At 65.4% G+C, this 55,435-nt stretch carries 57 protein-coding genes and 1 tRNA gene (1 of these 58 cut by a window edge); 9 read left to right on the forward strand and 49 right to left on the reverse strand.

Going from position 1 to position 55,435, the window contains the following annotated elements; all coding sequences use genetic code 11:
* Positions 1-134: 134 nt before the first annotated feature.
* The 11 genes from ABJO18_RS11310 to ABJO18_RS11360 form a co-directional block, all read right to left on the reverse strand.
* Positions 135-1,505: a M28 family metallopeptidase gene (locus ABJO18_RS11310; RefSeq protein ID WP_348509613.1), complete on the reverse strand. Its 1,371-nt coding sequence runs from the start codon at positions 1,503-1,505 to the stop codon at positions 135-137.
* A 96-nt stretch (positions 1,506-1,601) separates the two neighbouring features.
* Complete coding sequence (locus ABJO18_RS11315; protein WP_348509612.1) at positions 1,602-2,576, reverse strand: NADPH:quinone oxidoreductase family protein; 975 nt, start codon at positions 2,574-2,576, stop codon at positions 1,602-1,604.
* A gap of 38 nt (positions 2,577-2,614) precedes the next feature.
* A complete protein-coding gene (locus ABJO18_RS11320; protein ID WP_348509611.1) occupies positions 2,615-3,535 on the reverse strand; it encodes an SDR family NAD(P)-dependent oxidoreductase in 921 nt (306 codons plus the stop codon).
* Positions 3,536-3,565: 30 nt separating this feature from the next.
* Positions 3,566-4,027, reverse strand: coding sequence for a MaoC family dehydratase (locus ABJO18_RS11325; RefSeq protein ID WP_348509610.1), 462 nt, complete (start codon positions 4,025-4,027; stop codon positions 3,566-3,568).
* Complete coding sequence (locus ABJO18_RS11330) at positions 4,027-5,739, reverse strand: class I adenylate-forming enzyme family protein (protein WP_348509609.1); 1,713 nt, start codon at positions 5,737-5,739, stop codon at positions 4,027-4,029. The genes ABJO18_RS11325 and ABJO18_RS11330 overlap by 1 nt, the downstream gene beginning before the upstream one ends.
* A gap of 2 nt (positions 5,740-5,741) precedes the next feature.
* Entirely contained in the window at positions 5,742-6,980 is a 1,239-nt protein-coding gene (locus ABJO18_RS11335; RefSeq protein ID WP_348509614.1) for an acyl-CoA dehydrogenase family protein, read from the reverse strand.
* 48 nt (positions 6,981-7,028) lie between these two features.
* Positions 7,029-7,823, reverse strand: a complete 795-nt coding sequence (locus tag ABJO18_RS11340) for an SDR family NAD(P)-dependent oxidoreductase (protein ID WP_271185460.1) — start codon at positions 7,821-7,823, stop codon at positions 7,029-7,031.
* 23 nt (positions 7,824-7,846) lie between these two features.
* Positions 7,847-8,986, reverse strand: coding sequence for an acyl-CoA dehydrogenase family protein (locus ABJO18_RS11345; protein WP_348509608.1), 1,140 nt, complete (start codon positions 8,984-8,986; stop codon positions 7,847-7,849).
* A gap of 26 nt (positions 8,987-9,012) precedes the next feature.
* The gene (locus ABJO18_RS11350) at positions 9,013-10,179 is read right to left on the reverse strand and encodes an acyl-CoA dehydrogenase family protein (RefSeq protein WP_348509607.1); all 1,167 of its coding nucleotides are present in this window, start codon (positions 10,177-10,179) and stop codon (positions 9,013-9,015) included.
* A 205-nt stretch (positions 10,180-10,384) separates the two neighbouring features.
* Positions 10,385-11,293: an acyl-CoA desaturase gene (locus tag ABJO18_RS11355; RefSeq protein ID WP_348509606.1), complete on the reverse strand. Its 909-nt coding sequence runs from the start codon at positions 11,291-11,293 to the stop codon at positions 10,385-10,387.
* A 107-nt stretch (positions 11,294-11,400) separates the two neighbouring features.
* Complete coding sequence (locus tag ABJO18_RS11360) at positions 11,401-13,002, reverse strand: ATP-binding protein (RefSeq protein WP_348509605.1); 1,602 nt, start codon at positions 13,000-13,002, stop codon at positions 11,401-11,403.
* 258 nt (positions 13,003-13,260) lie between these two features.
* Between ABJO18_RS11360 and ABJO18_RS11365 the strand changes: the two genes are divergently transcribed.
* Entirely contained in the window at positions 13,261-13,512 is a 252-nt protein-coding gene (locus tag ABJO18_RS11365) for a hypothetical protein (protein ID WP_348509604.1), read from the forward strand.
* On the opposite strand, the gene ccmI is transcribed toward ABJO18_RS11365, so the two are convergent.
* The 4 genes from ccmI to ABJO18_RS11385 are packed head-to-tail and all read right to left on the reverse strand — an operon-like array spanning position 13,509 to position 17,342.
* Positions 13,509-14,348, reverse strand: coding sequence for a c-type cytochrome biogenesis protein CcmI (gene ccmI, locus ABJO18_RS11370; RefSeq protein ID WP_348509603.1), 840 nt, complete (start codon positions 14,346-14,348; stop codon positions 13,509-13,511). The genes ABJO18_RS11365 and ccmI overlap by 4 nt on opposite strands.
* Positions 14,345-14,818: a cytochrome c-type biogenesis protein gene (locus ABJO18_RS11375; RefSeq protein ID WP_348509602.1), complete on the reverse strand. Its 474-nt coding sequence runs from the start codon at positions 14,816-14,818 to the stop codon at positions 14,345-14,347. The genes ccmI and ABJO18_RS11375 overlap by 4 nt, the downstream gene beginning before the upstream one ends.
* Entirely contained in the window at positions 14,815-15,357 is a 543-nt protein-coding gene (locus tag ABJO18_RS11380; RefSeq protein WP_348509601.1) for a DsbE family thiol:disulfide interchange protein, read from the reverse strand. Before ABJO18_RS11380 ends, ABJO18_RS11375 begins: the two co-directional genes overlap by 4 nt.
* Positions 15,354-17,342 carry a heme lyase CcmF/NrfE family subunit gene (locus ABJO18_RS11385; RefSeq protein ID WP_348515911.1) on the reverse strand — a complete coding sequence of 663 codons (1,989 nt, stop codon included), beginning with the start codon at positions 17,340-17,342 and terminating at the stop codon, positions 15,354-15,356. The genes ABJO18_RS11380 and ABJO18_RS11385 overlap by 4 nt, the downstream gene beginning before the upstream one ends.
* Before the next feature lie 190 nt (positions 17,343-17,532).
* On the opposite strand from ABJO18_RS11385, the gene ABJO18_RS11390 reads away from it, so the two are divergent.
* Together ABJO18_RS11390 and ABJO18_RS11395 are read left to right on the forward strand one after the other, a co-directional pair.
* The gene (locus ABJO18_RS11390) at positions 17,533-17,778 is read left to right on the forward strand and encodes a type II toxin-antitoxin system prevent-host-death family antitoxin (RefSeq protein ID WP_348515912.1); all 246 of its coding nucleotides are present in this window, start codon (positions 17,533-17,535) and stop codon (positions 17,776-17,778) included.
* Positions 17,775-18,161 carry a type II toxin-antitoxin system VapC family toxin gene (locus ABJO18_RS11395; protein ID WP_348515913.1) on the forward strand — a complete coding sequence of 129 codons (387 nt, stop codon included), beginning with the start codon at positions 17,775-17,777 and terminating at the stop codon, positions 18,159-18,161. Before ABJO18_RS11390 ends, ABJO18_RS11395 begins: the two co-directional genes overlap by 4 nt.
* 24 nt (positions 18,162-18,185) lie before the next feature.
* Here ABJO18_RS11395 and ABJO18_RS11400 read toward each other — a convergent pair whose 3' ends face one another.
* Complete coding sequence (locus ABJO18_RS11400) at positions 18,186-19,634, reverse strand: sodium/proline symporter (protein WP_348515914.1); 1,449 nt, start codon at positions 19,632-19,634, stop codon at positions 18,186-18,188.
* Positions 19,635-19,778: 144 nt separating this feature from the next.
* Here ABJO18_RS11400 and ABJO18_RS11405 point away from each other — a divergent pair, with 144 nt between their 5' ends.
* Both ABJO18_RS11405 and ABJO18_RS11410 read left to right on the forward strand, forming a co-directional pair.
* Entirely contained in the window at positions 19,779-20,588 is an 810-nt protein-coding gene (locus tag ABJO18_RS11405) for an enoyl-CoA hydratase-related protein (RefSeq protein ID WP_348508905.1), read from the forward strand.
* Entirely contained in the window at positions 20,585-21,805 is a 1,221-nt protein-coding gene (locus tag ABJO18_RS11410) for an acyl-CoA dehydrogenase (protein WP_348508904.1), read from the forward strand. The genes ABJO18_RS11405 and ABJO18_RS11410 overlap by 4 nt, the downstream gene beginning before the upstream one ends.
* 84 nt (positions 21,806-21,889) lie before the next feature.
* On the opposite strand, the gene ABJO18_RS11415 is transcribed toward ABJO18_RS11410, so the two are convergent.
* The gene (locus ABJO18_RS11415; protein ID WP_348508903.1) at positions 21,890-22,225 is read right to left on the reverse strand and encodes a hypothetical protein; all 336 of its coding nucleotides are present in this window, start codon (positions 22,223-22,225) and stop codon (positions 21,890-21,892) included.
* Between the two features lie 182 nt (positions 22,226-22,407).
* Here ABJO18_RS11415 and ABJO18_RS11420 point away from each other — a divergent pair.
* The 3 genes from ABJO18_RS11420 to ABJO18_RS11430 all read left to right on the forward strand — a co-directional run bounded on the left by ABJO18_RS11420 (position 22,408) and on the right by ABJO18_RS11430 (position 23,363).
* Positions 22,408-22,498: transfer RNA gene (locus tag ABJO18_RS11420), tRNA-Ser, on the forward strand.
* A 243-nt stretch (positions 22,499-22,741) separates the two neighbouring features.
* Positions 22,742-22,876 carry a hypothetical protein gene (locus tag ABJO18_RS11425; RefSeq protein ID WP_348508902.1) on the forward strand — a complete coding sequence of 45 codons (135 nt, stop codon included), beginning with the start codon at positions 22,742-22,744 and terminating at the stop codon, positions 22,874-22,876.
* A 31-nt stretch (positions 22,877-22,907) separates the two neighbouring features.
* Positions 22,908-23,363, forward strand: a complete 456-nt coding sequence (locus ABJO18_RS11430; RefSeq protein WP_348508901.1) for a hypothetical protein — start codon at positions 22,908-22,910, stop codon at positions 23,361-23,363.
* On the opposite strand, the gene ABJO18_RS11435 is transcribed toward ABJO18_RS11430, so the two are convergent.
* From ABJO18_RS11435 to ABJO18_RS11445, 3 genes are all read right to left on the reverse strand, one after another.
* Positions 23,360-24,022, reverse strand: a complete 663-nt coding sequence (locus ABJO18_RS11435) for an SOS response-associated peptidase family protein (RefSeq protein ID WP_348508900.1) — start codon at positions 24,020-24,022, stop codon at positions 23,360-23,362. The two genes, ABJO18_RS11430 and ABJO18_RS11435, sit on opposite strands and share 4 nt — an antisense overlap.
* Before the next feature lie 10 nt (positions 24,023-24,032).
* Positions 24,033-24,296, reverse strand: coding sequence for a hypothetical protein (locus tag ABJO18_RS11440; RefSeq protein ID WP_348508899.1), 264 nt, complete (start codon positions 24,294-24,296; stop codon positions 24,033-24,035).
* Positions 24,297-24,478: 182 nt separating this feature from the next.
* A complete protein-coding gene (locus ABJO18_RS11445) occupies positions 24,479-25,288 on the reverse strand; it encodes a DNA adenine methylase (RefSeq protein WP_348508907.1) in 810 nt (269 codons plus the stop codon).
* A 162-nt stretch (positions 25,289-25,450) separates the two neighbouring features.
* Here ABJO18_RS11445 and ABJO18_RS11450 point away from each other — a divergent pair, with 162 nt between their 5' ends.
* Positions 25,451-25,825, forward strand: a complete 375-nt coding sequence (locus tag ABJO18_RS11450; RefSeq protein WP_348508898.1) for a DUF2513 domain-containing protein — start codon at positions 25,451-25,453, stop codon at positions 25,823-25,825.
* Positions 25,826-25,829: 4 nt separating this feature from the next.
* Here the strand turns inward: ABJO18_RS11450 and ABJO18_RS11455 are convergent, their stop codons facing one another.
* From ABJO18_RS11455 to ABJO18_RS11595, 29 genes are all read right to left on the reverse strand, one after another.
* The gene (locus ABJO18_RS11455; protein ID WP_348508897.1) at positions 25,830-26,000 is read right to left on the reverse strand and encodes a hypothetical protein; all 171 of its coding nucleotides are present in this window, start codon (positions 25,998-26,000) and stop codon (positions 25,830-25,832) included.
* Entirely contained in the window at positions 25,997-26,275 is a 279-nt protein-coding gene (locus ABJO18_RS11460; RefSeq protein WP_348508896.1) for a hypothetical protein, read from the reverse strand. Before ABJO18_RS11460 ends, ABJO18_RS11455 begins: the two co-directional genes overlap by 4 nt.
* Positions 26,211-26,618 carry a hypothetical protein gene (locus tag ABJO18_RS11465; protein ID WP_348508895.1) on the reverse strand — a complete coding sequence of 136 codons (408 nt, stop codon included), beginning with the start codon at positions 26,616-26,618 and terminating at the stop codon, positions 26,211-26,213. The genes ABJO18_RS11460 and ABJO18_RS11465 overlap by 65 nt, the downstream gene beginning before the upstream one ends.
* Positions 26,615-27,634 carry a transglycosylase SLT domain-containing protein gene (locus ABJO18_RS11470; protein ID WP_348508894.1) on the reverse strand — a complete coding sequence of 340 codons (1,020 nt, stop codon included), beginning with the start codon at positions 27,632-27,634 and terminating at the stop codon, positions 26,615-26,617. The genes ABJO18_RS11465 and ABJO18_RS11470 overlap by 4 nt, the downstream gene beginning before the upstream one ends.
* Positions 27,635-27,674: 40 nt before the next feature.
* Positions 27,675-28,052, reverse strand: a complete 378-nt coding sequence (locus tag ABJO18_RS11475; protein WP_348508893.1) for a hypothetical protein — start codon at positions 28,050-28,052, stop codon at positions 27,675-27,677.
* Positions 28,053-28,122: 70 nt separating this feature from the next.
* Positions 28,123-28,635, reverse strand: a complete 513-nt coding sequence (locus ABJO18_RS11480; RefSeq protein WP_348508892.1) for a hypothetical protein — start codon at positions 28,633-28,635, stop codon at positions 28,123-28,125.
* Entirely contained in the window at positions 28,636-31,248 is a 2,613-nt protein-coding gene (locus tag ABJO18_RS11485; protein ID WP_348508891.1) for a hypothetical protein, read from the reverse strand. It abuts the gene before it with no gap.
* Between the two features lie 53 nt (positions 31,249-31,301).
* Positions 31,302-36,764, reverse strand: a complete 5,463-nt coding sequence (locus ABJO18_RS11490) for a fibronectin type III domain-containing protein (RefSeq protein WP_348508890.1) — start codon at positions 36,762-36,764, stop codon at positions 31,302-31,304.
* Entirely contained in the window at positions 36,757-37,191 is a 435-nt protein-coding gene (locus ABJO18_RS11495) for an NlpC/P60 family protein (RefSeq protein ID WP_348508889.1), read from the reverse strand. The genes ABJO18_RS11490 and ABJO18_RS11495 overlap by 8 nt, the downstream gene beginning before the upstream one ends.
* 2 nt (positions 37,192-37,193) lie before the next feature.
* Positions 37,194-37,697 (reverse strand): DUF1833 family protein, encoded by a 504-nt coding sequence (locus tag ABJO18_RS11500; RefSeq protein ID WP_348515915.1) that lies wholly within the window; start codon positions 37,695-37,697, stop codon positions 37,194-37,196.
* A complete protein-coding gene (locus ABJO18_RS11505; RefSeq protein WP_348508887.1) occupies positions 37,684-38,058 on the reverse strand; it encodes a hypothetical protein in 375 nt (124 codons plus the stop codon). The genes ABJO18_RS11500 and ABJO18_RS11505 overlap by 14 nt, the downstream gene beginning before the upstream one ends.
* Positions 38,058-40,355, reverse strand: a complete 2,298-nt coding sequence (locus tag ABJO18_RS11510) for a hypothetical protein (RefSeq protein ID WP_348515916.1) — start codon at positions 40,353-40,355, stop codon at positions 38,058-38,060. The genes ABJO18_RS11505 and ABJO18_RS11510 overlap by 1 nt, the downstream gene beginning before the upstream one ends.
* Positions 40,348-40,644 (reverse strand): hypothetical protein, encoded by a 297-nt coding sequence (locus tag ABJO18_RS11515; RefSeq protein WP_348508278.1) that lies wholly within the window; start codon positions 40,642-40,644, stop codon positions 40,348-40,350. Before ABJO18_RS11515 ends, ABJO18_RS11510 begins: the two co-directional genes overlap by 8 nt.
* A gap of 89 nt (positions 40,645-40,733) precedes the next feature.
* Entirely contained in the window at positions 40,734-41,219 is a 486-nt protein-coding gene (locus ABJO18_RS11520; RefSeq protein WP_348508277.1) for a hypothetical protein, read from the reverse strand.
* Positions 41,216-42,187, reverse strand: coding sequence for a phage tail tube protein (locus ABJO18_RS11525; RefSeq protein ID WP_348508276.1), 972 nt, complete (start codon positions 42,185-42,187; stop codon positions 41,216-41,218). The genes ABJO18_RS11520 and ABJO18_RS11525 overlap by 4 nt, the downstream gene beginning before the upstream one ends.
* 63 nt (positions 42,188-42,250) lie before the next feature.
* The gene (locus ABJO18_RS11530) at positions 42,251-42,472 is read right to left on the reverse strand and encodes a hypothetical protein (RefSeq protein WP_348508275.1); all 222 of its coding nucleotides are present in this window, start codon (positions 42,470-42,472) and stop codon (positions 42,251-42,253) included.
* A gap of 27 nt (positions 42,473-42,499) precedes the next feature.
* Positions 42,500-42,970: a hypothetical protein gene (locus tag ABJO18_RS11535; protein ID WP_348508274.1), complete on the reverse strand. Its 471-nt coding sequence runs from the start codon at positions 42,968-42,970 to the stop codon at positions 42,500-42,502.
* Positions 42,967-43,716, reverse strand: a complete 750-nt coding sequence (locus tag ABJO18_RS11540) for a DUF6441 family protein (RefSeq protein WP_348508273.1) — start codon at positions 43,714-43,716, stop codon at positions 42,967-42,969. Before ABJO18_RS11540 ends, ABJO18_RS11535 begins: the two co-directional genes overlap by 4 nt.
* 3 nt (positions 43,717-43,719) lie before the next feature.
* The gene (locus tag ABJO18_RS11545; protein ID WP_348508272.1) at positions 43,720-44,085 is read right to left on the reverse strand and encodes a hypothetical protein; all 366 of its coding nucleotides are present in this window, start codon (positions 44,083-44,085) and stop codon (positions 43,720-43,722) included.
* A gap of 3 nt (positions 44,086-44,088) precedes the next feature.
* On the reverse strand, positions 44,089-44,469 hold the full coding sequence (locus ABJO18_RS11550; protein ID WP_348508271.1) for a hypothetical protein: 381 nt from the start codon (positions 44,467-44,469) through the stop codon (positions 44,089-44,091).
* A gap of 135 nt (positions 44,470-44,604) precedes the next feature.
* The gene (locus tag ABJO18_RS11555; protein ID WP_348508270.1) at positions 44,605-45,675 is read right to left on the reverse strand and encodes a major capsid protein; all 1,071 of its coding nucleotides are present in this window, start codon (positions 45,673-45,675) and stop codon (positions 44,605-44,607) included.
* 110 nt (positions 45,676-45,785) lie between these two features.
* Complete coding sequence (locus tag ABJO18_RS11560) at positions 45,786-46,478, reverse strand: head decoration protein (protein ID WP_348515917.1); 693 nt, start codon at positions 46,476-46,478, stop codon at positions 45,786-45,788.
* A 46-nt stretch (positions 46,479-46,524) separates the two neighbouring features.
* Positions 46,525-48,114 (reverse strand): S49 family peptidase, encoded by a 1,590-nt coding sequence (locus tag ABJO18_RS11565; protein ID WP_348515918.1) that lies wholly within the window; start codon positions 48,112-48,114, stop codon positions 46,525-46,527.
* A gap of 8 nt (positions 48,115-48,122) precedes the next feature.
* Positions 48,123-49,811 (reverse strand): phage portal protein, encoded by a 1,689-nt coding sequence (locus tag ABJO18_RS11570; protein WP_348509450.1) that lies wholly within the window; start codon positions 49,809-49,811, stop codon positions 48,123-48,125.
* Positions 49,812-49,825: 14 nt separating this feature from the next.
* Positions 49,826-50,056, reverse strand: coding sequence for a hypothetical protein (locus ABJO18_RS11575; protein WP_348509451.1), 231 nt, complete (start codon positions 50,054-50,056; stop codon positions 49,826-49,828).
* Between the two features lie 267 nt (positions 50,057-50,323).
* Positions 50,324-52,516: a terminase gpA endonuclease subunit gene (locus ABJO18_RS11580; protein WP_348509452.1), complete on the reverse strand. Its 2,193-nt coding sequence runs from the start codon at positions 52,514-52,516 to the stop codon at positions 50,324-50,326.
* Entirely contained in the window at positions 52,440-53,138 is a 699-nt protein-coding gene (locus ABJO18_RS11585) for a hypothetical protein (protein WP_348509453.1), read from the reverse strand. Before ABJO18_RS11585 ends, ABJO18_RS11580 begins: the two co-directional genes overlap by 77 nt.
* A gap of 274 nt (positions 53,139-53,412) precedes the next feature.
* Entirely contained in the window at positions 53,413-54,174 is a 762-nt protein-coding gene (locus tag ABJO18_RS11590) for a hypothetical protein (RefSeq protein WP_348509454.1), read from the reverse strand.
* Positions 54,161-55,435 carry the 3' portion of a helix-turn-helix domain-containing protein gene (locus ABJO18_RS11595; RefSeq protein WP_348515919.1) on the reverse strand. It continues 63 nt past the right edge of the window, so 1,275 of the gene's 1,338 nt are visible here — the last part of the coding sequence; its start codon lies off the right edge, out of view; its stop codon occupies positions 54,161-54,163. Before ABJO18_RS11595 ends, ABJO18_RS11590 begins: the two co-directional genes overlap by 14 nt.

Below are 55,435 nucleotides of genomic sequence, written 5' to 3' on the forward strand. Positions count from 1 at the left end.
GGAGCGGCGAAACAATCGCCCACTCCTCGTCACTCAAATCATAGCGCGCCATCTTCGCCTCCTGGCTCAAACGCCCACGCCAAGAGTGAATCATGCGTCGCTCAATCTGAGAATCCCCGAATTGGGTACAGACTCTAGTCGCCGAAGCTTCCAGCCGGTCCCGGGAAGACGACCGGGGTTTCCGAACCGTCCGTCGCAACCGCGCTGACGCCGAAATAATAATTGTCGATCACGACATTCTCGAGCGTGTACTCGCCCACCCGGCCGACAAACCGGCTCCATTGCCATTGCGGCTGATCGGTCAGGCGCCAATGGACGCGATAGCCGGCCAGATTTCCCGCGGCCTCGCCCTCGGCCATATCCCAGCGCAGCGTCGTCGAAGGCTGCACAGCCCCTTCGATCTCGACATTCGCCGGGAAAGGCGGCGCGCCGGCCATCTGGGCCATCACGGCGATATTCAGCGCGGTCAGCTTGGCGGCATGGCCCGCATCCACGCCGTCCATCGTATCGCCATAGACGCGGCCGTCCTCGGTGCGCAGATCCTGGTGCTGGCGGTCATAATGCTCGTTCGTCTCCATGATCCGAACGCCCGGCATGCCCGCCTCGTTGAAGGGGCGGTGATGCCCGCCTCGGCCGAACCGGTCTAGCCGGTAGACCATCATAACATCGAGATTGGGAATGTACTGGTCGGCCGTGCGATCGACGAAGCGGGCCAGGTTACGCGAGGGGCTGTCGACCTCGCCGCCGGTGAAACGGCGCTGGCGGGCCTCTTCCTCGGTCTCCACATAACGCGTCCCTTCGGAGAAGACCCGCGCCGTGGTGTTGTCGATCACGCCATTGATCCCGGCAATGTTGGAGATCATGTCATTGTTCAGCACGCCCTTGATGCGCCAGCCCTGCTCCAGCGCATGGGCCGCGACGATGCGCCCGCCGAACAGGCCCTGCTCCTCGCCCGACAGGCCGGCATAGATGATCGAACCGGCAAACTCGTGCTGCGACAGCACGCGGGCCGCCTCGATGACACCGGCCATGCCGGAGGCATTGTCATTGGCGCCGGGGCTGTCGGATGTGCCGTCGAGCGGATCGGAGACCCGGCTGTCGATATCACCGGACATCATCACGAAACGGTCCGGGTCCAGCGTGCCGCGCTGGATGGCGATCACGGAGACGACCTCGGTCGGTTCAGGAATACGACGCTCGCCGGAGATTGTGTCGGAGACGTAGATGACCTCGAGACATCCCCCGCACTCGGCCGAGATGCGCTCGAATTCGTCATGGATCCAGCGGCGGGCGGCACCGATGCCGCGCGTATCGCTTTGCGTTTCCGACAGCGTGTGACGGGTACCGAAATCCACCAGGGTCTGGATATCCTGCCCGATCCGGTCGGCAGAGACTGCCGCAACATAATCGTGCACGGCGAGGACTTCAGCCGGCGGCGCGTGCTCCTGGGCCAGCACCGGCATGGACAGGAGCGCCGCCGCGGCAGCAGAGGTCAGAATACGCATGAAAGACTCCCCAATTCGTCTTGCCGCCAGTGTGGCGGCGATGCCGCGCGGGTCAAGCGAACTGGGGAGCGCGTTGAGCAATAATCTTGCTCGGACCTAGGGCACCAGCACGACCTTGCCGATCGCCTTGCGGCCGGAGAGCGAATTGAAGGCGTCGAGGAAGTCCTCGATCTTGTAGGTGCCCGCCACATAAGGCTTGATCTTGCCTGCTTCGAACATGTCGAAGAGCTCCTGCATGTTCTTGCGGTGCTCATGCGGCATCGCGCCGGCCCAGGCGCCCCAGAACACGCCGACCACACTCGCTACCTTCAGGAGCGGCAGGTTGAGCGGGAGTTTCGGGATATCGCCGGCCGCAAATCCGATCACCAGATGCTTGCCGCCGAAGGCGATGCCACGGAAAGCCGCTTCGGTATATTCGCCGCCGACCGGGTCGTAGATCACATCCACACCCTTGCCGCCGGTCAGTTCCTTGATGCGGGCCTTCAGGTCCTCGGTGGAGTAGTTGATCAGCTCGTCCGCACCGTGCTCCTTGCACACGGCCAGCTTCTCGTCCGAGGAAGCTGCGGCGATCACCTTCGCGCCCATCGCCTTGCCCAGCTCCACCGTCGCCAGGCCGACACCACCGGCAGCGCCGAGCACGAGGAGCGTCTGGCCCGGCTTCAGCTCGGCCCGCTGCTTCAGCGCGTGATAGGAGGTGCCGTAGACGATGGTCAGGCCGGCCGCCGCCTCGAACGGCATGCTGTCGGGGATCTTCGTCAGCGCGGGCGCCGGCAGGACGGCCTCGGCCGCAAAGGCGCCGGTCGGCGTGTTGAACATCACGCGGTCGCCGACCGCGAAACCGTCGACGCCCTCGCCCAGCTCGCGGATCACACCGGCACCTTCCGTACCGGGAACGAAGGGCAGTTCGGGTTTGAACTGGTACTGACCCCGCACACACAACAGGTCCGGGAAGTTGAGACCGCCCGCCTTCACATCGACCAGGACATGGCCCGGCTTGAGTTCCGGCGTGTCGATCTCCTCGACCTTCATGTTCGCTTCGGGTCCGAATTCGCGGCACAGGAGCGCTTTCATGGATGTCCTCCCCGGACTTGCGTGTGTGAGTTTGAAACCTAACCGAGCTTCACGCCGTGATAGGCGGCCGCCTTGGTCAGGAATTTGATCGTCTGTTCGCCGCCGGCCTGGAATTCCTTCTGGGCGGCAGGGTCCTTGATGGCATCGAACTGCGCCGCGACATTTTCCGGCGTCAGCTCTTCCGGCGGCAGGTAGATGCCGTCGGTCTCGTAGATTTTCGTCGCGGCGAAACCGCCGGCGCCGGCGCACAGTATGGTGCGCGAGGGACCGTCTTCGGATACGAGGTAGACGAGGCCCGTCGACACGGTTTCCGGCTTCATCAGCTCGAGCGCGGCCGGCGGCAGCAGGCCTTCGGTCATGCGCGTGGCTGCGGTCGGTGCCAGGCAGTTGACGCGGATGTCGTATTTCTGACCTTCCAGATGCAGCGTGTTCATGAACCCCACGACGGCCATCTTGGCGGCGCCATAGTTGGACTGTCCGAAATTGCCGTAGAGGCCGGACGAGGACGAGGTCATCGCGATACGGCCGTAATTCTGCTCGCGCATGATGTCCCAGACGGCCTTGGTGCAGACGACAGAGCCCATCAGATGCACATCGACCACGGTCTGGAAGTCGGCAATGTCCATCTTGGCGAAGGATTTGTCGCGCAGGATGCCGGCATTGTTCACCAGCACGTCGACCCGGCCCCAGCTGTCCATGGCCTGCTTGACCATGTCCGCGACCTCATCGGCCTTGGTGACATTGGCGGTGTGCGAGATCGCCTCGCCACCCGCAGCGCGGATCTCGTTGGCCACGTCTTCGGCGGCCGAACCCGTGCCCGTACCATCCACCGAACCGCCCAGATCATTGACCACCACCTTGGCACCGCGTGCCGCCAGCGCCATGGCGTGGCAACGTCCCAGACCCAGGCCGGCGCCGGTGACAATGGCCACACGGCCGTCATAACGAATCTCACTCATAACCAGTCTCTTCTCTTGAACGTGTCCGGATCAGCCGACGATCTGCAGGGTCAGCCAGTGCGCCATCAGGGCCGGCTTCTCCTCGCCCTCGATCTCGACGGTGACAGCGTATTTCAGCATCCATTGCCCCGGATTGCGCTCGGTCGCGTCTTCCAGGACGAAACGGCCGCGGATCTTCTTTCCGGCCCGCACGGGCTGCAGGAAGCGCACCTTGTCGAAGCCGTAATTGATGCCCATCGCGATACCGTCGAGCACCAGCGTCGTGTTGGCGGCGAGCGCGGACAGCATGGACAGCGACAGGAAGCCGTGGGCGATGGTGCCACCGAACGGTGTTTCCTTCGCGGCCCGCTCCGGGTCGATATGGATGAATTGATGGTCTTCGGTCACATCGGCGAAGACATCGATGCGCGACTGGTCGATCTCGATCCAGTCGGACACACCGATTTCCTGTCCGATATGGTCCTTCAGCGTGTCGGCCTTGATCACCGGCATCAGGCAGTCTCCTCGTCGCTCAGCAGCATTTTGCGCAGGCCCGGCTTGTCGATCTTGCTCGTGCCGCCACGCGGCAGCGGGCCGTCCATGCGCCAGATGCGATCGGGCAGCTTGAAGGCTGCCAGGTGCGGTTTCAGGAAGTCGATAATGTCCTGGTCGGACAGGTTCGCCCCGTCACGCAGCAGGAGCGCCGCGCCGACGCGCTCGCCCAGGCGCTCGTCGGGAATACCGATCACGGCCGCTTCCAGAATGTCCGGATGCTTGGCCAGAGCGCCTTCGACCTCGAGGCAGGACACATTCTCGCCGCCGCGGATCACCATGTCCTTGATGCGGTCGACGATGAACAGGAAGCCGTCCTCGTCGATGATCCCGACATCGCCGGTCTTGAACCAGCGGTCCTCGGTCAGCACGGCCGCCGTGGCTTCCGGCTGGTTGAGATAACCGCGGAACACCGCCGGCGACTTGATCCACACCTCGCCCGGCTCGCCGGTCGGGGTCTCGTTGCCGGATTCGTCGACCGTCTTGATGAAGGTCACGGCCGGCAGCGGCAGACCGCAGGAGCCCGGCTTGGCCTGGTATTCCGAATAGCCGTTATACGTGCCCAGTGCATTGGTCTCGGTGAGACCGTAGCCGGACGACGACCAGGCTTTCGGGAAGACCTGGTTGATCTTCTCGACATGCGCCTCGGGACGTTTGGCACCGCCCGTGCCCATGCCCTGCAGCGTGTCCAGCGTGACGCCGCGGCGCTCGGCCTCCAGCGTCAGCTCGTGCGACATGGTCGGCACGCCCACCATGTCGGTCAGCTTCTCGCGCTGGATGATCTCGACCGCTTCGCCCGCATCCCATTTGCGCATCAACACCATCTTGCGGCCGGAGAAGAGCGACAGCAGGAAAACGGCGTGTGAGCCGGTGCAGTGGAAGAGCGGCAGGCACACCAGCACACCCGGATCGCCCTCGGTGAAGTCCTCGTCATTATTGGCCAGGCGCAGGGATGCACCGAGCAGCGCAAAGGACAGGATCGTCGTCACAGCTCCGCGATGGGTGAGCACGGCGCCCTTGGGCGAGCCCGTTGATCCCGAGGTATAGAAAATGGCGAAGTCGCTGTCCGGATCGATGGCGATGGCCGGCGGCTCCTGCCCTGCCCAGGCCGCGACCATGGCGTCGAACGTGTCGGCGACATCGTCGAGCTCACCACGGCCGGCAATCAGTGTGAGGCCCAGGCTCGCCTGGTGCGGCCGCAGCCGCTCGATCTGCCGCGCCCCGGCAATGACGATCTTGGCCCCGCAATCGGACAGGCCGAAACCCATCTCTTCGCTGGTCCACCAGCCATTGAGCGGCACCACGACACCACCGGCGGCGATGACGCCGAGAAAGGCCGCCATCCATTCCGGCGAATTGCGCATCGCCAGGGCGATGCGCGTGCCGGGCGTCACGCCGTGACGCTGGATCAGCGCGTTGGCAAAGGCCACGGAGCGGCCGACCAGTTCGCCGAAGGTCCAGCGCTGATCCTCGAAGATCACGCCTTCCTTCTCGGCGTGCTCCATTGCCTTCATCAGCAGGAAGCGCAGATCGCCAGGTGCATTCACATAGGCCGGCTGGCGAACACCGAGAATTTCGGTTTCACCAACATTGAGGACTTCCTCGGCCTGGGTGATCTGGCGGGCAATCGCTTCCAGCTGCGCGCGGGCGGGCGCCTGCTTGCGCTGAGCCATGATCAGCCCTCCAGGGTTTCGTTGACGTAGCGCTTGAGCTCCTTGCGGGCGATGACCATGCGGTGCACCGCGTCCGGACCGTCAGCGAAGCGCAGCGTGCGCAGACCGGTGAACATCATGGCCAGCGGCGTGTCCTGGGAGATACCCGTACCACCATGCATCTGCATGGCTTCGTCGACGGTATCGAGGGCCACACGCGGTGCGATGACCTTGATCTGGGAGATCCACGGCGCGGCCGCGCGCGGGTCGCCCTGGTCCATCATCCAGGCCGCCTTGAGGCAAAGGAGGCGCGCCTGTTCGATCGCCATGCGGCGTTCGGCGATGATGTCACGATTGGCGCCCAGCTTGGCCAGCGGCTGGCCGAAAGCGGTGCGCGAGACCGAGCGGCGGCACAGGAGTTCCAGCGCCCGCTCGGCCTGGCCGATAGCCCGCATGCAGTGGTGGATGCGGCCCGGTCCGAGGCGCCCTTGGGAAATCTCGAACCCGCGGCCACGGCCGAGGATCAGCGCATCCTTGGGCACGCGGACATTGGTGAACTTGATATGCATGTGGCCGTGCGGCGCATCGTCATGGCCGAACACCGTCATCGGACGCAGGATCTCGATACCCGGCAGGCCGGCCTCGACGAGGAATTGCGAATGGCGGCCGTGACGCGGGGCATCATCACCCTCGGTCTTGGTCATCAGGACATAGACCGAACAGCGCGGATCGCCGGCGCCGGAGGCCCAGTATTTCTCGCCATTGAGCACCCATTCATCGCCATCCAGCTCGGCCTTGAAGGCGATATTGGTGGCGTCCGAGGAGGCGACATCCGGCTCGGTCATCAGATAGGCCGAGCGGATCTTGCCCTCGAGCAGCGGCTCCAGCCATTTCTTCTTCTGCTCGGCATTCCCGTAGCGCTCGATGACTTCCATATTGCCGGTGTCCGGCGCGGAGCAGTTGAAAGTCTCGGCGGCCAGGTGGGACCAGCCCATTTCCTCGGCGAGATAGGCATACTCGACCGTGCTGAGGCCGTAGCCGCGATCCGAACCCGTCAGCCAGAAATTCCACAGGCCGCGCTCGCGCGCCTTTACCTTGAGGCTTTCCAGGATCTCGGTCTGGCGGTCGGTAAAGGCGAAACGGTCGCCCGCCTTGCCGATCTCTGCGTGATACTCCGCTTCCAGCGGCATCACCTCGTCGCGAATCATCGCGCGAACCTGTTCCACCAGCGGGCGTACCCGCTCCGTCATACCCAGATCCATCATTACTCCCCTTTATCGTCCTGGCTGTTGTCGTTTCTCGTTGAATTGTCAGACCGGCCGGCCGCGCTCGGCAACCATCATCCGGCGGAATTTCCGCATCCCGCCGAGCCAGCGGTCACGCTGGGTTGCGCGGGCAGCCTCATAACCGGCGACACTGGCGTGCGGCAGGGCGAGGAAGCGCTTCTCCTCGATCGCCGCGATCGCCTCGGCCGCGACATCGGACGGCTCAACGACGCCGTCGGCGCCAGCAATACCACCGTCCGAGGAATTCTCGCCCAGCATAGCCGTACGGACCGCCTGCGGGCAGACACAGACCACCTGCAGCCCGTCATCGCCATGGGTGATCGCCAGGCTCTCCGCGAAGGAGACGGCGGCGTGCTTGCTGGCCGTGTAGGAGGACGCCCCGATCTGGGCGAGCAGGCCGGCCGCCGAGGCGACCAGGATGAACACGCCGCCGCCGCGCGGTTTCATGCGCGGCCAGACCTGGCGCGCACCGCGCACGGCGCCCATCACATTGACCTCGAAACTGTCCAGCCAGTCCTTGTCCGACGCGCCTGCCGCATCCCAGCTGGGCGCATCGGCGCGCAGGATGCCGGCATTGGAGACATAGATATCGACCGGTCCGAGCTCGGCCTCGGTGCGGTCGAGAAAGGCCGCGATATCGGCCTCCTTGGTTACATCGACCGTCGCGCCGATCCCGCCGAAGGCCTGGGCCGCCTCTTCAGCGCCCTGGAGATCGGCGAGCGCGATCTTTGCGCCGCGGGCATGGAAGGCTTGCGCCATGGCGAGGCCGATGCCGCGCGCACCACCGGTGATCGCGACAACCTTGTTCGTGTAGTCCATCTTGTCCTCCCGGTGGACCGGCCTCAATACTTCCGCATGCGGGCAAACTTGTCAGCGTGGTAATTGGCATCACCGTAGAGCGCCTCGGCCACGCGGACCCGCTTCATGTAGAAGCCGATGTCGAACTCGTCGGTCATGCCCATGCCGCCATGCATCTGCACGCCCTCACGCGCCGCCAGCTGGGCGACCTGGCCCAGCTTGGCCTTGGCTGCGCTGACCATCATGGCGGCATGATCCGGCGCGGCATCGAGCGTCTGCAGGGCTTTCAGCACGATCGACTTGCCCAGCTCGACCTCGGAATAGAGGTGTGCCGCGCGGTGCTGCAACGCCTGAAACGTGCCGATGATCTGGCCGAACTGCTTGCGCTCTTTCAGATAGCCGACCGTGCTGTCGAGGCATTGCTGGGCAGAGCCCGACATCTCGGCCGACAGACCGGCACGGCCCGCGTCCAGAACCGCTTCCAGCGCGCCCAGACCATTGTCGACCTCACCCAGAACGGCGTCGGCCGTCACCTCGACATTGTCGAGCACGATGTCGGCGGCATGACGGCTGTCGACCGTATCCTTGCGCTCCACCGTGACACCGGCGGCATCCCGCGGCACCAGGAAGAGCGTGATGCCCTCGGCCTCGTTTTCGCTGCCACCGGTCCGGGCGGACACGATCAGCATGTCGGCGACATGACCTTCGGCAACGAAAGTCTTGCGGCCGTTCAGCTTGAAACCATTGCCCGAACGCTCGGCCGAGACCGCCACGCCGGACGGGTTGTGCTTGCGGCCTTCGTCGGCGGCGAGTGCGGTGATCGCCTCGCCGGCCGCGATCCGCGGCAGCCATTCCGATTTCTGACCGTCGGATCCGAAACGCGACAGCGCGGTCGCGCCCATGATGGCGGTCGAGATATAGGGCGACGCCGTCAGCGTGCGGCCCATTTCCTCGGCGATCACGCCGGCGGCGACATGACCCATTTCCACGCCGCCATGGGCTTCGGGCACCAGAACACCCGTCCAGCCCATTTCCGCCATGTCGGCCCACGTCTTGCGGTCAAATCCGTCTTCCGAGCCGCTGTCGCGCAGCTTGCGCAGCTGACTCACCGGCGCACTCGTCGAGAGATAACCCCGGGCGGCATCCTTCAGCATGCCGGCTTCTTCATTCAGCACCATGGCCATGATGTTTTACTCCTTGGGTGCCCGGCTCAAGCAGACGGCAGTTCGAGAATGCGCTTGGCGATGATGTTGAGCTGCACTTCCGACGTGCCGCCCTCGATGGAATTACCCTTGGACCGCAGCCACATGCGGGCAACGTCATCGTCGGCATCCCATTCCAGGCCGGTCGAACCGGCGCTGTCCATCATCAGCTCCATGCGGCGCTTGTTCAGCTCGGTGCCATAGTATTTCAGCATCGAGGAATTGGCGCCGACGCCCTGCCCCGCCTTGGCCTCGTCAGCCACCCGTTCCATGGTCGACATGAAGGCCAGACCGTCGATCTCGGCCCGCACCACATCGGCCCGCAGGATCGGATCGGCCAGCATTCCATGCTCGTTCAGCCCGATCTGCTGCACCGCGACATCGCCCATCGGGCGCATCGCGCCTGAGCCCATGCCGCCAATCATCTCGCGCTCATGGGTCAGGAGATATTTGGCGACGGACCAGCCCTTGTTCAGCTCGCCGACGAGATTGTGCTTCTCGGCCCGGGCATCGTCGAAGAAGGTCTCGCAGAAGGGCGACTTGCCCGAGATCAGCTTGATCGGCTTGGTCGTCACGCCCGGTTGATCCATGTCGACGAGAATGAAGGAGATGCCTTCGTGCTTGGACGCCTGGAAGTCGGTTCTCACGAGCACGAAGATCCAGTCGGCCTTGTCGGCATAGGAGGTCCAGATCTTCTGGCCATTGACCAGATAATGGTCGCCCTTGTCCTCGCACTTGGTCATCAGCGCGGCGAGGTCGGAGCCGGCATTCGGCTCGGAATAGCCCTGAGCCCAGCGGATCTCGCCGCGGGCGATCTTCGGCAGGTGTTCCAGCTTCTGCTCGTGCGTGCCGTATTTCAGAAGTGCCGGGCCGAGCATCCAGATCCCGAAGGACTGAACCGGTGCACGGGCACCGATCTTGCGCATTTCCTCGCGCAGCACCTTGGCGTGCGCCTTGTCGAGACCGCCCCCGCCATATTCCACAGGCCATTCCGGCACCGTCCAGCCTTTTTCGGCCATCCGGTCAAGCCACAGTTTTTGCGGTTCGGTGAAGTTGAACGTCCTGCCGCCCCAGACGACGTCTTCCTCGTCCTGGATGGGCTGGCGCATTTCCTCGGGACAATTGGCTTCGAGCCAATCCCTCACATCGGCACGGAAGGCGTCTAGATCGGCCATGCTCTCCCCTTTATCGATCATTTTCGAGCATTCGGTATGATGCACTTGCGAAGACGTTAGCGCCCTTGCAGCAACGCGTCCATGGGGCTGTGCGGCGATTTCAGGGGAAAATTGGTCGCAGGCCAGCTCTTATGCGGGTGCGAAACCGGATACGAAAAAGCCCCGGCCGTGTGGCCGGGGCTTCCGTTCAGCGATGGGACCCGCCCTAAGCAAATTGCGGCGCAATCTGCAGATTCTTGGCCAGGCCGAGCCGGTGCAGGACCAGCAGCATGGTGCCGTTATAGTCGACAATCCGGTTCCAGATGCCCTTGCGCGGCAGGTGCAGCGCGGATTGCGGGAATTCGTGGTGATGGTCATGCAGGGCCTCGCCGCCGGTCAGCAGGGCCAGCAGATAGTCGACCCATTTGGGCGTTTGCATGTGACCGAACACGTTCACGCCCAGCGTCGTGGCGTGGAACTGGATCGCCCGGCCGATCACGGCACTGGCGTGCAGCAGCGCGGTGAGAATCAGCGAACCGCCGCTCAGCGCAACGATGAGATAGATGATCGCGGGAATGATCAGGTGCATCACCAGCGACAGGGTGATGTGGAAACGGTCGGCGAAACGCACGACCGCGTTTTCCTTGAGCCACAGCGGCATCGGCCGGGCGAGATCCTTCTCGTCGCGCCACAGGATCCAGCCGACCCAGGCCCAGGCCTTGCTTTCGAGCGGATTGTGCGGATCGCCCGGCTTGTCGGCAAAACGGTGATGCTGGGAGTGATAGTTCACCCAGTCCTTCAGGGAGCCCTGCATCGCCAGGATGCAGTTGAACATGATGATCACCTGGGCCGGCCATTTGATCTCGCCGGCGCGGTGCTGCCAGATCCGGTGCAGCGGGCCGATGCCCTGGTTGCACAAGAAGATCGACAGACCGATCACGGCCAGGCAAAGCGGCGCATACCACCAGTGCAGGGTCAGCCCGTTCAGCGCCAGGCCGAGCACGACCATGGTGATCATCATCGCCACGCCGAGTGCGGGATAGATGAAGGCGGAAAAGGCGCTGGCCCAGTTCAGGGTACGCCAGGATTTCAGGATGGCCTCGGAACGCGAAAGGATCCGCTGGTCAAGATTCATGGGGTCTACTCATCGATAAATGGGGCCCCCGGAGGGACTCGTCGCGAGGAATGTCCGCATTGCGGGGCGCCGGGTCAATCTCGGAATGCCCGCAGTACGGTTTTCAATTATTGCTCCGTGGTCGGCAGATGGACGTGGAAAGCTGCGCCCTCACCCGGCCGCCCCTCGGCCCAGATGCGTCCGCCATGACGCTCGGCGATACGCTGGCAAAGGGCCAGACCGACCCCGGTACCGGGATAATCGCCGCGTGAATGCAAACGGGTGAATATCTCGAAAATGCGCGTCGCATGCTCGGGCGGAAACCCGATGCCATTGTCGCGAACGCTCAGGACGGCATTCCCGGCTTCGTCATTCACCAGCGACAATTCGATCCGCTGCGGCCGCTTCGGGTCGCGGTATTTCACCGCATTGCCGATAAGGTTGGCGAGGAGCTGGCGCATCAGCACCGGATCGGCCACCAGCCGTCCCGGCAGGTCCCAACAGATTGTGCCGCCGGTTTCGGCCAGCGCGAGCTCGAAATCGCTGGCCACGTCCAGAACCAGCTTTTCCATGTCCAGTACCTGCATGGCCATTGCGACATGAGAGGAGCGCGAATAGCTCAGCAGATCCTGGATCAGCTTCTGCATCCGCCCGGCGCCGTCGATCATCGTGTCGAGCAGTTTGTGGCCGCGGGCGTCGAGCCGGTCGGAATAGTCGCGATGCAGAAGATCGCCGAAGGCGCGAACCTTGCGCAGAGGTTCCTGCAGATCGTGCGAAGCGACATAGGCAAAGCGCTCCAGCTCGGCATTGGAGGCTTTCAGCGCCTCGGCATGCGCGGCGGCCATCTCCTCGGCGGCGCGGCGATCCGTGATGTCATGGGCCGAGCCTGCCAACCGGACCGGCCGGCCGTCCGCTCCGCGCAGCGAATCACCATGTGCATGCACCCAGATGCTGCGGCCATCCGGCCGGTTCATGCGATGTTCGACATCGAACGGCACCGGTTCCGCGAAATGCCGCACGATCGCGGCCTGGACTGCCGCTTCATCATCCGGATGAACATGAGAAAGGAAACGGTCCAGGGACATGGTCGTCATGGCGGCGTCCAGCCCCATGATCTCGAGAAAGCGCGACGACAGCGCCACCTCACCACGCCGCACGTCGAGATACCAGAAGCCGGCATTCGAGCCCCGCATGGCCAGATCATACCGCTCGTCCGCCCGCCGCAATGCGACATGCTGGCCGATCAGGGCCACGGCGGTTTCGAACACGCCCAGCTCGACGGTGCTGCAGCCTCCGGCGCGCGCTTCGGGCGAGACCAGGCAGACCGTTCCGTGCACCCGGCCGCCGGCCAGCAGGCGCGCGCCGATATACGTCGACAACCCGTCAACCGGCAGGCGCGCCAGCACGGCTTCGTCATTCGGCCGCGTCAGCACGACGGGCCGGTCGCTTTGCATGGATTGCTCGCACGGTGCGCCGGCAATCGGCACGGTAGCGCCCGCGGCTATCCCGCCAGCCTCGCCCGCGACCGCCTCGACCGTTGCAATTCCGTTGAAAATCTCGCTGACAAAGCCGGCCTGGACCCCGAAATAGTCCACAGTGCGCGTCAAAAGGCGCCGAACAGCGAGATCATGATCCCGGCCGGCATCCGCACTGTCTTTTACAAGCGCCAGAACCAGTTCCTGCGCTTGCGCAAGCGCTTCGGCCGGCAGGCCCGTCTTGAACTCTGTCATAACACTATCCCGGCAGGTCCGGGACCCGCCGTACTTCCTTGCCCATCAACAAGATAGCAAACGGGAATGAAAACAGAAGCAGTGTTGAGTGATGCTTTATTAGGTCGTGTGTAGCGAACCGTCGCGCACGCGTACCGGATGCGGGATCCCTTCAAAAAAGAATACTTCTTCGTCCGATTTATCGTTTCTCGGGATAGACCCGCCAGCATTCTTACGTTTTCGTAAGGATACTCTTTGTTCGATTCCTGTGGGGGCGATATGAAAGGTGGATTGCTGCTTCTGGCCGGAACTGTCGGCGCCGCCGCAATGGCGCTAAGTTTTCCGCAATCCGTACGCGACGATGTCGCGGCGCGTACAACGGTGCCGGATCACGTCTACCTTGAAGCCGAGCGGCAACTGGCCCTGTTCGTCAAATGGGCTCGCAGCGAAGACGACCGCCCTGCCCAGAACGATCACCCCGATCGGGATGTCTGGTTGAACCAGGACACCACGGGACGGGACGTCAGCTAGTTGGCGTCAGCCGCCGCAGCGTCCTGCGCTTCCGCTTCCCGAATGCGCGTTTCAAGCATTGACCGGTAGCCCGCGTCTTCCGGCGCCTCGTCCAGCATTGTCTGCCATGCCCGGATGGCTTCCTCCCGCGCGCCATCCTGATAGCGCGCCTCGGCCAGGAAAAAGCGGGCGCGGACATCCTGCGGATCGATATCGAGCGCCCGCGAAAACGCCTCGCGCGCGCGCGGCGACATCTCGCCCCCTTCGGCAAACAGATAGGCCTGGCCCAGGGATGCGAACAGATAGGCACTGTCCGGAGCCCCGTTGATCGCATTCTCGAAGGCAATCGCGGCTTCGTCGAACCGTCCGAGCGTGAGATAGGCCTGCCCCAGCACCGCCCAGCCACGCGGATCGTCCGGATTGGCCATCAGGTCGGCGGCGAGTGCATCCACCTCATCCAGCACGGCCTGCATCTCGTCCGGAATGTCCGCCATCGGCGCCGGCGCAGCCGGGCCTGTGAGTTGTGGCGAGCCGATCTGCATGTAGATCAGCACCGCCCCCATGACCGTGGCCATGCTGGCGATGATGATCGCGAGACGCAGCCGCGGACTGGGCTGTGCGGCCACCTCGCCGGTACGTTCCAGCGCGGCCTGTTCGCGGCGGCGGATGTCGAGCTCTGCAGCGCGCGCTTCGCCGGGCTCGACCAGGCCGAGATCCACATCCCGGCGCAACTCCTCGCGCTGGCCGGAAAACACGCTCAGTCCGGACGCCGCATCCATGGTGTCGCGCCGCATGACCGGCAGGATCAGGCCCAGCGCCACCAGCGTGGCGATCACGGCAATCAGCAACCAGATCATGACAGGCCCTCCTCGTCGGAGAGCGCGCGGGCGCGGGCCTCATCGCCCTCGCCCGTATCGTCACCGGCCATCATTGTGCGGCGCTGACCGCGCACAAACACGAGGATGGCGATCCCGCCGCCAGCAAGCACGACCAAGGGGAACAGCCAGAGCGCGATCGTATTGCCCTGCACCGGCGGCAGCATCAGCACATAATCGCCGTAGCGGTCCTGCAGATAGGCCTTCACCTCGGCATCGCTGTCACCCGCCAGCAGACGCTCGCGCACCACGGCGCGCAGGTCGGCGGCGAGCGGCGCGTTGGAATCGTCGATGCTCTGGCTCTGGCAGACCACGCAGCGCAGCTGGTCGTAGAGCGCCCGTGCGCGGGCTTCCAGCCGGGCGTCTTCCATACGCTCTTCCGGCCCCGGCGATGCAAGGGCGCTGCCGGCCAGCATCAGCCCGGCGAGCATGGCGGCAAGCATCTGCCTCATGGCATGTCCTCCGCCTGCAGGTGTTCGACGAGCGGCAGCAACGTGCGGTCCCAGACCTCTTCCGTGATCACCCCGACATGGCGGTAGCGCACGCGCCCGGCCCGGTCGATGATGAAGGTTTCCGGCGCGCCCGTGATGCCCAGATCGATCGCCACACGACCCTCGGCATCATTGCCGATGCGGACATAGGGATTGCCGTTGCGCTCGAGCCAGCGCGTGCCGGCGCCCGGCGGGTCCTTCCAGTCGATGCCGTAGATCGGCACAATGCCCGAGCGGCTGATCTGCATCAGCATCGGGTGCTCGATCGCACAGGGCGGACACCAGGAACCGAATACGTTCAGCAGGCTCACCTCGCCCGCCAGGTCCGCACTTGCCAGCCCCACCTCATGGCCCTGGATCGGCGGCAGGTCGAAAGCCGGCAGTTCGCGATCGATCAGCTGGGACGGAATCTCGCCCGGATTCTCGCGCAGTCCGAGGGCGAAATAGGCCGCCATCACGGCGAACAGGGCGAGCGGCAGGAAAAGGAAAAGCCGGTTCATGACATCGCCCCCCTGGCAGCATCGGTCGTGTCCGCCGCCTTGCGCGCAGTCAGGGCGCGCCGGCCGCGATCCGCGATCGACAACACACCGCCCAGGGTCAGGATCGCCGAGCCGATCCACAGCCACATCGCGAAGGGGTAGATGTAGACATGTACCGGCCAGCCGCGCTCGCGCGACGGCTCGCCGAAGGAGATGTAGAGATCGCCGGTGCCGCGCGTGCGGATGGCGCTCTCGGTCGTCGACATCTGGCGCACCGGATAGAAGCGGCGCTCGGCCACCAGCTCGCCCAGATCGCGCTGGCCGCGGGAAATGGCAAAACGCCCCTCCTCGGCCACATAATTCGCGCCGTCAAAGCGGCGGACATCGTCGAGCTCGACCGTATAGCCGGCGATCTGCAGGCTCTGGCCCGGCATCAGGAAGGCGCTCGTCTCCTGCTTCCAGGCGCTGACGCCGGTAATGGCAAAGACCGTGATGGCGAGACCGAAATGCGCCACCGCCATGCCCCAGATACCCAGCGGCAGGTTTATCGCCCGGGACAGCGAGGCTTTCAGCGGGATGTCGCCGAGCTTGAGGCGCTGGGCGATGTCGATCAGCACGCCAATCCCCACCCACACGGCCAGCGCCGTGCCCAGCGCGCCGGCGATCCGCGTGCGGTCAGCGATCCACAGCGCCAGCACGCCCGCTGCGAGGGCCGCCGCGAGGGCCGGCATCAGCTTGCGCAAAACCGGTTTCAGCTTGCCGCGCTTCCAGGCCAGCATGCCGGACACCGGAACCAGGATGAACAGCACGCCCATCATCGGGTTGAAGGTAGCGTTGAAGAAGGGCGCACCGACGGTGATCGTCTCGTCCGAGACGGTCGTGATGAACAACGGATAGAACGTACCGAAGAAGACCAGCGCACAGGCCGCACCGATGAAGAGATTATTGATCAGCAGCGTGCTTTCGCGGCTGACTTCGGAGAACACGCCGGTCGGCTTGAGATGCGAGGCCCGCAGCCCGTAAAGCGCCAGCGACCCGCCGATCACCGCGATCAGAATGCCCAGGATGAAGACGCCGCGCTCCGGGTCGACCGCGAAGGCGTGGACCGAGGTCAGCACGCCGGACCGCACCAGAAAGGTGCCGGCCAGCGACAGGGAGAACGTCATCAACGCCAGCAGGATCGTCCAGGCTTTCAGCGTGTCGCGCTTTTCCATCACACGCAGGGAATGGATGAAGGCCGTGCCGGCCAGCCAGGGCATCAGCGAGGCGTTCTCGACCGGATCCCAGGCCCACCAGCCGCCCCAGCCCAGCTCGTAATAGGCCCAGGCCGCGCCCAGCGCGATACCGACCGTCAGGAAGCTCCAGGCCGCCAGCGCCCAGGGCCGCACGATCCGCGCCCAGCGCGCATCAACCCGTCCCTCGATCAGGGCCGCCACGGCGAAGGAGAAGGTGATCGAGAAGCCGACATAGCCGGCATAGAGCATGGGCGGGTGCGAGGCGAGACCGGGGTCCTGCAACAGCGGATTGAGGTCCTGCCCGTTCACCGGTGACGGCCAGAGCCGCGCGAACGGGTTCGACGTGAACAGCAGAAACGCCGTGAACGCCGCCGTCACCAGCGACTGGACCGCGAAGGTCAGCGAGACCAGTCGCGCTTCGACCGGTTTGGCCGACAGGGCCAGAGCCGCCGTGTAGGCCGTCAGGATCAGGCCCCAGAGCAGCATCGAGCCCTCGTGATTCCCCCAGACGCCGGTCAGCTTGTAGAGGAAGGGCTTGTCGGTATGGGAATTCTCCGCGACCACCAGGGCAGAAAAGTCCGACACGGCAAACAGCACGGTCAGACAGGCAAAGGCCGTCAGCATCAGCACGAATTGCGCGATCGATCCGGCGCGCGCGAAACCGTGAATGGCCGGGTCTGCGGTGCGCAGCCCGATGAAAGTCAGGACGGATTGGGCCAGCGCCACGGCAAAGGCCAGGATCAGGGCAAACTGCCCGAGTTCAGCAATCATGCCGGGGAGGTGTTACAGACCGCGCCAAAGGTCAAGGTTCACGGTGTCGCAGGGGTGGCGCGAAATGCCCACAATGGTTCCTTGCGAGCCGTAGCCGCGGAGAGTCCGGAAAAGGAAATCCTCCGACGCGCGCATTGCCATGCAGGACACACAATACTAAACTAACCCGACTTAGTTTACAGAGATCGTCATGCGCATCTTCAACATCCACGAGGCCAAGACCCATCTTTCCCGCCTTATCGCACAGGCCGTCAAAGGCGATGGTTTCGTCATCGCGCGCGCCGGAAAGCCGGTCGTAAAGGTGACCTCCGTCGACTTGCCCGACGCCCCTCCTCCCCGCCGCCTTGGTTTTTTGGAAGGCCGTATCCGCGTACCGGACGATTTCGACACGATGAGCGAGGACGAGATCGGTCGTCTGTTCGGCGGCTCTGCGTGAAGCTGTTGCTGGATACGCATGTCCTGCTCTGGGCGGCCGGCGCGCCGGAACGTCTTTCGGCTGCCAGCCGCAATCTGATGTTAGACCCGCACAACGAACTCGTTTTCAGTGTCGCCAGCATCTGGGAGATCGCCATCAAAAGCGGTCTTGGCCGCAGCGACTTCGAAGCGGACGCGCATCTGCTCCGCCGCGGTCTGCTCGACAATGGCTATCTGGAACTACCGATCGCAAGCGATCACGCCGTTGCGGTGCAAGACCTGCCCCCGATCCACAAGGACCCGTTCGACAGGATGCTGGTGGCTCAGGCCGTGGTGGAGGGGTTTCTCCTGCTGACCGCCGACGAGCGGCTGCTGGACTATCCGGGGCCGGTACAACGGGTGTGAGGCAAGGTGGAGCCTGCTAATCGGCTATCGCCGCGCGCCCCACCACAACACCAGCAGGGCCGGCACCCAGGGCAGCACCCGTTCGGCCGGGTCGCCGGGGGCCCGGGCCCAATCGCCGAGCATGCCCAGAATTCCCGGTTCCATGGCTCCCAGGGCGTTGAAGAACACCGTCAGCCCGAAGCCGAGACACATCGCCGTCCCGATGGCCCAGGCCTTCGGCTCCAGGCCCAGAACCCGCACCACGATGATCGGACCGAAAGCAGCCCCCAGGGCCGACCAGGCGAAGAGCACACGGGCGAAGATCGTCGCCGGCAGGCTCAACGTCATCCAGACGGCGACACCGGCGATCACGGCCATGACGATGCGCGAGACCAGCACTTCCTTGCCGGCAAAGCGCCGCGAGAGGCGCATGTCGTGGGAGACGGCTGCCGAGGCCGAGAGCAGGATCGAGTCGACCGTCGACATCACCGCCGACAGGACGGCCGCGATGACCAGCCCGGCCAGGACCGGCGGCAGGAGCTGGTCTGCCAGTGTGTAGAAGAGAGCCTCGCCATCGGCTGCCCCGCCGACAATGGCCCGTCCGGCCAGGCCCAGTATCGTCATGCCGGTGAACACGGCGACCGCCCAGACAATGGCGATGGTGAAGCCGCGCATGCGCGCGCCCTCATCCTTCACCGCCATCAGGCGCGAGATCAGCTGCGGCTGGCCCATCGCATTGACGCCGACGCCCCATACGCCAAGGACAAATCCGATCAGCACGAAGCCCGCATGCCCGCCGGTGATGTCGAGATAGCCTTCCGGGGCCGTTGCCGAGAGCGCGTCTGCGATGCCGCCGAAACCGCCTGCGGCGATCAGCGCTGTCACGGGCAGCGCCACCGCGACCACGGCCATCAGCGCGCCCTGCAGCATGTCGGTGACACTGACCGCCCAGAAACCACCGAGCAGCGAATAGAGCAGGACGATGGCGGCCCCGATCAGGACGGATTCGGTGACACCCAGGCCGAACTGGGTCTCGAAGGCGACCGCGGCAGCGCCGAACTGGGCCGCGATATAGAAAATGAAGCAGAACAGGATGAAGACCGATGCCAGAATACCGATCAGCGCGCGGGAACGGTCCGCCAGCCCCGCGGTCAGGAAATCCGTCGGCGTGACATGGCCACGCTCGGCGGTTTCCGCCCGCAAGCGGCGGCCGAAGAACAGCCAGACGGCGACATAACCGCCCCAGATCCCCGGCACCATCCACAGCGCCGACAGCCCGTTGGCATAGACGAAGCCGGAAAAGCCCAGCAACACCCAGGCCGAGGATGTCGAGGCGGCATAGGACAGGCCCGCCACCCAGGCACCCAGCCCCTGGCTCGCCAGGAAGAAATCGCCCTCGGTGCGATTGCGCCGCGAGGCCCAGACACCGACGCCGACAAGGACCAGCTTGTAGGCGACGAGCGTCGCCAGAACGATCAGATTATCCCCGTTCATCCTGCCCTCCCCGGCAAGATGTGCGGCGCCGACGCAAAACGCAGCCCGCACATTTCAACTCCCCCGTGAGCCGGTTTAAGCTGGTTTGCAAGCCAGTACAAAGCCGCCGTCTGGCGGTGCTCCTTATCGACTGCAACGGGCCCGATGGAAACCGAACCGCTCCTGATCCGGCATGATGGCGATATCGCCGAACTCGTGCTCAACCGCCCGGGCAAGCGCAACGCCTTTACCGAAGCCATGTGGGCCGGCCTGCCGGACCTGCTCGATACGCTGGCCGAGCGCTGCCGCGTGCTGATCGTGCGCGGCCAGGGCGATCATTTTGCCTCCGGCGCCGACATTTCCGAGTTCGAGGATATCTACGCCACGCGCGAGCGCGGCGAGGCCTATTCGGCCAGCATTGCCCGCGCCCTCGATGCGCTGGCCGAATTTCCCCATCCCACCATCGCGATGATCCGCGGCTCCTGCATCGGCGGCGGCTGCGGCCTGGCCCTGGCCTGCGATCTGCGCTTTGCCGACGACACGGTGCGCATCGCCATCACGCCCGCCAAGATGGGACTGCTCTACCCGTTCAACGACACCAAAAGGCTGGTCGATGCCGTCGGCGGATCGATGGCGAAGGACCTGCTGTTTTCCGCGCGCCAGCTCGATGCGGCCGAAGCGCTAAGCACCGGCCTTCTCGACCGCCGCTTCGAACCGGCGCGGCTGGAGCCGGAAACGCGCGCCTACTGCACGCGTCTTCTGGACATGTCGCCCCTGTCCGCCACATACACCAAGAAGATGATTTCACGCGTCCTGGAGGGCCAGGACCACGACACGGACGAAACCCGCGCCTGGTTCGCCAACGCCTTTACCAGTGCGGATTTCAAGGAGGGCTATCGCGCCTTCCTCGACAAGCGCAAACCGGACTTCTCGCAAGGAGGAGCCGACATCCATAAGGGGACGGACGAGCGATGACTGACAGACCCGCCATCAAGGCCAAGGATGCACCCGATCTGGCCGGTTTCGACTGGCAGGATCCGTTCCGCCTCGACGACCAGCTGACCGAGGAAGAACGCCTGGTCCGCGATACGGCGCACGCCTACGCCCAGGAAAAACTCCAGCCGCGCGTGATCGAGGCTTTCCGCGAGGAAAAGACCGATCCGGCCATCTTCCGCGAAATGGGCGAACAGGGTCTTCTGGGCTGCACCCTGCCGGAAGAATATGGCGGCGCCGGTCTGGGCTATGTCGCCTACGGGCTGGTGGCGCGCGAGGTCGAGCGGGTCGATTCGGGCTATCGCTCGATGATGTCGGTCCAGTCCTCGCTCGTGATGTATCCGATCTATGCCTATGGCTCGGAAGAGCAGCGCCAGAAATACCTGCCCAAGCTGGCTTCGGGCGAATGGATCGGCTGTTTCGGCCTGACCGAGCCGGATGCCGGGTCCGACCCGGCCGGCATGAAGACCCGGGCGGAAAAGATCGAGGGCGGCTATCGCCTCACCGGCTCGAAGACCTGGATTTCCAATTCGCCGATCGCCGACGTTTTCGTTGTCTGGGCCAAATCGGAAGCCCATGACGGCAAGATCCGCGGCTTCGTGCTCGACAAGGGCATGAAGGGCCTCTCCGCGCCCAAGATCGGCGGCAAGATTTCCCTGCGCGCCTCGGTCACCGGCGAGATTGTCATGGACGGCGTGGAAGTCGGTGAAGATGCGCTGCTGCCGCACGTCTCGGGCCTGAAAGGCCCGTTCGGCTGTCTCAACCGCGCCCGCTACGGCATTTCCTGGGGCGCCATGGGCGCGGCGGAATTCTGCTGGCACGCGGCGCGGCAATACGGGCTGGACCGCAAGCAGTTCAACCGCCCCCTCGCCCAGACCCAGCTCTACCAGAAGAAGCTCGCCGACATGATGACCGAGATCTCGCTCGGTCTGCAGGCCAGCCTGCGGGTCGGCCGGCTGATGGACGAGGCCAGGGCGGCGCCGGAGATGATCTCCATCGTCAAGCGCAATAATTGCGGCAAGGCGCTGGATATCGCCCGCATGTCTCGCGACATGCATGGCGGCAACGGGATTTCCGAGGAATACCAGGTGATCCGCCACATGGTGAACCTGGAAACGGTCAACACCTATGAAGGCGCCCACGACGTGCACGCCCTCATCCTGGGCCGTGCTCAGACGGGACTGCAGGCGTTTTTCTAGCCTCCCGGCCGCAGTCCATATCGCAATACCGACAAAGGGGCGCGCCACCGGGCGCGCCCCTTCTTCGTTGCGGGTTCAGTACGATCAATAGTCGTCGCAATCGCCGGGCATGATTTCCCAGACACCGCCGACTTCGCAGATCACGGCAATGCACTCGCCGGTAAAGGGAGAATACTGGTACCAGCAATTGTCCGGAAGCAGAGAGTCCCGGCCGGCCTCCGTCAGGATGGTGTCGATATCCCTGGCCGACAGACGGTGCTGTACCGTCGTGATCTTTACCGGCTCGCCAGCGAACACGGCCGGTTCAGGGCTCGCAATGCCTCGCGATCCCGGTGCTTCAGCCTCGTCGGCGAACGCTGCAGCACCCAGTCCTGCCGCCGCGATCATGGATGCCAGAATGCCAAGACGCGTCTTCAACATGATATCCCTCCTCACGATTGCGAAGACTGAGAACTTCGCGCGCCAGGGGAAGGTGAGTCAATCCAGAATTGATTGATCGGTCACGGCACCCTCAAGATGCCACGTGCTCGAGGTGCACTGGGATGCACACCAGCCGCACCTCGCACTTGATGCCCCGCCCCGGGCCCTTTAAACCGGCACGTGGAGAGGTGGCCGAGTGGTCGAAGGCGCTCCCCTGCTAAGGGAGTATACGTCAAAAGCGTATCGTGGGTTCGAATCCCATCCTCTCCGCCACTTCCTTCTGAAATGGTTGAGATTTTATCCGCCCGGCGCAGCCCTAGCTGCTGCTCGAACGTGACGTGATCTGACGTTCAATCACCCTCGAAAGCGGAACATTCCCGGATTTTCCGGCTCCTGACGGGGGAGTCCGCGGGGGAGCGTGTTCCACCTCTGTTCGAAGAATCGTCACCGAACGCCGTTCGGCGGCGTGACGGCGGTCATAGCCGCCTCCCCTCCTGCCGGGCGATTCTGGCAGGCATGAACGGATACGAGCGGCATTCCGACGATTACAATGGCGGGAAGTTCCCGGGGCCCTGGACGGTCGCGGCGATCCTCGCAGTCCTGCTCCTCATCGCCGTCGCCCCGGCCGTGTTCAGCGCCTGGGCAGGTTGACCGGCTTCAGGGCAGTGATACCGTCCGGCGCATGCAGACGTTCGCCGAAACTCCAGATGCCATCCGCGCCGACACACCCGCCCTGCCCGACCGGGACGGTTTCGAGCATGGTTTCACCTATCTGGATTTTGGCGATGCGGCACTCAACCAGCCTCTGCGCGTTGCCGCGCTGTCGGCCGGGCCGTTCCATGTGCATCACTTGGTCAACCGGGATGGGCAGCATCTGAAGGACACGGGCTTCGGCATCACGCTCGACCCGGGCGGCTACCTCTTCCACTTCGGCCGTGTCTACTTCCGCGACTTAGACGATGCCCTTGCCATGGCGGCGCGGCTGCTCGAACTGCCGGTGAACTGGTACGAGCCCGCTATCCCCGATGATGTCGCGCTGGGCATCCGGGACTTATGGCAGGCAGCTCTGGATGCTGGCCAGCTGGCCGACGGGTCAGACGCGCCGGCGAACTGGCCGCCGCTTCCCGGCCCACACTAGCCCGGGTCCCGCTCGACAATCTCAAGCTGGTCATCCGGCAGCGGCCGCTGCAGAGCGAGGCTGTCCTCGCCGCCGGCGAGCCAGGCGCGGCATTCGTCCGTATCCGTCAGGATGACGGGCATCGCCTTGGGATGGATCGGCGCGACCACTTCATTCGGCTCGCAGGTCAGGAAGGCGTAGAGGCGCCAGTCGCCTTCCGTCTGTTGGCGCCGGGCCTTGTCCGGCACAGGCGCCAGGCGCTTGCCCTGCCACGGCCGCCAGATGCCGGCGAAGAATGACAGCTCGCGCTCCGGCACCGCAAACCAAGCATTGCGCCGCCCCTGGATCGGCTCCGCAAACCGCGTGAACGGCACCAGGCAGCGGTATTCTGGCTGCATCAGGTATTCACCGTTCACCTTGCGCCACCAGGCGGAAGACAGATTACGGATATTGGTGATGGGGGACTTGCCCTGCCCGGCCGGCGGAAAGCCCCACCGCATCGAGGACAGCTGCGCGGTCTGCCCGCGCGCATGGATGACAACGCCGTCCTGATCCGGATAGAGGCGCGGGACGCCGGCGAAATTGCCGGTGGCCGGTTCGGTCGCGAGATCCAGACCCAGCTGCCGGACGGCGGCGCGAACGGCATCGAGGCCGGTATCCATGGAGTAGAGATTGCACATGGCGGCGAGCCTAGCCCGAAATCAACGGACGCCATACCCCGCCGACATGGCCCTGAAAAACCATGTGCCCGGTACAGTCCCAGCGCTTGCAGCGCGGATGCAGGTCGATCGGCGAGCCCGCCCGGCCGCGCGCCCAGATCAGCACATCCAGGTCGGCCCGCAGGATCACGTCACAGCTGCGGCAGGACAGTCGCAAGGGCAGGCCCCGGCGCTGGATTTCGCCGAAGCTGCGATAGCTTTCCAGCCAGATTTTGGTGACGTTCCGCGGGGCCATGGGCGCGGAACATTCGAGGAACAAACAGACGAAGTCAATAAACCGGTGAGCGGGCAACCCGCGCATGACTACACTGGGCTGTGGTCAATCGATGGAGACTCACTTGCCCGACCACGTCACCCTTGCGATATCCGCTGTCGCTGCAGCCATCACGGCCATCTGCAAGGCCCTCGAATCGGGCTTCAGCCTGGTCTGGAAATTATCAGCTCCCGCGCATCGGTCGCGATCCCCTTCGCCACGCCGTATTTCAGCGAGACCTCCTGCAGGGAAAAAGCGGCGAAGGCTTCGCGGATCTCGGGCACGTCATTGATGGACAGCACAAACCGGCCCTTGATCCCGGCCAGCTGCTGCGCCATCCGCACAAAGTCGGCGCGTTCGAACATGCCCTTGCCGTAGTCATTCTCGCCACCGAAATACGGCGGGTCGAGATAGAACAGCGTTTCCGGCCGGTCATAGCGATCGATGAAGTCCGACCAGGTCAGCCGCTCGATCACGACGCCGGCGAGACGTTCGTGCAGCGCCTCGAGGCGGTTGGCGATCGTCAGCACATTGAACGCACCGCCATGACCCGGCGATACGCCGAATGCGCGCCCGTCCACCTTGCCGCCGAAGGCGCAGGCCTGGAGGTAGAGAAAGCGCGCGGCGCGTTCCAGGTCGGTCAGCGTCGACGGGTCTGTCGCCTGCAGGCGCTCGAATTCCCGGCGCGTGGTCAGCTGAAAACGCAGCATGTCCAGGAAGGCGGTGTAGTGGCGCAGGACGACGCGATAGAAGGTCGACACATCCTGCGACCAGTCATTGATCACTTCGCACGGCCGCTTGATCCGGCGGCGCAGGAAAACCCCGCCCATGCCCACGAAAGGCTCGGCATAGGTATCGTGCTTCTGGCTGTCCAGAATGCGCACCAGGCGCTTGGCCAGGTTGCGCTTGCCGCCCAGATAGGCGGCGGCCGGCTCGACAGGTTCAACATGCAGGGCGCCCAGCAGGTCGGGCATGGAGGTACTAGACACGAGGTTGAGTCTCACTCTTGAATGCACCCGCCGGTTGGCCGGCGGCGGGACTGTGACGCGACCTAGGCACGTCATGGTGCGGGGGAGACACCCGCGGCTCGGCGTGTTGGCGCACGCCAGCCCCCGCCTCTAGAGGCGGAGGAAACAATGAAACGAGATATGGATCTGTGCCGCGAAATACTGTTCGCGGTTCATGAGAGCGACGAGGACCCCCGCCGCTGGGTATCGCTGGACGATCTGGTCGCTAAACACTCACAGCAGGTCATCAGCTACCATGTCGTGCTGTTGGCCGAGGCGGAACTCATAGAAGCGACCAACCTTTCCACGATGGGCCCGAATGGCTATCGGCACCTACCCAGCCGACTCACCTGGAAGGGTCAAGAATTCCTCGACAGCGTGCGGAAAGACACGCTTTGGGAGAAGGCAAAGCAGATGACCCTTGAGAAGACCGGAGGCCTCAGCTTTCAGGCTCTTTCGGCCGCGATCAACGCCGTAGTGATCGGTGCTATTTCGGGCAGCTGAAAGCCTACGTCACCAATGCCCAGATGAGCCCGACAACGAACAAGATCGCAGCCACCACGCGGCCCAGGATGGCAATTGCTGCAGCAGCTATCCAGTCGACCCGCTCGCGCCGCGCGCTGTACTCCGTAATGCCGGCGATCAGCACGGCAGCGATGATCAGAATAAACGGGATCATGACGACTCCTCCTCGGTTCTGGACGCTTCCACGCGCGCCCACCATTCCTGACAGGCCCGGGCGATCCGGGCGTTGGTGATTGCCGCCTCCCCCGCATCAAGCGCGACATCGCGCCAGTCCCGGCCGGGCTGTACCGCGGCCAGGTCATGGGGCGGCATCAGGCAGGTCGAGGGCGGGGTCTCGATCTCCTCACGGACAATCCGCTCGACTTCACGGATCTCCGGCTCGATTGTCGGCGGCGGCGAGACCGAGCGCGGCGTTGAACACGCGGACATCATCAGCGCCAGCAGGACAGCTGCGATCCTGGCTTTCATGGAAGGCCCTCCGGGCGGCGGCCGCATCGGCGGCGAGTTGGCGGGAATCGGCGAGGAAGTCGGCGACGTGCTGGCTGCGCCATTCCCGGTCAGCGGCGAGACGGGTTTCAGCAGTCGTGGCGACTTCGGCCAGACGCGCGGCCTCGACGCCGACGCTGTCGACAACGGCCTGATAGTCGGCTGTCACTTGGGCACCTCGCTCGTGCGAGCGGCCGAGATGGTACGCGGCCGGGATCGCGCCGGCGGCGAAAGCGCCGACGATGGCGGCGCCGATGGCACCGGCACGAATGGAATTCCCGATCATGACCGAAGCTCCGGCGGCAGAGCCAGCGGGTTGCCGCCCGCCATTGCCTGCCAGTGATGGCGAATGCGGACAACATATTGCGTGGTCTCCCGGGCGTGATGACCGGTCACGTCTGGAAGGCAGGGCAGGATATCGTCCCAATCCCGCGCCCCGTCGCACTCACCTTGCGCCCTGATGATATTGCCCGCGCCTGCGTTGTACGAAGCCAGCGCCAACTCCCAGCGTCTGACCTGCGGTCGCGGACTGCGCCACACCGCCATTTGCCGCGCCATGTACCAGGCGCCCGCCTCGATCGCGATATCATCATGCGGGCTCGCGCGGATGCCGAAATGCGCCTGCGCCTCCCGCCAGGTTGCCGGCATGAACTGCGCCAGCCCGGCCGCACCGACCGGAGAGACTGCCCCGGAATCGCACAGCGATTCCTGATAAAGCTGTGCGGCCCAAGCCTCCGGATATTGCCAATCCGGCCAGTAGGTGCGCACCGCGCTCTCGATATCGGCGCGATAGGGCTCACAGGCGGAATAGTGCGCGGGCCAGGCATCCGGCGCGCGGAATTCCGGCGAAACGCTTTCCATGGCCACCGGTGCCGCGGGATCGGGCCATGCGGCCGGCGATGGCGGCTGCCCCCAGACCGGGGCACCGAGAACGGCAATCGACAGCAAGACCAGGCCGAGGAATATCGCGGCCGCCTTCGAGTCCTGCTTGATGGAGTTCAACGTCTCAGACTGAAAGATCGAGAGGGCCCGAATCCAGAGCCAGAGGCGCAGGCAAGCCATCATTACGATGAACGCGAAAAGGACTGTGATGCCTTTCCAGATCAGCCCGCCACCCAGCGCGAGGGCCATCCCTGCAGTTTCGCATGCTGCCCGCTCCGCCGCATCGCCGGCGACACACGCCGCCTCGCCGATGGCGCCGGCCACCATGGCGCCGCCGACAATCATGCCGATGGCCACCAGAACAGCGCCCACAAGCCAGGTAACGGACCCGCTGAAGCGAGCCCGGATAAAATCGAGCATCTTTCTCTCCATGAAAAAGCCCGCTCACGGCGGGCGGGGTTCAGGAACCGCCCGGCGGCATCCTGAAATGGGCGATGATCTGCAGGATCGTCCAGATCGCGGCGCCCGCGCCGCCAATGAAGGCGAACACGCCGCCGGCCACCATGCCGGCGGCACGGGCGAATTTCAGGGGCGCCTCGACCCGGTCGAGGCGCGCGAGGATGCCCTCGCGCGCTTCACTGGCTTTGTCCTGCTGGGCCATCATGTGGGTGATGGCGTCGGACTGCCGGCCGACATGGGCCGACAGATTGTGCACGTCCTCACGGATGCCATCACAGCGCGCATGCACCTTGCCGACGCTGGCGCGGGTCGCCGAAACCTCCTGCCGCAGCCCCTCGACCGCATCCAGGATCGCACGATAGGCGACATCTTCAGCCATGCAGGCTCCCCCTCAGGCACAAAAAAGCCCGCCAGCGGCGGGTTCGGGATCAGCGAACGGCGTTCGGCGGCTACGGCCAGCCGGCCGACACGTCGATGGCGCGAAGGGCGTCCAGGTCGGCTGCCGCGTCGATCGCGTCGGACAGGGCCTTCTCGTGGTCAAAACAGGCTTGAATGTGCGCGTCGATCGCGGCGCCGTAGGTGCGCAGCTGTGTGCGCGTCCAGGAGCGCCAGACCGTTCCGGACAACTTGAAATTCACCGGCGCATCCGATGCCGCCTCATCGAGCGCGAGGATCTTCGCGGCCAGCGGCGCAATGGCCGGGTCGGCGTAGGCGTTGGCCACGCCGTCATAGGCGAAGACCAGCGTCCGCTGCCAGCGCAGCGCCGCGGCCTGCCCGATCATATGCGCCTTTGCCGCCTCAAGCAGATCCGGCACTACCGGCAGATCGGCGAGGCCGGGGAAGATCGCCGCCAAGCGTTCCGGCACATAGTACAAGCCGGGCACCGCCTCGACCGGTTCAAGCCTGCCGGCGTCATAGTCGCCAGCGAGCGCGTCACGCTGGTCTTGCGTCAGGATGATCATTTAGACGGCTCCCACGGCGGTGAGGTAGGTGTTGAGGCGGGTGTGGAGGTTCCCGTGCTCTGTCCCGGTCAGCGACCCGCCGAGGAACGCGGCCGATAGCTGGGCATCGGATTGAGAGCCCGCCGCGCCGCTGCCGTTGGCGGCGAGCAGATAGACTGAATATGGCGAGGGAGAGCCGGAGGCTGCGGAACCGGTATTCTCAAGGGCACCGTTCCGGTAGGTGTGAAAGGCCGTCGCGCCGCTCCGGTCTGCCACCAGCAAGCCGGTCGCGACTTCGGAGTCAGTACCCCCATCCAGCAGCCCGCCATTCGGCCCCCACACCCGCCACTCGACACCATCGCTGCGGCGCTGGATTCGGGTGAAGGTCGAGGATGACGAATTGTCACCGGTGCCTAGATAGATGTCACCATTGTCAGATGCGACTTCTCGCACCCAGATACCGGCGCTCGCGCTGTCCTGCACAAAGTTGACGCCGTCCGTGCCGGGCACAAACTGAGTGTCCAGATGGGTCGACGTGTTGTCGCCCTTGAAGCCTCGGTCTGCCGTGAACACCGGCGCATTGACGGGCAGGATCGGCGAGCCCGCGGGGTCCATCCAGTTCAACGCCGCCGCCTGGCTGTCGTGCGCTGCCAGCACCCACAGCGCATCCAGCTTGGCCCAGATCCCATCCGCCTTCAGCCCGTCGACCAGATCTTCGATCAGAGATTGGCGGGCGCCCGAAGGCGTCGAGGACATGGCGTTGATGATCACTTGCGCGTCCGGGTCCATGAAGACTGCGGCCGTGGTAAAGCTCCCGGCGAGCGACCACGCGCTGTCGCCATAGGTGGCGCCCGTATGCATCACCCACGCATAGAAGCCCGTGGACGGCGTCAGATTGCCAATCGGGACAGTCCAGCTCGTCAGGTTCACGGCGTCGGCAAGCGATTGCACCACAACCGTTTCGCCCGCCGCGTCCGACGTGATTTTCCAACCCGCCGCAATTTGCGTGTCCACGCCGTTGACCACGGCGAAAACGCTGGACTCGATTGTCGGAGATTCCCCCACATCCGTTGCGCCGTTCACTGGGCTGATGATCGAGGGCCGGGCGACATGCTGTTCCAGATAGTCGGCCGGGTCATCGCCGCTCTGGATGTAGATCTGCCAGCCGGTGCCATCGTGCTCGAACATCACGACGCCGCCGACATTGGTCAGCCACGTGTCGTAAGGATCGCCAGGCACGATCACCTTGTTCGTCTCGCCCCAGCTCCGCCCGCTATCGTGCAGCTCGAACCGATCGCCCTGCTCGGCTCCCGCCGGCAGGGCGGTCAGCGTAACCGGGCCACCGGCCGTGGACACCGGATAGGCCATGCCGATCTCCGGTGTAAACGCGGCCGTCTGGATCTCGGCAACCTGCATTCCGCCACCGGTCGGCGGGTCGATCCACTCGATATTGAAATCCGTACCGTCGACCTTCGCGGGGATCTGCCCGGCCGTGCCGCCCGTGGGCAGCCCAGGACCGGTATCGCCTTTCAGATCGGTGAGCGCGATCAGGTTCTGCCAGGCACCGGCGCCAAGCCGCCATTGAATGTGCGTTGCCGTCACCTGCAGGCTGACTTCCTGCCCGTCATCACCGTCCGCGCCAGCCAGATCGGCCAGCGCCACGATATTGACCCAGGCGCCTTCGCCGCGCCGCCACTGGATATGCGTGGCGCTGGCCTGCACGCTGATTTCTTCGGCATCCACTCCGGCCGGGCCCTGGAACGGCACCGCGTCCGACCAGTCGCCGGATGTTCCGCTGTTCTTGATGTAGAGCACGGCAGGACCGCCGCCGCCGGCAGCGCCGTCCAGCGCGAGATAGGCGAAGTCTTCCGCTTCGCCGTCAAAGGCCGACCGGCCGGCATAGGCGCCCGACGCGTCCCAGTCGAACGGATCGCCCTTCTCGCCTTTCAGATCAGCGAGCGCGATCAGGTTCTGCCAGGCCTCCGAGCCGATCCGCCACTGGATATGCGTCGCCGTGACCTGCAGGTCGACTTCCTGCCCGTCTGTGCCGTTGGTGCCATCAGCACCGTCCGCCCCGGTCAGATCGGCCAGCGCCACGATATCGACCCAGGCGCCCTCACCGCGCCGCCACTGGATATGTGTGGCGCTGGCCTGGACACTGATCTCTTCGGCGTCGGCACCGTCCGCTCCGGCCGGGCCGGTGATGGCCGACAGCGCGACCAGATTCTGCCAGGCGCCGGTGCCCAAGCGCCACTGGATATGTGTGGCACTGGCCTGCAGGCTGACCTCTTCGCCGTCCTCACCCGGCGGGCCTTGCAGAACCGCCTGCGCAGCGCCCCATCCGGCCTCGGTTTTCGGGCCGTAAAAGGCCTTGCCCTGCACATCGAAAGCAAACGCGCCGACCTCGCCCGTCTCTTCATCCGGCACGCCGTTGGACAAGAGGATACCGTCGATCCGGGCGAGCACTTCGAGCAGCCGCTGGGCCAGCACGGGATTGGACGTGTAGGCCCCCACCCAATTGCCCAGATCGTCGACAAACGCCTCCACAAAGGCCGACTTGTCCAGGGTCACGCCGGCCGCTTCCAGCTCGTCGGCCAGGGCTTGAGCGAATTGCGTGTGATTGATTGTCGCCATCAGTTGATCCTTGTCGGGCCGGCAAATGTGTGGGTGTTTGGTGAGGCCATGGGTTATCGCTTCAGCTGGATGGCCAGGAGGTTGGCGCCCGCCACCTTGTGGGTACGGGTGCCCGAATGGCTGTTGGCGTTTTCGTAAGGATTGGTGCCGGCAAGAAGGGCTGTCGCCTTCACCCGCACGCGCATCAGATAGACATATCCGGTGGCGTCGAAATCGCCGTCGCCTGTGCCCGGCAGCTGGTCGCCGAACATGTCGTTGTGATTGACTGGAAAGGCCGCGCCGCCAGAAGTGACTGTGGCGGGCTGAAGCACCCGACCGGCCGTAGCGCCCTGCATCTCCTCCGTCGAGGACAAGAGCTTCACCTTGCCGGACGTGCCGGCTCCAGCAGACGGCGCCGAGACAGACCTGCCGTGCCGGTAGAGCTCCCAGCACACATTGCACCAGTCGAAGGCGCCACCATTGATCAGGTGCGTGAAGTTGGCGAAGACTGAAACCGGACGGCCAGGCTCGGCATCGGTGAATTCAACCGACTGGTCAAACACGCGCGTCAGCGGATTGGACGAACTGCCCGGACCATAGCCGGCGCCCCACATGTCGAACTCGCCGACCTGGTTAGCGAACGCCATGCGCGTGGCGGCGTTCTCGATGATGCCCGCCGTGTAGACACCGCCGCCGGCACTGTCGAACTGCAGCGTGCCGTCTGCCTTCCAGATCCGCAGCCGGCCATCATCGTCGAAGTCCAGCTCGAATGTGCGCGTCGTGCCGTCGTCGGCTACGCCATAAACCGCATTGTTTACCGCATCGATGAAGAAGCGCGGGGTGTCGAAATCGGCACCGAAACCGAACAGCTGGGCCGCAAAGCGCAAAACGCTGGAGGCGGTGCCATTGGCCTGCCGGGCCGCCAGCTGGATCGCGGCAAAGGCATCACCGGCGGACACCTGGATGATCCGGGCTGCCATGGCCTCGTCGCGCGTGGAATAGACAGCGACAGTGTCCTGCCCCACGGCACGAAGGGCCGACAGGTCTTCCCAGACCAGCGCCCGGATTTCCATTCGGCCGGTATTGCCGCTGCGGCGGATCACAGGCCGCCAGCTTTCGAGGGCCATCGCTTCGGTTGCCGTGATCTCGTATGAAGCTTCACGCCACTCGCCGGACGCACCGGCGGTCACCGCCGACCAGCGATTGGCGTTCGCCCCGGACCCGTCGGCCGCATCGGCGCGGAACCCGACTTCCACTGTGCCCACCGTGCCGGACACCCAGCGCCACGAGGCCGTGCACCGATAGCGCCTGCCCGGCACCGGCCTGAAGCGCGCGCGTGCGCAGAAATTGGCCGTCGCGTTTTCCGAGTAGACCACTGTGCCGACGCCGGTCACGACCTCCTCGATCCAGTGCGTCAACACGCCATCCGCGAAAGCCAGCGTGTTGAGCGATTGGGTGAAATAGTCGGCCGCGTCGACCACGTCCTGCTTGGCGCTTGCGCCATAAACCGCCGTCACGATGGCCGATTGCGCCGCCTGGGTCGCGCTGCCATCGGCCGCGGCGGCGCTGGTCGACGCGCTGGTGGCATGGCCTTCGGCCGTCTGGGCATGATCCTCCGCCAGGCTCGCAGCCGAGGCAGCGGCGGTCGAGGAATTCGCGGCTTGGGTCGCGCTTGACGATGCCTGATTGGCAGCCGTCTGCGCCTCGGCCTTCAGGGTCAGCGTGGCACTGGAAAATTGCGCGGCTGCATCCGCCCAGCTCTGCGCGTCCAAAACAAACTGCGCCGCCGCCGATGCGCTCTGGCCGGCGTCATTGGCGCTTTCCGCCGCCGCCGTCGCCGACAGGCTCGCCGCGGACGCGCTGTTGCCGGCATTGTCGGCATAGGTCTGCGCCTGCGCCGCCCAGCCGGCCGCGGCACCGGCAGAATTGCCGGCCGCCGTCGCGCTGTCGGCCGCAGCAACCGCTGACAGGTTGGCCGCGGATGCGCTGTTGCCGGCATTGTCGGCATAGGTCTGGGCCTGACCAGCGAAGCCCGCCGCCGCAGACGCGCTGTTGCCGGCGGCCGTCGCGCTCTCAGATGCCGCGATCGAATACAGTTCGGCCTGATCGGTCCATTCGATTACACCGTTGAGAAAACCCTGCGCCGTGCCGAAGGTCGACCAGACATCGGCAATGTTGCGCCGGATATCCGATCGCCGGTCCAGAGCCTCCTGCATCACGGTCAGCGCCAGATTGCCCAGATCGTCGACGAAGTCCTGCACGGATCCCGCCGGCAGCGTGCCGATATGCGTGGCGCGCAATGTATCCGGCACCGTCACGGCCAGCACTTCGGCGGGCTCTGCCGTTTCCGCACCGCGCTCATTGCGGAAGGCCAGCCGGAAGTCATAGGTCTCGCCGGGCGTGAGGCCGCGCACATCGCCGGCGCCGGTGCGCGGCGGTTCGATATCGACCTGCAGGTATTCCGCGCCGCTGCCGGTCACCCGGGCATAGATCAACAGCGCGGCAATGCGCGGATCCTCGACCGACGCCCAGCTGATCGTCACGCCCGGAACGGCGGATCCGGACGGGCCTGCGAAGGTGGCCGGCGTGATCACCACTTCGGCGGGCACGGGCACGGTTTCATCCGCGCCGATCTCCGTGACGATCAGCGGCTCGCCGGCGCGGCCGTTCGTGCCCAGCGCGGTGATTTCCACATCATAGGTGCGGCCCGGCTGGCCGGGCGGCAGCGCCACCACGCGCGCATCGGCGTCCAGATCGGCCAGCGCCTCGAACCGGTTGTCCGACCCTTCCTGCGGCGTCTGGCGCCAGCGCACGCGGAATCCTTCCAGATTATCCGCCCAGGTGTCGGGCACCGTATAGCTGACGAAGATCCCGTCGGCCGTGACGGAGATTGCCGCCAGCGCCGGCGTGGGCGGCGTCTGCACGCGCGGCAGGGTGATGCGGGTATCGAAGGCCGGTACCTCGCCCTGATCGGCCAGGAAGCGCTCCGGCGCATAGGCCACCGCCTCGATCTTGGCGCCGAAATTCCGGCCCGGCCGGATCCGCTTGATCAGGATCTGGGCGGTTTCCTTGCCAAACTCGCCAAAGGCGACCAGCTCGCCCAGGGCGGGTGCTTCGGCCGGATCGACCGGTTCGGGCAGCGTCAGCACATGGGCCGCGCCCGGCACGGTGGCCAGCGGCAGCGCGCTCGAGACCGACACCCGGAAGGATCCCGACCCGGTGCCCGCCTCCGTCACCTGCCGCCAGCGGATGCCATAGGCCTTGCCCGCTTCCATCACCAGGCGGCCCTGGGACAGGTCGGGTTTCTCGTCCAGCACAATGCCGGTGACATCGCCCGCTTCGTCGGTGATCAGTTTTTCAACCCGGCCGGATCCCAGGCCGACCAGCATCACATCGTGGGCAACGGCCGCCAGGTGGCCGACGTGCGAAACCAGGCTTTCGATATCGACATCGAATTCGAAGACTTCGGTCTGGTACAGCGAGGTGTAGAGCCAGAAGCGCGCCAGCTTCCACACCTGATCCGGATCGGTGACGCCGGGCACTTCGAATTGTTCATAGAGGGTGGCCGCCACCGTGCCGGCCGGGCCGCCGCCATCCTCGCCCAGCTCGGAATACCCGTCGGCAAAGACGAGCATTTCATCCGACCGATAGCCCTCATTCTCATTGATGAAGGGCACGCGCAGGCCGTGCACTTCGCCCGGGAAGGTCTTGCGGAAACGAAACCCGCGCGTCGATCGCGGGGTGAACAGCTGGCGCTCGCCCTCGGCTCGTTCGCCATCGATGATGACCGACAGCTTGCCATTGATCTGCACCGGGCGTGCGCGGGCCGCGGCGCACACCTGGCGTGCCGCCTCGCCGCGCGAGATCGGCCGGTCGAACACGCGATTGCATTTATAGTCATTGGCCTTGCACCATTGGTGGAAGGCCGACCAGGCGGGCCAGTCGATCGCATCGTCCGGCCGCGGCTTGGCCGTGTGGCCGCCGCGATAGAGGAAAAGCGCGCCATCGCTGGCATATTGCGTCGGCCCGGCCGGCCAGTCGTCCGGCGTCACAGCCGACAGATCGGCATCCTCATCGTCGGCGATCGCGGGATCCAGCGTCTCGGCAATGCGGGTGACATCCAGATTGATCGTGTCGATCACGCCATTCAGCTGATCCGACGCCTTGATGCGAACGGCCATGTAGGCGAACCCGTCGACCGGCATGGGATTGCGCGAGGAGATCGAGCGCAGGGCCGACCATTGCATCTGGTCGAACAGCGTCTTGTCATCGCCCTGCGGCGTGTCCGTGCGCTGCAGCTCGACCTCGTATTGCCCTTCCGGCACCGCGGCGCGCAGCTGGATGGCAAAGGGCTTGCCGGGCGCCGATCGCGTGATGGTCTCGGCACCGCTCACCGTGCCGCCGGGCAGATTGCCCGTCCAGTTATCCAGGTCCGGCTCGGCATCGAACCAGCCGAACCGGTCGCGACCGGCATCGGCCGCGGCCGCGTTGGCCTGCGGTGCGCTGGCGCGGGCATAGGTCCAGGCGCCGCTGGATCCCGCCGGCCGGTAGCGCATGTTCACGCTGGCCGACAGCGACTTCCATTTCCCCTTGCTGTCGATCTGCCCGAGGCCCTTGGGGAAGAAGACGATAGCGATCAGCTCGGTTGTCTTGGTCTGGCTGGTGCGGCTGACCCAGCCGGCGCCATCCAGCACAACGCCCAGCTCTTCGGTGTAGGGATCGTCACGATAGAGCGAGATCGGCGCATCGCCGGGCTTGGCGCGCACCTCGTATTCCACGCCGGCATACTCATCGATCGGCGTTTCGCCGATGCGGATGTTCGCATAGTCCAGCGGCATCGGGCCGAGGTTCAGCAGATAGCGCAGCCAGACCTGATCGCCCGCCACATCCTTGACCGGCATGCCCTGCAACGGCGGATAGATGCGATGCGTGCCGATGAAGGTGGGAAAGGGCTGGTAGGGCGTGGCGCGATTGCGCGCGCCATCCACTGAATACACCGGATCCGGCGAGGCGATCCCGTCCAGGCTGGGTTGCGGGGGCGGCACCAGCGCATTGATCGCCAGCGAGCCGACCACCACGACAGAAGCGGCCGCCAGCGCAGCGCCGATTGTGCCCTGGGCAAAAGCCTGGCCGAACGTCGCAACCAGCCCGCCTGCACCTATCCAAGAGGCGGCGGCAATCAGGGCGATCTGCAGCACGGTGCGCAGGATCTTGCCGCCATCGCCGCCGGCGGGGCGCACCGACATCAGGACGCGCGCACCTTCGGCCGGGCAGGTTTCGCCCCACACCTCACGCGGCACGGCCACGCCGTCGACATGGGCGACCAGATGCGCGCGGATCACCGGATCGGCAACAAAGGCTTCGGCCATGTCGGCCAGGCTGGCACCGGCCGGAGCCTGCACCTGGTCAACCGACTGCAGGTCGAACGGATGCAGGGCCAGCGTGACGGCCGTGCCCGCCTCGAGCGCCGCGCGGGAACGCGCGCGCAGGGCGGGAACCGTTGGCCGCAAAGACAGACCGGTCGCAGTGTCAGTCATAAAAGCCCTCGACACGCCGGGCCCAGACATGGGCCGACAGGTTTTCGATGATGGTGGCCGGCACCCCGGGCCGGGCCCCGGCCGGGTGATGGGCATGCAGGAAGAGGCCCCGGCCCAGGCACAGGCCGACATGCACGGGGCGCCCCGCCACATTGAACAGGACGACAGCGCCGGGCCGGGGCCGATCCAGCCGCGACCAGCTGCCGACATGGGCGCCGATCAGGCGGGCCTGCAGGTCGAAGCGTTCGGTCTGGCTGGCCGGCATGGCGCCGGAATATAGATCGGCATGATCGGGCGCGGGCCGGCCGAAATGCTGCGGCCGGCACCAGGCGATCAGCCCCCAACAATCCCAGCCGCGCGGATCCCGCCCCCGCCACAGCCAGGGCGTTGCCAGATAGGGCCGATGCCAGCCCGGCTCGGGTTTCACGATCAGAACAGTGCGGGCGCGTGGGCCGGCACGAATGAAAACGACACCAGCTGCTCATTGCTGTCGTCATCCACGGCGAGATCGCCGGAGATCTGCAGCCGGTCGCCCGATGCCGAGACCATGCGCATGTCCGGCAGGGTCATTTCCACGGTGTCGGGATCCGCGGCCAGCACGATCTCGACCGACACATCCAGCGCCGTGGTGAGGCTGCGCAGAACCAGGGCGATGCGCTGATCGACATTGTCGATCGTGATCGAGGCCAGCCCCGCATCGCCCTCGCCCTGGCCGGGCAGGACAAGATCGAAGCCATAGGCGGTAAACGTGTTGCCGCGGCTTTCGATATCGACGGTGTTATTGACGAAGCGCAGGCGGCCGCCGGACACATCCAGTTCCGGAAAGCTCTCGCCCAGATCGGCGAGATCCGGGTGATAGATCGAGACCAGGGCCAGATAGACCTCGTCTGTCTCCTGGGCGACAACGCCCGCGACAAAATCACGCGACGGCATCGATCAGATCCAGTTCAAAGCTGACAGTGAGTTTCGCGCCCGGGCCGGGCCGCACCGACACGCCACCACGGCCGCCGACGATCTTTGCCGAATGGTCCGTGTCCAAAAGGCCGTCATGCCAGTCAAAGCGTTTGTTGCCGTCGGCCAGATCGTCGCGAACCCAGGGCAGGAAGACGTTCTTGTATTGCGCCACGGTCCAGCGGAATTGCAGGCGCACCTTGTCGACCGCGAGCGTGGAGGTGCGGCGGCCCTTGGGCGGGCCGTCATCAGTCTGGCTTTCCTCGCCATTCTTGCCGAGATTATAGCCAAAGCCTTCGCGCGCCGGTTCCGCCGGCAGGCCTGCCGGCCATTCGATCGCCATCAGCGCACCCCCGGGGATGGATTGAAGCCATAGCGGGTGTGCATCTCGTCATCGAACTTGCCGCTGCCCAGCATTCCGGCGACCTGCTCTTCCAGCCAGATGGTCAGCTCGCGCGTGCCGTTCGCCGAACGGCGTTCGCTGGCCCGGGCGCGACCGCCCTGCCCGCCGCCGCGTTCATCCTTCAGCGTGATGTTCAGATCGCCCAGCTCGACCCGCGCCGGCGCCTGCCCGCCCCCGCCGGTCTGGCCGGTCATGTTCGGCAGAATGCGTATCTTCTCGTCGGCCGAGACCCAGGCTGTGGGTTTGTTGTTGATCGACAGGAGATTGTTATCGATGCCGCGATTGCCGCCGATCAGGATATCGGCACCGCGGTCGAAGCCGGGCAGTTTGCCCAGCCCGGCCGTCTTGCCGGCCCCGCCGAAGAAGCCGGAGACAAATGTGTCCAGCGCACCGGCCAGCGGGCCGATGATCGAGCGTTGCAGCTGGATCTCGATAAAGCTCTCCACGATCCGCTGGCCCATGCGCTCGAACGCATCGCCGACACTGTCGGCTCCGGTGATCATGTTCATCAGGCCTTCGTGGATTGAATCGAGCGTATCCACCCCGCCGCGATCCAGCATGTCCATCGTATCGGAATACTCGCGCGCCATCTTGGCGAGGCCCGGCAGGCGGTCTTCCATGCGGATGACATTGCTGTCTTCCTGCCCGTACAGCGCGCTTTTCACCCGCTCGATTTCCGCTGTGATAATGTCGGCGTGTTCCGGGCTGTCGACCCACAGCGCGTAGAGACGGCCCAGCCGCTCGCGCGCCGCATCGGCGGGACCGGTCAGCGCTTCCAGCAATTCCTTCTGCGCTTCCAGCGGATCGTTCGCCGCCGCGGCCGCACCGGCCGCCTTGCGCTCTTCATCGGTCAGCTGTTTGAGCGGTTCCAGCAGGCCCAGCGCGGCGCGCCGGTGGCGCAGGATCGCCTCGATCTGTTCGTCAGTAATGACGATCCCGTTGGCCTGGGCCAGCTGCAGCTCGCTTTCCAGCTCGGCCACCTGTTCCAGCGGCGTCATCAGCGAGCGCAGGGATTGCTCGACCAGATTGCGCAGCTCGGCCTGGCGTTCGGTGCTGATTTCCTGGCCGCCGGGAAGCTCCTCGCCCTGGTTCCGGAACTGGGCCAGCGTGCCAAGGCCGATATCATTCATCATGGCCGCGTGATTGGCAGCGCTGATTTCCTCGAGCCGGACGCGCCGTTCGAGGGCCTCATTCAACCGGTCGTACTCCTGTCCCGCCATCTGGGCAAAACCGGGTAAGACCGCCGCCCAGCGCGCAATGGACCGCATCAGGTCCCGCTGCATCTCCAGCGCTTCGGTTTCCCGCTCACGCTCGTCAACCAGATAGCTAAGGGCCCCGGCAATGCGCTCATCAAGTTCAGCGCGGGCCTCGGCTAGCCTCAGCTCGGTTTCCAGGAAACCGACAGACTGCATATCGCGCGCACGGTCGCGCCGCATCTCTGCCTCACGCAAGGCCGTCGCAGCTTCGGCAAGCCGGGCCAGCGTTCGCTCGGAAAACGCCGCGTTGACATCATCCGCCACAGCCAGCAGGCGGCCCATTTCATCGGCCGACTGCTGCAACAGTGGCGCCGCTTCGCGCAGGCCCAGCTTGTCGGCCAGGGCGAGGCGGCGGGAGGGATCGTCGATCTCGCGCATGCGCTCGAGCACGGCGTCGAGGATGGCCGTGGCATCGGCGCCATTATCGACCAGATCGCGCAGGCCCAGCGCATCGAAGGCATCGCGCGCTTCGCCCTGACCGGTGGCGCGGTATTCGCCGATCCGCTTGGAAAACTCTTCCATGCCGGACAGCACGGCGTTGAAGTCGGCGCCCGCCATCTGGGCCGCACTGCCGATCGACAGGATGCGTTCGGCGGCCAGACCGGATGCGCGTTCGACATTCTCCAGCTCTTCCGCCCACATGGCCGTTTCGCGGCTGCGTTCCATCAGGACGAAGACTTCGCGTACGGCCATGGCCAGCGCACCAATGCCTGCAGCCGCGGCCAGCCCCCACGGCCCCACGGATGTGAGGAAGGAACCCACAGGCCCGGCACGCTGGGCCAGACCGTCCATCCCGTCCTGCAGCTCGCGGGTGGCGCGGTCGACCAGTTTGAAGTCCTGCTGTGTCGGCTTGGCGGCGCGCGAGAGATCGCGGAAGACGCGTTCGCCTTCCGGGCCCAGCTCGCCCAGGCGGCGCTTCAGCTCTTCCTGGCCGCGCAGATCCAGCTTGATCGCGACCGTGCCTGCATTGCGGCTAGCCATCCTGATCTTTCTCCTTGCGTTCGTCGCGTTCGGCGAGGCCGTCGCGAATGCCGGTTTCGGCGTGTTGCAGAAGTTCGATTGCCAGTTCGGCGTCGATATCCGGGCCCAGGCGCCGCAGCGCTTCGCTCGTGTCGATGCGTTCGAAACCGCCCCATCCGGTGCGGAAACACCCGCCCCGCTTCACTGTGTCGAGAACCCGCTGGCCGGTGAGCGTGAGAGGGGCAAATTCCACCTGCGGACACAGATGGCGGGGCGGATCGTCCGGCCCGTCCTTGCGCGGATCGCGCACCCGGCCGCCATGGGCGCAGGCGGCATCGACAGCCAGGCAATCGCGGCAGTTTTCGGCGCCGCCTGCAAACAGGTATTTGCAGACGGCGCTTAGCCGTTTCCCTCGGCCGCGACCTCGCCGACGATCGCATTGATGCGGGCTTCCACTTGCGAGGCTATGTAGGAATTGCGCATCGCAGCGGCGACGGCTTCGAGGCCGGGCTCGACCAGCTCACCGGATGCGCGATCGCCGAAGCCCTCCCAGCTCTCGACCAGCACCACCGCGTGGTAGATCAGGGCCAGCGTGCGGATCCCGCCATCGATCCCGGCTTCCATGCCCAACCGCTGCACCGCGCGCAGCACGCCCAGCGCGTCCAGATCGGCACGGGCTCGCTCGAGGAAAGCCTCATCGCTTTCGCCCTCATTGCGCGACGGCACGGCCCGCCGGGCCGCCGCAAACGCCGCCTTCTCCGTTGCCGTGGTCGGCCGGGAAATGACGATGTGGGGAATGACCGTCTCTTGGCCGGACTTGAATTTCAGCTTCGGCAGGTCAATGCGATGCGTGTCCTGCCGGGCCTTCAGATCGAGCGGGATCATTCGGTTTCCCCCGCATAGGCCGCGATGCCGTTGATCAGGGTCAGGGTTGCGGCGGCGGAGGTTTCGGTCACCTCGCTGCGCACCTGATAGCTTTCCGTGCGCAGGCCTTCGCCGCCGACGGCGCGTTCGGTCGGCACGAAACGCGAGGCGGGCATGGCGATGGTCAGAGAATTGCCGGCGTCGGTCTCGAACACCAGCTTGATGTCCTGCGGCGTCTTGGCGCGCGACACGTCGTACCAGACATTGTTGACGACGCGGAATTGCAGGTTCGACAGGATCGAGGTGTTCACATCCGGCGTGAATTCCTGGGCCACCCGGTTCGGCGACCAGGCGCCGCGGAAGGGCACCAGCGTGCGGGACAGGTTGATATCGCCGCCCATGATGTTGGCCATGATCACATCATCGGCCATGACCTTGCAGCCCTTGGCCGCGGGGAAGGGATTGAGCGCCAGGGCCGTGCCCGGCGTGCCGATCGGGCTGGAGGCGGGCGTGGCGATATCGCCCGCCATGCCCTGCAGGCTGATCTGGCGCCGGCCGCGTTCCGGCGTGAGGCCGATGCGCAGGCTGGACCAGGTCACCGTGTCGGCCAGGCGCCAGTCGCCGCCCTCCTGCCAGGCGAAGGATCCGCCGGCATGCTCGCGCGCACCGGATTTGAAGACATGGGTATAGGGATCGTCGCCGGTGGGGTCCTCGACGCGCAGCAGATGCGGCAGCACCCAGCCCAGCTGATTGAAGCACAGCGGCAGATCGAGATTGAACCCGCCTTCGACCAGATCTTCGGCCGGGGCCTGGGCATCCATCACGTTTTCGGCGGCAACACCGATCAGCGGATCGTCGACCAGATCGTCGCGCCGGCGCGGCGTGAGCGAATAGTAGTTGAGCGGGTTGTAATTGCCCGCCGCGGCCGTGCCGGCGGCCAGCTGGGCAAGCGTGTAGAGTTTGACCTCACGGCCGACCAATTGAGGCATGGGAAGTCTCCTGGATTAGCGGAAAAACAGGCCGCCGAACGGCGTTCGGCGCGCAGAAACTGGCTAGCGGCGGCCGGCGATCGTCAGATCGCGGGCCTTGGCGCGGCGCCAGTGTACGCCTTCCGCGAACCCGGCCGCCTTGAGCGCGTCGGATTCGCGATCGCGAATCTCGCCATGCGAGCCCAGCCCGTCGGCCGTCTTGAGCACGACGATCGCAACGGGTTTTGCGGCGGTCTTGGGCGCAGTTTCGCCCTCGCCGCCCGGTTTGGCAGGCTTTTTGGCCATGCTGGCCTCCTTTCAGGGTGGATCCGGTCAGCCGACCGGGGAGATGCCCGAAAAATCCACTTCGACGGACAGGCCGATCAGCGTGTCGCCGGGCATGCCGTCTTGTTTGAGGTCTTCAGGCTCGCATTGCGCGGCGCTGGCGTAGTTCACGACACCGCCGAGCGTGTAATCAGTACGGATCGCGTCTGAAATCGCGTCATGAATCTGATCCGCCAGGGCAAAGCGGGCTGAATCGTCCTGGCCGAGCACTTCAATGCCGACACCGAAGCGCGCCTGCACATCCCAGCTTTCCGGATCGCCCTGCAGGTATCTCCCGTCCGCGATCGGCTCGAGGTAGAGATTGACCGCGGCCTTCATGCCGGACGGCGCCACGTCTGCAGGGTTGATCAGCCGGTTATCACGAAATTTCAGCTCGACAGGAATGCCCAGCGCTTCGACGGCCGCAGTCACGACATTCCAGAGCGCGTCACGCGCCTGCCGGGCCCGGATCGGGGTCACTGGAAACTCTCCATCTTCGAGAAATTTCGGTCGGCGACATCCTTGAATGCCTCGGTAAAGCGTCTCACACCCTCTTCGCCGATCTCGCGCTCGATACGCGCCGGATTGATCGACTTGGGCATGTTGGCCGACGGGACGAGAATGAACATGACGACGCCATCTTCATAATTGCCCTTCTTGATCGCCGTGGGTGAAGCGCCGGTATAGCGGGTGTGGGCGCGATCCTTGCGCTTGCCGGTGCGCTTGCGAACCTTGTCCGCCACCAGCAGCGCCAGTTCCTTCCCCGGGACAGCGACATAGCGCAATCGCCCGAACCGGCGCTCGGCCTCCGTGATGGCGTGCGCCCGGCCGCGTTTCAATCGGCCGTTGGCGCCAAAAGTGCGACCTGTCTGGGGTGCATTCTGTGTCGGAATCGCGAGCCAGAAGCCTTCGCTGGACCGGATGTTGATCCCCTCGGAGAACGCCCGGACGATGTGAGGAGCGTTCGTCCACCAGGTGACGGACGGCGCTATCGACGCCTGCCCGCGCCGCGAGGGATAGACCTTGGACCGCCAGGTCCGGGCCACACGTGGCCCGAGGCCGCGCTCGGTATCGCTGCGCAGTTTGCGCTTGCCCCAGCTCTCCACGGAATCGGCGGCCGCCATCGCGGCCTGGGCCAGTTCCTCGAGCGTTGCATCGTACTCAGCCGACAGGGAACCGACGATGTTCACATCGATGGAGAAGCCCTTGGCATCGAACACAGACATGGATCAGCCTTTCAGCTCGACGAGGTCGATCATCCATTCACCATTGTCCGAAACTGGGGCGGCATCGACGGTGAACCGCTGGCCGTTGGGGCGTGCGAAGACGCCGCCACGCACCGGCGATACTCCGGCCGCGGCCAGCTTTTCGTCAGCCAGGAGCACCTTGCCGATATAGCGGGGCGCCGTGATCCGCCCCGTGCCCGGAATGCCGGTATCGTACCCGCCGGCCGATACTTCGGCCTCCAGGATCACCTGCACGCCTTCGACGCTGCCGCCACCAGGCGGCGCGTAGGTCATAACCTCGCCGAACTGGCGATAGATCAGCGGATCGGCGGCAACAAACAGGGCGCCGAAGGCGGACAGGTCTGTCATGGATCAGACGCGCTCGAGCTCGCCGGACGCCACACGGGCCGCCGCGCGGGAATTGGCGAGGCGGATTTCCGCGCCGGTTTTGACCACGCGATAGCGGCCGACACCGGAAGCGACCGTTACCGGCGCCGGCGCATCAGCCGCTGCGTCGGGCGGCGCGGCGGCGGTGCCGTCACCCTCGCCGGCCGGTGTCTCTGCCGTGGTTTCGGCTTGGGCTTCAGCCTGGCCATCGGCATTGGCGTCGGCATCGGACTTATCGCCGGCCGGCGGCGTGGCGGCCTGATCGTCAGTCTCCAGGCCCGGATCCACTTCAGTGTTCGCCGCGCCGGCCGCCTTGGGTTTATCGGCTTTGGCGGGCGCCTTGCCCGCACTCTTCTTTGTCTTCATGGGGAATCTCCCGTCTGGCACCCGTCACAAGGCCATAGGCCCTCGACTGAAGCCCTGGCCGGATGCGCACCCAGGACTTGAGAAGAGGGCCGGCGAACACGCCGCCGGCCCTTGTGAGTTGGGGAGGTTCAGGGACTAGCCCGGATCAGCAATATCCTTGCCCAGGACCAGGAGTTCGGGGCGTTTCACATACGGCGTCGGATTGGACTCGGTGTAGATCTCCACGCCCTTGCCGTGATCCAGCTCCTTTGCCGAGGCAAACAGCTGGAAGAAGCCGCCGAAGTCCGGATCCGATTCCAGCGACGGAGGCGTGTTCACCTCCATCATCGTGTCGGGCGGCGAGAAGGCCGTGCGGAACGTGTCCATGGTGCCGTTCGGGAAGAAGTGAGCATCCCCGGCCGTCACACAATCAACCGCACCCGACTTGAGCGGCGCCTTGCCCTTGTATTCGATCAGCTCGATCTGGCCGCTGAAGTCGAACTTGCGGCCCCAGTTGCCGCCCCGCGTGTCGCGATCCGGCTTGTGCAGAGCCATGGCACCCTGGTGCTGCAGATAGTATTTCTCGACCTTGGGATGCTGAACAAAGCGATTGAAGAACCGGGTCGAAACAATGCCGGTCACGCCGGTCATGATCTCGCCGTTGAGGTTGCGGCCGATCGCGTCGCCAACCTGTTCACAGGCTTCCAGCACGTCAGCGTCTTCATTGGTGAGATCGAAGTAAACCGTCTCCTGCTCCTTGCCGAAGAAGGCGTGCATGTCGAGCAGCACCGTGGTGCCGTCGCCGTCCAGGATCTTGCCCTTGAGGGCCCCCAGACGCAGCCACTCGATCGTCTGGTAATGATCGCGTGCCAGCCGCGCGAGCTTTTCGGCCAACACCTGGTCGACCGACTCGTCGACCTTTTCGCGGCCCAGAACCCGCAAGCGGTCCTGAACATCGGCCGGCCGGATCACATCGGGCTTTTCGAAATGCGCGGTGGTGAAAGTGCGGGTCTTGCCACGCGGACGGTCATTGCGATCCTGCGGGCCGCCGCTGCGCTCGGTGCTGTTGAGCACCACGACACCCTCTTCATTCTCGCGGATCTCGACCGTGGTCGAACCGATCGGCTCGTCTTCAAACAGGCCGAGCGCACCGACGAGGCCAAACATGTTGGGCACGCGGTTGATCTGGGTGGTCAGCGCCGTGCTGTTGTAAAGAAAATCGAACATGAGTTCGGGTCCTTTCGTCCTAAGGAGCCGCGGCCCCGGACAGCCGGGACCCGGATCTCACAGATTGTTTGGGAGAGAACGGCCGGCGCGAACGCCGGCCGTCAGGCGGGTCAGGAAACGTCGACCACGTGGATGCCCAGAGCCACCAGCTGGGCTTCGATTGCGGCCTTCTGGGCGGCGGTGGCGCCGGACGGATAGACCAGGCGCTGGCGCGCCACTTCGGCCGGCCCCTTGACCAGGGCCGCAACACGGCCATCGGCACCATCGGCCGCTTCAGCCTTGCGCAGGCAAACGCCTGCTACACGGCCGCCGCCATCGACCGCCGTCAGGTCGAGGGCAATCGCCTTGCCGGCCGCCGACGTGACCGAGATGGTGAACCCATCGCCGATGTCGAATTCGGTGGTCGGCGTGTCGGTGCCGATGGTGAAGGCAATGGCGCCATTGTCGTATGCCACACCCTCGACGGCATCGGCCAGGCGATAGCCATCCGGGTCATAAACGGCGAAGACCGCCGCGCCATTCGACTCGGTGATGCATTCGGCCGAATAGTCGCCCACGATGGCATTGGCCTTCAGCGCGACACCCGACAGGATGCCCGCGCCGACATTTCCGGCATTGGCCGCGCCGGCGATTGCCAGCGACGCCGTGAGGCCGAGAATGGTGCCGATGGCGATGGACCGCACGGCGCCGGAGCCCGCCAGGAGCGGGAGCGTCTTGCGGCAATAAGTCGGGTCGAGTTCATATTTGAGGACGTCCGAGATCGACCGCGGTTCATCGTACGTCTGACCTGCAAGCAGAGACATGGTGTCAGTCCTTTCCGGCTAACGGGTTGAAGGGTGCGCCGGGCGATCAGCGCTTGGTGCGGGCCAGGACACGGTCCATGGCACGGCCCAGGCCGGCATTGCGTTCCGCATCCGGCTTGGGATCGTCGGCCTTGCGGCCCGGCTTCACACCGCCGCCGCGGCCACGCATGGCGTCCTTGAGCGGAGAGCCCTCGCGCGTGGCGGACTTGAGGGTGCGCAGGGCCGTGGCGTAGCGCATCTCGCCGGCGGCCACGTCGGCCGCGAGCGTGCAGCCCAGGGAGGACTTGCCATCGCGTGCGGCGATGCGGCCGATCTTGCGGCCCGCGGCGGCCAGGGATTTGGGCTCTTCCGCATCCGCGGCTTCCGGATCCTCGGCATCGGTTTCCGCATCCGGATCGTCCTCGCCGTTTTCGGCATCCGGATCCGGCTCCTCCTCTTCGGAGACTTCCTCCTGGTCCTCGCCCTCGCCCTTCGGCGCGGCGGCCGAACCGTCGGAACGCGGCGGCTTGACGGAGACACCCAGAGACTGCAGGCGGGCAATCGCCTTTGCGTCCCCTTTCGCGGCTTTGGCACGCAAGGCCGCGATCTCGGCTTCGATACTCATCGACAGCTCCTTTTTGCTGGTCGCGGCCGCGGGATCCGTTTGCGAAGCAGCGCGGCCGGAAGCCGCCTCGCTGGAAGGTGTCAGCCCGGCCAGGGCGCGGGCGGCCTCGAAGGCCTCGTCTTCATTGAGGATGGCATCGAGCAGGCCGGCGGCGACCGGATCGAGATCGCCTTCCGCGCCAGCCGTGAAGGTGCGGGCCTGCCAGCCCTTCACGGTCTCGGTTTCGATCCCGCGGCCGGTGGCGACGGCTTCGAAGAAGAAGCCGGCATGCGCATCGATCTGCGCCTGGAACATACCGCGTTCGGATTCGGTGACTTCGCGGAAGGGCGAGCCCATGTCCTTGTACTCGCCGGACTTGAACTCTTCGCGCTTGACCTTGTCTTCGGCCATCAAGCCGGACCAGTCGAACCAGCCCATGCGAACGCCGATCGAGCCAAGGCCCGCACCGCGCGGCGCGTAACAGGCATCGCAACTGGCTGCGATCTGCTGGGCAGCGGAATAGGCCATGTGACAGAAGGCCACGAGCGGCTTGCCGCCGGAGGCCTGCCGGTTGGCCTGCATCATCTCGGACAATTCGTCAGTGCCGTAGGAGAGGCCGCCCGGGCTGTCGATCAACAGCATGACGGCGGCCACCCGCTCGTCATCGTTTGCGGCCCGGATCGCCTCGGCAATGTCGGCATAGCCGGAGTTGAAGCAATCGTCCCAGAAGTCCCAATAGCCGTTGCGGGCCAGAACGCCCTGCACCTGGATCACCGCGCAATCGCGCGCCAGGTAATAGCCGTGCGGCGTCCATTCGGCCTCTTCGTGGAAACTCAGCATCGACTCGACGCCGCCCGGTTCCCGGCCCCGCAGGACGCGCTGTGCGATATCGCCGGCGCGATCGAGCAGGCCGGGCTGGGCATCCTCGCGATAGCGCCAGTCGGCAACGCGCCCCAGGCGGCCCAGATGGTTTTCATAGCCGGCATGCAGCGCCAGCAGCACGGCGCCCTGCGAGGCATTCATGGACAGACGGCGGCGGAGTGAGCGGGGCATGGCGGATCCTATTCGCTACCGCCGCGCACGGCGGCGATCTGGTCGAATGAACCGGGCGCGACATTGGCGCGTTCGAAGCGGCGCTGGTCGCGCGCCCGTTCGGCGATGACTTCGTCGAGCGGCTTGCCGCGCTCTTCGGCGATGTCGGAGAATGAGGCCTGGAAATTCTCGACCTGCATGCGGTCGCCCTGGGCTTCCTTGACCGGGTCGACATATTCGCGCCGCGGCCCGATCCAGGTGCCTTTCACATAGACGTCCGGCCGCTCCATGATGTCCGGCGCACCGGGCGGCAGGGCCAGCCGTCCGTCGTAGAACGCCTCCTGCAGGATGCAGAGCAGAGCGGGCTGGGCGAAATTGAGCACGTCGACGATCCGCTCGCGCTTGGCCATGCGGAAGGCGTCATTGATGGCGGTGCGGGCCGAGGAGAAATTCTCCTTGGAGAAGTCCCGCAGCATCATGTTTGCCGGCACGCCCGCGCCAGCACCGGCCTGGACCGCGAGCGCGCCGAAGAAGTCGGCATAGGCGTTGGCCGCACGCACCTTGTCATTGATGTCGAAATTATCGCCCGGGAAGGTGCGCAACACCTTGTTGGCGTTGATGTCCGAGCCGGACGCCTCGTAAAAGGCCGCCCGGGCCTCGAGCAGTTTGTCGGCATCGTTTCCGAACAGTTCGACCAGGTATTCGGGATCGAGGTGCGAGGAGATGCTGGCGAAGATCGTCGCGTTGATCAGGCGGGAGCGGGCTTCGGTATCGGTGGCCTCCTGGAAGGCACCGAAGCGGCGCAGCGAGGACGCCAGATCCGAGACACCCCGGGTCTGCCCGATCTCCCGGCGTCGCAGGCTGCGGAAATAGCGCGGCCGGCCGGGCGTCTCGTATCGATCGATCCAGTCGCCCTGCAGCGCCTTGACCGCCGACTTGCCGATATCGACCGGATGGGCCCGCAGGATGTGCAGGGCGATGTTGCGGCCGCGCTCATCGGTGGCCACACCGGCGCGGACATCTTCAGCGTCCAGCGAATAGGACGTGCCGTCCTTCAGCGCGATCTGGATGGTGCCGCCCCACCCGTCTGCCCGGCCCAGGGGATTGGCGAGGCGCGCGGGATGCACCAGTTGAATGGCCGTGTGGAAGGGGAAGCCGTCCCCGCGATCCTCGATCCAGTTGAAAAGGCCGATGCTCTCGCCGTCGACGATGCGGTGACGCACAGACAGGTCCAGCTGCAGGTCGAAGGGCAGCGCCTCTTCGTAATCGAGCCGGAAGAGCGGATCGCCGGTCGCGCGGCGCCAGGCATCTTCGATACTGTCGGTCAGGCGCAGGTATCGATCATCGTCCGGCGTGAGACCAAAGGCCTCCGGCGGCGGAGCGGACGAGAACTTCCAGCCGGTGCCGACGATCAGCGACACTTTCTGTTCAACCGCGCTGTCGGCCAGCGGCTCATTGCGAACCACATCACGGACCCGGGGCAGCACCCGCAGGCGTTCGCCCAACCAGTTGCCATCGGCCGACCGGCGTGAGGCATTGCGCCCGGCAAACACACGGTCGAACGGGTCGGCCGCACGATAGGCCGTACGCCCGGCCCGGCTGGCGCCGCTGACATCCAGGGTGCCGGCGGCGGACTGGACGGCGGCGGGGCCACCGGCGGACATGACGGCGCTATACCGCGCCGCGGCAAGGCGGCGGGAGTCGGGTGACAGTCGCACGGGCGGCTCCTGGTTTAGAGATAGATCGGGCGGCCGGGACCGGCCTCGCCAGTGAGGCGGGCACGTTCGGTGCGCAATTCGAACAGGCGCCGGCGCAGCGGCGCTTCAGGATCACTACCACCGGCGAACTGGATCTCGCGATCGCCGTGACGCATGCGTGACGGCTTGCCGCCTAAAGCGAGCTCATCCAGCGCCTCGCGGAATTTGGCGATGTCGGCATCGATCTCTTCGAGCGTGCGCGGCATGGTCGGCTCCTGTCAGGTGACGGTTCGGCCGCCCGGGCACAACGCACCCGGGCGGCCATGTTTGAAGCGGGCCCGGGGCATGCCCCGGCGGCCGGATCAATTCACCGGCGCTGCCTCGCTTCTCTCTCGGCGGGTATTAGGTGAGGGCGGCGGCCGGTCCGGGCCCCGGCCGCCGCCGGTGCCACGGCTGAACAAGCCGCGGCCATGCTGACCAGGTGAACCCCTTGCACCCGGGCCAGCTCACCGAACGCCGTTCGGCGCCGGTTTTCAGTTTCGATTCTGCTGTGCCATCCGCATGAGCGCGGAAGGCAGCCGCGATTCCTCTTCCGGTGACGGGGAAGGCTCGCTCTGGTCTTCGACCCGTCGGACCTGCCGGTCGAACAAGTCGGCTTGGTCCGGTTCGAGGATGGCGCGGACCCGCGCTTCCGCCTCTTCCCAGTCTTCCTCTGCCCAGGAACCGCGTGACCCGGCACGGGCGCCCAGGTGATGCAGGCCGGCAAAATTGTAGACGTCGCAGTCGAAGAGGTGGTTCTCCTCCGACGCCTTCTTCTTCCAGATCTTGCGGGTCAGGTTGGTCGATTTGACCCGTTCGTCATGGACAAATTCCGACGTCAACTGGCGGAAGAACGGTTCGTCCGCATTGATCGGCCACCAGCAGTAACCGCGCGGCACGCCATCCTCATCGAAGTCGGATGACGCGGCCGTTTTTCCGTAGCGAGAAACCAGAATCGACTTCACGGGGTAAGTGCCGACATGCCACACCCGCAGACCCAGCTTCCGCTTTTTGCCGGACTTTGACACATCGCTCTGATGCGTGTGCGTGATGATGTCCCGGTTCCAACCCGCATCGCCGTTCACGGCCAGCGCCTTTGGCCGGCGGCGCACCCAGGCCTTCACCGCATCGGTATTGTAGTTTGAGTCTACGACCTCCAGGTCGTAGGGGATCCGCTTGCCGCCCGGCAGAGGGGCGCCGCGTTCGACGATCTTGTCGAACGCCTTCCAGGCGCCCTCGCCCATCACAGCGGTTTCACCGGGCAGCAGGTCCCATTCCAGATACCAGGCTTCCTCGTTGGCGTTGTAACCCTTGCCCAGATACCAGATGCCATAGCCCTGCACGTCGGCCGACAGGACGAAGACGGAGGGCCCGTAGGCGCCCTCGCCGCGCTGGAAGTCTTCGCAACGCCGTGCCGACAGGGCCTCCCAGCCCGGCGTCTTCGTCTTGATCTCATATGGCCGGCCCAGCACCGTGTTGACGAACACCATTTCGGTGTGCTGATCGCCGGCCGCGTCGGCTTCCTTCTGGGCGATCGTTTCCCAGCGGCGGAACCGGCTGATTTCGCCCGTAATGTGAAAGCCGACCACACGGTGCAGGCCATCTCCGGCCCACTCCAGGGCTTCCTCCCGGCTGATCGTTTTGGCCGGCGATTTGCCATTGACCGGCCGGGTGGGCACCCACAGACCCAACGCCAGCATCTTCCGCTTGTGACTGTCATCATGCGGCATGCCGCAGGCCGGACAGACAAAGAACGGGCGAAATGGCGCCACGTCACCCTTTTGAACATCCTCCCAGACGAAGTCGGTCAGCATCCCGCACTGCAGACAGCCGAGATAGAACCGCTCCATACTGGAGCGGGCATAACCCTTCATCGAACGCGAGCCGCCCAGCAGCAGCGGCGTCGAGATCTTCAGCGCTTTGGACAAGGCCAGCGCTTCGTATGTCGTCAGCCGCATATCCGCCTGGGTGGCCGGATCGCCTTCGCCATTGTTGGCCACCCAGGCGTCAAGATCATCCTCGACGAGGAAGCGAATAGTGTGGCCGCGAAGCGTTTTCGGGCTCTCCGCACCCGCCAGCAGCAGTGTACCGCCGCGTGTCGATCGGATTTTGTCGGCCTTCGACCCGCCGGTGGCCTTGTTGATCCGGGGCACGATGACGCCGGGCTTTTCCCCTTCGTCCGGGTAGGGCGTCAGTGCCGGTGTCGCCTCGATCAATGGCCAGAACTTGCTGTCCGCCCATTCCTTGGCCTGGCTGACGGTCGGATGCACCGCCATGCAGGGCGCATTCATGCTCGCCAGGATCGAGGCGAGCCAGAGATCACCGACCACCGTGCCGCCCGACTGGGCGCATTTCGGGATCCAGACTTCCTCGCACGGATGGTCCGGCGACAGCACTTCCAGGATCCGCTTCAGATAGGGCGCCGTCGAGTGCTTGAACTTGCCCGGCGCCGGGGACCCTTCCGGGAACCGTGCCTGCTCTGCCCACACAGCCGGGTTCAGTGGTGGTGGCGGCGCGAGCGCGGCCAGGTAAGCCTCCTGCAGGCGCAAGGCATTGAGGCGGAAGTACCGGTCGGCGTCCTCTCCGAATTCTTCCCATCCATTGTAGCCGTCAGGCATGGGCGGGCTCGCCTTCAAGTGCCAGCTGCGAACGTGCTTCCTCGATCGAGCGGCGGGTGTCGGCGTCAAGCTCGGTCAGGATCTGCGTCAGGTGATGCTGGATCGCAGCACGGGCTTTCGCCGGGTCTTCCGGATTCGCCTCCTCGGCCGCCTCCATCGGCAAACGCAGGATGGCCTCCACCGTTCGGCTGGCCAGGCGGCGTTGTTGCTCCATGGCCAGATCGAGCGGTATCAGGCGGCCGATGCGCTCCTCGTAATCAAGGCGCACCGACTTGGCCTTGATCTCCTCCTGGATCGCCTTCGACTGGGCAGCACGCTGCCGGACGCTGTCCTGGACGCTCGCGGCCTTGTCATCAGCACTGTCGTCCCGTTCCTCGCCGACTGGATCGCTGTCAGCAACGGGCTCCGGCGCAACCGGACTGACGGGCCCGGCCCCGATCGCCGCCCCTTCATCGGCCAGGCCTTTGAGCGGGTTCTGCTCGCCCGCTCTCAGCTGGTCACTGGCCAGGGCGTCGACCATCTGCCGGCCGGTGACCGGACATTCGGCGAAGACGATCAATCCGTCCCGGGTGTTCCACTTCGCAGCACACTGCCGGGTAACACCTCTCGCCTTGCCGTACGCGGCCACAGATCGAAAGTACGCCGGCGCCCCATCGGGCAGTTTGCGATCGAGCAGCGGAACATCGGTCATCGGTGATCGGGCCACCGGCAGAGCGGGCTAGCCTCCTGAAATGTCAACGAGTTGAGCCCGAAACGTCAACAATGTTGACGGCCTGTGTATCTTGCGAAGCCCCGCGCTCAGATGCCCCGTATACGGGGAAGCGCTGGGAAGGACCCGCTAAGGCGTGGATTTGTGGGGTTTCGGGCATGAAAAAGCCCCGCGAGGCGGTGGCCGGCGGGGCTTGGCGAGGCGCAATGACCTCATCTAGGACAAATCGATAGTATCCTAGGACCTTGGATGTCAACTAGCCTCGTTCGAAGTGTTGACACAATGTCCCCAGCCCCTGGGCTAGAAGCATTGCCTTGCAGGCCATCTCGGACTTGACACCCCGGCCATGCGGCAGGCTTCCCAGGTCGAAATCCTCCATCGGATGCCCGCCATCGAGGACAATCCAGTCGGTCAGCCTGCGAATCACCCGGCCCCATTCGGGCACGATGGACGCATGCTCAAGCGCGGTGCGGGCCCGGCGGAAGCGGTCGGCGGCGTCCATCCGGTTGAGGACGGCCAGCTCGGTACAGCCCGCGCCGCCACCATCGACGCGGATGTCGGCCGGATCGCGGCTGGCACCGCCGACCTTCAGCTGATCGGAGAGGGCGGCATAGTCGGCCGCGGCCGCAACCTGCTCACGCTTGAGCAGCCCGCCCTTGCCATTGCCCGGGGCGTACAGCCGCGCCACATAGGCATTCGGCGCCAGGATTCGGACCTGCCCGCGCTCGATCTCGATCCCCCGCACCGCGGCCGTGAAGGTGTCGATATCGGCATAGCGCGTTGACGATCGCAGCGCCTCGCCTGCCCGTCGCAGGGCATCGAGACGCCCCATCGCCGCCTGCCCTTCGGCGGAGGCGAGAAAGGCTTCACGCCGCTTGCGCTCGGCTTCCAGCCGCGCCGAACGCCGTTCGTCCGCCCGGGCCTCGTAATCGGCCACATCCGGCCGCTCATCGGCCTTGCGCTGCGCCTGCACCGTCACCCCCTCCCGCATGGCTGGCGTGGCCTCAAGCTTGCCCATGGGCGACCTCCTTCGGTTTGAGACGTTCGGCCGGCGGTTGCGGGCGAACAGTTGTGTTCCAGCCCAGCGCCTTGATGGCGCCGATGAAGACCCGGCCGACTTCGCGACAATTCATGCCGGTGGACTGGACGGCGAAGCCATGCTCCGGATCCGGCACGACGACGAAGCCATCCTCGACGCAGGGCGCCAGATCGGTTTCCGTCCGGCCGCACTCCAGCGCCATGTCAAACAATCGCCCGGCCTCGCCGTCCGGCGGGGTGTAGGGCATGGTGATTTCCGCTGTGAGACGGGCCCAACGGGCCTCGGTCATGACCTGGACACGCGTTCCGGTCCTGTCCGTCAGCGCACTGCCGAGCCCGGCGAGGTGTTGCCGGAAGGCTTCCCACCCGGCCCGATCGGGGCAGACCACGGCCCAGCGCTCCGACCCGTGATGCCGGTAGGCGCGCACATCCACCGGCGACAGGGCGGCTATGGCCCGCGCCTGTCCCAGCCCTTCGACCAGATGCGCCGTCACCGCATCGCGGACCCTGGCCTCGACCAGGGCGGGCATCAGCTCGACATCCGGATCGAACCACACGCCGGCCACCCGCTCGCCGCGGGTCATCCTGCGCGCGCTGGTACTCATAGAACTCTTATCGATAAAAGAATCGACTCTGCTGTGATCGCAGTGATCACACCCCCTGTGATCGCAGTGATCACACCCCCCCTGTGATCCACCCGTCACACCCCCCCCTGTGACGCGTCGATCACAGGGGGTCGCGTCCGGGCCTTGCACGGCAGGGGCATCCGCGGTTTGATCCGGGCCCGGTGGTCCGGCGCGACCGTCCGCGACGGCATCGGCCGGTTCCGCCACCTCGTGCCCGGCCGGATTTGCCGCCTCGCCAGTATCGAGGGCCGCATCAACGTCCGCATCCGGAACGTCTTCCGCCTCCCCCTCACCGGCCCGCGCCTGGCGCTCCTGCTCCAGTGTCAGGACAGCCCGGCGGCGCTTGTAGGTCGGCGACTCCAGCCGCTCGCCGCACGGGCCGAAGGGCGGGTCCAGGATCACGCGATAGCACAGTAGCCCCTTGAGCTTGGCCATGGGGTCACGGCTTTCATAGACCTCGACCCAGCCCATACTCTCCAGCCGGTTCAGCGAACGGTTCACCGTCTCCCGCGTCAGCTTGGCTTTCTTCGCGATCCGGTCCTGCTTGGTGTCATTCGCCCAGCCCCATTTATTGGTACAGGCGCCCAGGCCGCACAGGACGCGCAGATCGGTCGC

The organism is Maricaulis sp. (assembly GCF_039978735.1).
Classification (GTDB): Bacteria; Pseudomonadota; Alphaproteobacteria; order Caulobacterales; family Maricaulaceae; genus Maricaulis.

Excerpts from the sequence above, each read along its gene's own strand:
- ABJO18_RS11590 (WP_348509454.1), bottom strand. The coding sequence starts at position 54,174 with ATGGGCAAGCTTGAGGCCACGCCAGCCATGCGGGAGGGGGTGACGGTG.
- ABJO18_RS11460 (WP_348508896.1), bottom strand. The coding sequence starts at position 26,275 with ATGTCCGCGTGTTCAACGCCGCGCTCGGTCTCGCCGCCGCCGACAATC.
- ABJO18_RS11310 (WP_348509613.1), bottom strand. The coding sequence starts at position 1,505 with ATGCGTATTCTGACCTCTGCTGCCGCGGCGGCGCTCCTGTCCATGCCG.
- ABJO18_RS11360 (WP_348509605.1), bottom strand. The coding sequence starts at position 13,002 with ATGACAGAGTTCAAGACGGGCCTGCCGGCCGAAGCGCTTGCGCAAGCG.
- ABJO18_RS11380 (WP_348509601.1), bottom strand. The coding sequence starts at position 15,357 with ATGAACCGGCTTTTCCTTTTCCTGCCGCTCGCCCTGTTCGCCGTGATG.
- ABJO18_RS11475 (WP_348508893.1), bottom strand. The coding sequence starts at position 28,052 with ATGGCTGAAGATGTCGCCTATCGTGCGATCCTGGATGCGGTCGAGGGG.
- ABJO18_RS11325 (WP_348509610.1), bottom strand. The coding sequence starts at position 4,027 with ATGCCGGTGATCAAGGCCGACACGCTGAAGGACCATATCGGACAGGAA.
- ABJO18_RS11510 (WP_348515916.1), bottom strand. The coding sequence starts at position 40,355 with ATGGCTAGCCGCAATGCAGGCACGGTCGCGATCAAGCTGGATCTGCGC.
- ABJO18_RS11445 (WP_348508907.1), bottom strand. The coding sequence starts at position 25,288 with ATGCCCGACCTGCTGGGCGCCCTGCATGTTGAACCTGTCGAGCCGGCC.
- ABJO18_RS11470 (WP_348508894.1), bottom strand. The coding sequence starts at position 27,634 with ATGCTCGATTTTATCCGGGCTCGCTTCAGCGGGTCCGTTACCTGGCTT.
- ABJO18_RS11560 (WP_348515917.1), bottom strand. The coding sequence starts at position 46,478 with ATGTCTCTGCTTGCAGGTCAGACGTACGATGAACCGCGGTCGATCTCG.
- ABJO18_RS11585 (WP_348509453.1), bottom strand. The coding sequence starts at position 53,138 with ATGACCGATGTTCCGCTGCTCGATCGCAAACTGCCCGATGGGGCGCCG.
- ABJO18_RS11330 (WP_348509609.1), bottom strand. The coding sequence starts at position 5,739 with ATGGCTCAGCGCAAGCAGGCGCCCGCCCGCGCGCAGCTGGAAGCGATT.
- ABJO18_RS11520 (WP_348508277.1), bottom strand. The coding sequence starts at position 41,219 with ATGATCCCGCTCGATCTGAAGGCCCGGCAGGACACGCATCGCATTGAC.
- ABJO18_RS11405 (WP_348508905.1), top strand. The coding sequence starts at position 19,779 with ATGGAAACCGAACCGCTCCTGATCCGGCATGATGGCGATATCGCCGAA.
- ABJO18_RS11430 (WP_348508901.1), top strand. The coding sequence starts at position 22,908 with ATGCAGACGTTCGCCGAAACTCCAGATGCCATCCGCGCCGACACACCC.
- ABJO18_RS11465 (WP_348508895.1), bottom strand. The coding sequence starts at position 26,618 with ATGATCGGGAATTCCATTCGTGCCGGTGCCATCGGCGCCGCCATCGTC.
- ABJO18_RS11410 (WP_348508904.1), top strand. The coding sequence starts at position 20,585 with ATGACTGACAGACCCGCCATCAAGGCCAAGGATGCACCCGATCTGGCC.
- ABJO18_RS11425 (WP_348508902.1), top strand. The coding sequence starts at position 22,742 with ATGAACGGATACGAGCGGCATTCCGACGATTACAATGGCGGGAAGTTC.
- ABJO18_RS11490 (WP_348508890.1), bottom strand. The coding sequence starts at position 36,764 with ATGACTGACACTGCGACCGGTCTGTCTTTGCGGCCAACGGTTCCCGCC.
- ABJO18_RS11550 (WP_348508271.1), bottom strand. The coding sequence starts at position 44,469 with ATGAAGACAAAGAAGAGTGCGGGCAAGGCGCCCGCCAAAGCCGATAAA.
- ccmI (WP_348509603.1), bottom strand. The coding sequence starts at position 14,348 with ATGATCTGGTTGCTGATTGCCGTGATCGCCACGCTGGTGGCGCTGGGC.
- ABJO18_RS11440 (WP_348508899.1), bottom strand. The coding sequence starts at position 24,296 with ATGGCCCCGCGGAACGTCACCAAAATCTGGCTGGAAAGCTATCGCAGC.
- ABJO18_RS11540 (WP_348508273.1), bottom strand. The coding sequence starts at position 43,716 with ATGTCTGTGTTCGATGCCAAGGGCTTCTCCATCGATGTGAACATCGTC.
- ABJO18_RS11565 (WP_348515918.1), bottom strand. The coding sequence starts at position 48,114 with ATGCCCCGCTCACTCCGCCGCCGTCTGTCCATGAATGCCTCGCAGGGC.
- ABJO18_RS11375 (WP_348509602.1), bottom strand. The coding sequence starts at position 14,818 with ATGAGGCAGATGCTTGCCGCCATGCTCGCCGGGCTGATGCTGGCCGGC.
- ABJO18_RS11400 (WP_348515914.1), bottom strand. The coding sequence starts at position 19,634 with ATGAACGGGGATAATCTGATCGTTCTGGCGACGCTCGTCGCCTACAAG.
- ABJO18_RS11530 (WP_348508275.1), bottom strand. The coding sequence starts at position 42,472 with ATGGCCAAAAAGCCTGCCAAACCGGGCGGCGAGGGCGAAACTGCGCCC.
- ABJO18_RS11385 (WP_348515911.1), bottom strand. The coding sequence starts at position 17,342 with ATGATTGCTGAACTCGGGCAGTTTGCCCTGATCCTGGCCTTTGCCGTG.
- ABJO18_RS11415 (WP_348508903.1), bottom strand. The coding sequence starts at position 22,225 with ATGTTGAAGACGCGTCTTGGCATTCTGGCATCCATGATCGCGGCGGCA.
- ABJO18_RS11335 (WP_348509614.1), bottom strand. The coding sequence starts at position 6,980 with ATGGATCTGGGTATGACGGAGCGGGTACGCCCGCTGGTGGAACAGGTT.
- ABJO18_RS11320 (WP_348509611.1), bottom strand. The coding sequence starts at position 3,535 with ATGAGTGAGATTCGTTATGACGGCCGTGTGGCCATTGTCACCGGCGCC.
- ABJO18_RS11500 (WP_348515915.1), bottom strand. The coding sequence starts at position 37,697 with ATGCCGTCGCGTGATTTTGTCGCGGGCGTTGTCGCCCAGGAGACAGAC.
- ABJO18_RS11545 (WP_348508272.1), bottom strand. The coding sequence starts at position 44,085 with ATGACAGACCTGTCCGCCTTCGGCGCCCTGTTTGTTGCCGCCGATCCG.
- ABJO18_RS11555 (WP_348508270.1), bottom strand. The coding sequence starts at position 45,675 with ATGTTCGATTTTCTTTACAACAGCACGGCGCTGACCACCCAGATCAAC.
- ABJO18_RS11340 (WP_271185460.1), bottom strand. The coding sequence starts at position 7,823 with ATGGACTACACGAACAAGGTTGTCGCGATCACCGGTGGTGCGCGCGGC.
- ABJO18_RS11390 (WP_348515912.1), top strand. The coding sequence starts at position 17,533 with ATGCGCATCTTCAACATCCACGAGGCCAAGACCCATCTTTCCCGCCTT.
- ABJO18_RS11450 (WP_348508898.1), top strand. The coding sequence starts at position 25,451 with ATGAAACGAGATATGGATCTGTGCCGCGAAATACTGTTCGCGGTTCAT.
- ABJO18_RS11525 (WP_348508276.1), bottom strand. The coding sequence starts at position 42,187 with ATGCCTCAATTGGTCGGCCGTGAGGTCAAACTCTACACGCTTGCCCAG.
- ABJO18_RS11485 (WP_348508891.1), bottom strand. The coding sequence starts at position 31,248 with ATGGCGACAATCAATCACACGCAATTCGCTCAAGCCCTGGCCGACGAG.
- ABJO18_RS11505 (WP_348508887.1), bottom strand. The coding sequence starts at position 38,058 with ATGGCGATCGAATGGCCGGCAGGCCTGCCGGCGGAACCGGCGCGCGAA.
- ABJO18_RS11455 (WP_348508897.1), bottom strand. The coding sequence starts at position 26,000 with ATGATCCCGTTTATTCTGATCATCGCTGCCGTGCTGATCGCCGGCATT.
- ABJO18_RS11480 (WP_348508892.1), bottom strand. The coding sequence starts at position 28,635 with ATGATCATCCTGACGCAAGACCAGCGTGACGCGCTCGCTGGCGACTAT.
- ABJO18_RS11315 (WP_348509612.1), bottom strand. The coding sequence starts at position 2,576 with ATGAAAGCGCTCCTGTGCCGCGAATTCGGACCCGAAGCGAACATGAAG.
- ABJO18_RS11435 (WP_348508900.1), bottom strand. The coding sequence starts at position 24,022 with ATGTGCAATCTCTACTCCATGGATACCGGCCTCGATGCCGTTCGCGCC.
- ABJO18_RS11365 (WP_348509604.1), top strand. The coding sequence starts at position 13,261 with ATGAAAGGTGGATTGCTGCTTCTGGCCGGAACTGTCGGCGCCGCCGCA.
- ABJO18_RS11575 (WP_348509451.1), bottom strand. The coding sequence starts at position 50,056 with ATGCCGCGCACGCTCGAAGAGATCGATGCCGACATCGCCAAATTCCGC.
- ABJO18_RS11350 (WP_348509607.1), bottom strand. The coding sequence starts at position 10,179 with ATGGCCGATCTAGACGCCTTCCGTGCCGATGTGAGGGATTGGCTCGAA.
- ABJO18_RS11355 (WP_348509606.1), bottom strand. The coding sequence starts at position 11,293 with ATGAATCTTGACCAGCGGATCCTTTCGCGTTCCGAGGCCATCCTGAAA.
- ABJO18_RS11345 (WP_348509608.1), bottom strand. The coding sequence starts at position 8,986 with ATGGCCATGGTGCTGAATGAAGAAGCCGGCATGCTGAAGGATGCCGCC.